The 57,671-nt window shown below is 61.8% G+C and carries 57 protein-coding genes (1 of these 57 running past the window's edge); 6 read left to right on the top strand and 51 right to left on the bottom strand.

The genetic code is table 11. The features are described from left to right. The first annotated feature begins 63 nt into the window (after positions 1-63). Both HNO79_RS07745 and HNO79_RS07750 read left to right on the top strand, forming a co-directional pair. On the top strand, positions 64-3,360 hold the full coding sequence (locus tag HNO79_RS07745) for an efflux RND transporter permease subunit (protein WP_048857229.1): 3,297 nt from the start codon (positions 64-66) through the stop codon (positions 3,358-3,360). Between the two features lie 5 nt (positions 3,361-3,365). Continuing rightward, complete coding sequence (locus HNO79_RS07750; RefSeq protein WP_214165181.1) at positions 3,366-4,934, top strand: efflux transporter outer membrane subunit; 1,569 nt, start codon at positions 3,366-3,368, stop codon at positions 4,932-4,934. Positions 4,935-4,989: 55 nt separating this feature from the next. Here HNO79_RS07750 and HNO79_RS07755 read toward each other — a convergent pair whose 3' ends face one another. From HNO79_RS07755 to HNO79_RS07985, 47 genes are all read right to left on the bottom strand, one after another. Continuing rightward, the gene (locus HNO79_RS07755) at positions 4,990-5,169 is read right to left on the bottom strand and encodes a DUF1328 domain-containing protein (protein ID WP_010513061.1); all 180 of its coding nucleotides are present in this window, start codon (positions 5,167-5,169) and stop codon (positions 4,990-4,992) included. A 61-nt stretch (positions 5,170-5,230) separates the two neighbouring features. Then, positions 5,231-5,488, bottom strand: coding sequence for a hypothetical protein (locus HNO79_RS07760; protein WP_010513062.1), 258 nt, complete (start codon positions 5,486-5,488; stop codon positions 5,231-5,233). A gap of 102 nt (positions 5,489-5,590) precedes the next feature. Beyond that, positions 5,591-6,418: an ABC transporter ATP-binding protein gene (locus HNO79_RS07765; protein WP_372380117.1), complete on the bottom strand. Its 828-nt coding sequence runs from the start codon at positions 6,416-6,418 to the stop codon at positions 5,591-5,593. Then, on the bottom strand, positions 6,415-7,179 hold the full coding sequence (locus tag HNO79_RS07770; RefSeq protein ID WP_214165180.1) for an ABC transporter permease: 765 nt from the start codon (positions 7,177-7,179) through the stop codon (positions 6,415-6,417). The genes HNO79_RS07765 and HNO79_RS07770 overlap by 4 nt, the downstream gene beginning before the upstream one ends. After that, positions 7,176-8,219: an ABC transporter substrate-binding protein gene (locus HNO79_RS07775; protein ID WP_214165179.1), complete on the bottom strand. Its 1,044-nt coding sequence runs from the start codon at positions 8,217-8,219 to the stop codon at positions 7,176-7,178. The genes HNO79_RS07770 and HNO79_RS07775 overlap by 4 nt, the downstream gene beginning before the upstream one ends. Before the next feature lie 170 nt (positions 8,220-8,389). After that, a complete protein-coding gene (rplQ, locus tag HNO79_RS07780; protein ID WP_010513067.1) occupies positions 8,390-8,815 on the bottom strand; it encodes a 50S ribosomal protein L17 in 426 nt (141 codons plus the stop codon). 33 nt (positions 8,816-8,848) lie between these two features. Continuing rightward, on the bottom strand, positions 8,849-9,868 hold the full coding sequence (locus tag HNO79_RS07785; RefSeq protein WP_007399646.1) for a DNA-directed RNA polymerase subunit alpha: 1,020 nt from the start codon (positions 9,866-9,868) through the stop codon (positions 8,849-8,851). A 121-nt stretch (positions 9,869-9,989) separates the two neighbouring features. Beyond that, positions 9,990-10,382 (bottom strand): 30S ribosomal protein S11, encoded by a 393-nt coding sequence (gene rpsK, locus HNO79_RS07790; protein ID WP_003621069.1) that lies wholly within the window; start codon positions 10,380-10,382, stop codon positions 9,990-9,992. Positions 10,383-10,459: 77 nt separating this feature from the next. Then, positions 10,460-10,837 (bottom strand): 30S ribosomal protein S13, encoded by a 378-nt coding sequence (rpsM, locus tag HNO79_RS07795; protein WP_010513069.1) that lies wholly within the window; start codon positions 10,835-10,837, stop codon positions 10,460-10,462. Positions 10,838-11,070: 233 nt separating this feature from the next. Further along, complete coding sequence (locus HNO79_RS07800; protein WP_214165178.1) at positions 11,071-11,730, bottom strand: adenylate kinase; 660 nt, start codon at positions 11,728-11,730, stop codon at positions 11,071-11,073. Continuing rightward, positions 11,727-13,076: a preprotein translocase subunit SecY gene (secY, locus tag HNO79_RS07805; RefSeq protein WP_039732875.1), complete on the bottom strand. Its 1,350-nt coding sequence runs from the start codon at positions 13,074-13,076 to the stop codon at positions 11,727-11,729. The genes HNO79_RS07800 and secY overlap by 4 nt, the downstream gene beginning before the upstream one ends. 158 nt (positions 13,077-13,234) lie before the next feature. Continuing rightward, positions 13,235-13,723, bottom strand: coding sequence for a 50S ribosomal protein L15 (rplO, locus tag HNO79_RS07810; RefSeq protein ID WP_214165177.1), 489 nt, complete (start codon positions 13,721-13,723; stop codon positions 13,235-13,237). A gap of 1 nt (position 13,724) precedes the next feature. After that, entirely contained in the window at positions 13,725-13,913 is a 189-nt protein-coding gene (gene rpmD / locus HNO79_RS07815; protein WP_010506714.1) for a 50S ribosomal protein L30, read from the bottom strand. After that, the gene (gene rpsE, locus HNO79_RS07820; protein WP_010513074.1) at positions 13,906-14,484 is read right to left on the bottom strand and encodes a 30S ribosomal protein S5; all 579 of its coding nucleotides are present in this window, start codon (positions 14,482-14,484) and stop codon (positions 13,906-13,908) included. Before rpsE ends, rpmD begins: the two co-directional genes overlap by 8 nt. Before the next feature lie 17 nt (positions 14,485-14,501). Further along, complete coding sequence (rplR, locus tag HNO79_RS07825; protein WP_025439063.1) at positions 14,502-14,864, bottom strand: 50S ribosomal protein L18; 363 nt, start codon at positions 14,862-14,864, stop codon at positions 14,502-14,504. Continuing rightward, complete coding sequence (gene rplF, locus HNO79_RS07830) at positions 14,864-15,397, bottom strand: 50S ribosomal protein L6 (RefSeq protein WP_010513076.1); 534 nt, start codon at positions 15,395-15,397, stop codon at positions 14,864-14,866. The genes rplR and rplF overlap by 1 nt, the downstream gene beginning before the upstream one ends. 10 nt (positions 15,398-15,407) lie before the next feature. Beyond that, a complete protein-coding gene (gene rpsH, locus HNO79_RS07835; RefSeq protein ID WP_010506719.1) occupies positions 15,408-15,806 on the bottom strand; it encodes a 30S ribosomal protein S8 in 399 nt (132 codons plus the stop codon). A 12-nt stretch (positions 15,807-15,818) separates the two neighbouring features. Next, complete coding sequence (gene rpsN / locus HNO79_RS07840; protein ID WP_048856916.1) at positions 15,819-16,124, bottom strand: 30S ribosomal protein S14; 306 nt, start codon at positions 16,122-16,124, stop codon at positions 15,819-15,821. A 106-nt stretch (positions 16,125-16,230) separates the two neighbouring features. Next, entirely contained in the window at positions 16,231-16,800 is a 570-nt protein-coding gene (gene rplE / locus HNO79_RS07845) for a 50S ribosomal protein L5 (RefSeq protein ID WP_010513078.1), read from the bottom strand. A gap of 10 nt (positions 16,801-16,810) precedes the next feature. Then, positions 16,811-17,131 carry a 50S ribosomal protein L24 gene (gene rplX / locus HNO79_RS07850; protein ID WP_010506725.1) on the bottom strand — a complete coding sequence of 107 codons (321 nt, stop codon included), beginning with the start codon at positions 17,129-17,131 and terminating at the stop codon, positions 16,811-16,813. Next, positions 17,131-17,499 carry a 50S ribosomal protein L14 gene (rplN, locus tag HNO79_RS07855; RefSeq protein ID WP_007399629.1) on the bottom strand — a complete coding sequence of 123 codons (369 nt, stop codon included), beginning with the start codon at positions 17,497-17,499 and terminating at the stop codon, positions 17,131-17,133. The genes rplX and rplN overlap by 1 nt, the downstream gene beginning before the upstream one ends. A 15-nt stretch (positions 17,500-17,514) precedes the next feature. Beyond that, complete coding sequence (gene rpsQ / locus HNO79_RS07860; RefSeq protein WP_214165176.1) at positions 17,515-17,796, bottom strand: 30S ribosomal protein S17; 282 nt, start codon at positions 17,794-17,796, stop codon at positions 17,515-17,517. A gap of 13 nt (positions 17,797-17,809) precedes the next feature. Next, the gene (gene rpmC, locus HNO79_RS07865) at positions 17,810-18,046 is read right to left on the bottom strand and encodes a 50S ribosomal protein L29 (RefSeq protein WP_010513081.1); all 237 of its coding nucleotides are present in this window, start codon (positions 18,044-18,046) and stop codon (positions 17,810-17,812) included. 1 nt (position 18,047) lies between these two features. Further along, a complete protein-coding gene (gene rplP, locus HNO79_RS07870; RefSeq protein ID WP_007399626.1) occupies positions 18,048-18,464 on the bottom strand; it encodes a 50S ribosomal protein L16 in 417 nt (138 codons plus the stop codon). Between the two features lie 53 nt (positions 18,465-18,517). Further along, a complete protein-coding gene (rpsC, locus tag HNO79_RS07875) occupies positions 18,518-19,195 on the bottom strand; it encodes a 30S ribosomal protein S3 (RefSeq protein WP_010506729.1) in 678 nt (225 codons plus the stop codon). A 3-nt stretch (positions 19,196-19,198) separates the two neighbouring features. Further along, positions 19,199-19,600 (bottom strand): 50S ribosomal protein L22, encoded by a 402-nt coding sequence (gene rplV / locus HNO79_RS07880; protein ID WP_007399624.1) that lies wholly within the window; start codon positions 19,598-19,600, stop codon positions 19,199-19,201. Between the two features lie 2 nt (positions 19,601-19,602). Further along, positions 19,603-19,881 (bottom strand): 30S ribosomal protein S19, encoded by a 279-nt coding sequence (gene rpsS, locus HNO79_RS07885; protein ID WP_007399623.1) that lies wholly within the window; start codon positions 19,879-19,881, stop codon positions 19,603-19,605. Between the two features lie 12 nt (positions 19,882-19,893). Then, a complete protein-coding gene (gene rplB / locus HNO79_RS07890; RefSeq protein WP_010513082.1) occupies positions 19,894-20,724 on the bottom strand; it encodes a 50S ribosomal protein L2 in 831 nt (276 codons plus the stop codon). A 16-nt stretch (positions 20,725-20,740) separates the two neighbouring features. Further along, the gene (locus tag HNO79_RS07895) at positions 20,741-21,037 is read right to left on the bottom strand and encodes a 50S ribosomal protein L23 (protein WP_010513083.1); all 297 of its coding nucleotides are present in this window, start codon (positions 21,035-21,037) and stop codon (positions 20,741-20,743) included. 35 nt (positions 21,038-21,072) lie between these two features. Then, complete coding sequence (rplD, locus tag HNO79_RS07900; RefSeq protein WP_048856918.1) at positions 21,073-21,687, bottom strand: 50S ribosomal protein L4; 615 nt, start codon at positions 21,685-21,687, stop codon at positions 21,073-21,075. A gap of 12 nt (positions 21,688-21,699) precedes the next feature. Beyond that, positions 21,700-22,383: a 50S ribosomal protein L3 gene (rplC, locus tag HNO79_RS07905; protein ID WP_029329235.1), complete on the bottom strand. Its 684-nt coding sequence runs from the start codon at positions 22,381-22,383 to the stop codon at positions 21,700-21,702. A 10-nt stretch (positions 22,384-22,393) separates the two neighbouring features. Further along, on the bottom strand, positions 22,394-22,702 hold the full coding sequence (gene rpsJ / locus HNO79_RS07910; protein ID WP_007282720.1) for a 30S ribosomal protein S10: 309 nt from the start codon (positions 22,700-22,702) through the stop codon (positions 22,394-22,396). 105 nt (positions 22,703-22,807) lie between these two features. After that, the gene (gene tuf, locus HNO79_RS07915) at positions 22,808-23,998 is read right to left on the bottom strand and encodes an elongation factor Tu (RefSeq protein WP_010513087.1); all 1,191 of its coding nucleotides are present in this window, start codon (positions 23,996-23,998) and stop codon (positions 22,808-22,810) included. A 93-nt stretch (positions 23,999-24,091) separates the two neighbouring features. Beyond that, entirely contained in the window at positions 24,092-24,568 is a 477-nt protein-coding gene (gene rpsG / locus HNO79_RS07920) for a 30S ribosomal protein S7 (RefSeq protein ID WP_007399617.1), read from the bottom strand. A gap of 15 nt (positions 24,569-24,583) precedes the next feature. Continuing rightward, positions 24,584-24,955 carry a 30S ribosomal protein S12 gene (rpsL, locus tag HNO79_RS07925; protein WP_023979007.1) on the bottom strand — a complete coding sequence of 124 codons (372 nt, stop codon included), beginning with the start codon at positions 24,953-24,955 and terminating at the stop codon, positions 24,584-24,586. A gap of 414 nt (positions 24,956-25,369) precedes the next feature. After that, entirely contained in the window at positions 25,370-29,566 is a 4,197-nt protein-coding gene (rpoC, locus tag HNO79_RS07930) for a DNA-directed RNA polymerase subunit beta' (RefSeq protein WP_048856920.1), read from the bottom strand. A 102-nt stretch (positions 29,567-29,668) separates the two neighbouring features. Next, positions 29,669-33,841, bottom strand: a complete 4,173-nt coding sequence (gene rpoB, locus HNO79_RS07935) for a DNA-directed RNA polymerase subunit beta (protein WP_214165175.1) — start codon at positions 33,839-33,841, stop codon at positions 29,669-29,671. A gap of 257 nt (positions 33,842-34,098) precedes the next feature. Then, a complete protein-coding gene (gene rplL, locus HNO79_RS07940) occupies positions 34,099-34,476 on the bottom strand; it encodes a 50S ribosomal protein L7/L12 (RefSeq protein ID WP_010513091.1) in 378 nt (125 codons plus the stop codon). A gap of 102 nt (positions 34,477-34,578) precedes the next feature. Beyond that, positions 34,579-35,097 (bottom strand): 50S ribosomal protein L10, encoded by a 519-nt coding sequence (rplJ, locus tag HNO79_RS07945; RefSeq protein ID WP_010513092.1) that lies wholly within the window; start codon positions 35,095-35,097, stop codon positions 34,579-34,581. 281 nt (positions 35,098-35,378) lie between these two features. Continuing rightward, complete coding sequence (rplA, locus tag HNO79_RS07950) at positions 35,379-36,074, bottom strand: 50S ribosomal protein L1 (protein WP_010513093.1); 696 nt, start codon at positions 36,072-36,074, stop codon at positions 35,379-35,381. Positions 36,075-36,079: 5 nt separating this feature from the next. After that, complete coding sequence (gene rplK / locus HNO79_RS07955; RefSeq protein WP_010513094.1) at positions 36,080-36,514, bottom strand: 50S ribosomal protein L11; 435 nt, start codon at positions 36,512-36,514, stop codon at positions 36,080-36,082. Positions 36,515-36,626: 112 nt separating this feature from the next. Beyond that, positions 36,627-38,249, bottom strand: a complete 1,623-nt coding sequence (locus tag HNO79_RS07960) for an efflux transporter outer membrane subunit (protein ID WP_052953089.1) — start codon at positions 38,247-38,249, stop codon at positions 36,627-36,629. Then, positions 38,246-39,532 (bottom strand): efflux RND transporter periplasmic adaptor subunit, encoded by a 1,287-nt coding sequence (locus tag HNO79_RS07965; RefSeq protein WP_010513096.1) that lies wholly within the window; start codon positions 39,530-39,532, stop codon positions 38,246-38,248. The genes HNO79_RS07960 and HNO79_RS07965 overlap by 4 nt, the downstream gene beginning before the upstream one ends. Then, entirely contained in the window at positions 39,529-42,717 is a 3,189-nt protein-coding gene (locus tag HNO79_RS07970; RefSeq protein ID WP_214165174.1) for an efflux RND transporter permease subunit, read from the bottom strand. Before HNO79_RS07970 ends, HNO79_RS07965 begins: the two co-directional genes overlap by 4 nt. 156 nt (positions 42,718-42,873) lie before the next feature. Beyond that, complete coding sequence (locus HNO79_RS07975; RefSeq protein WP_010513098.1) at positions 42,874-44,271, bottom strand: sensor histidine kinase; 1,398 nt, start codon at positions 44,269-44,271, stop codon at positions 42,874-42,876. Then, positions 44,261-44,998 (bottom strand): response regulator transcription factor, encoded by a 738-nt coding sequence (locus HNO79_RS07980; protein ID WP_010513099.1) that lies wholly within the window; start codon positions 44,996-44,998, stop codon positions 44,261-44,263. Before HNO79_RS07980 ends, HNO79_RS07975 begins: the two co-directional genes overlap by 11 nt. 50 nt (positions 44,999-45,048) lie before the next feature. Then, on the bottom strand, positions 45,049-46,389 hold the full coding sequence (locus tag HNO79_RS07985) for a DNA recombination protein RmuC (RefSeq protein WP_214165173.1): 1,341 nt from the start codon (positions 46,387-46,389) through the stop codon (positions 45,049-45,051). 241 nt (positions 46,390-46,630) lie between these two features. Here HNO79_RS07985 and HNO79_RS07990 point away from each other — a divergent pair, with 241 nt between their 5' ends. Both HNO79_RS07990 and HNO79_RS07995 read left to right on the top strand, forming a co-directional pair. Continuing rightward, the gene (locus tag HNO79_RS07990; protein WP_200409648.1) at positions 46,631-47,995 is read left to right on the top strand and encodes a dicarboxylate/amino acid:cation symporter; all 1,365 of its coding nucleotides are present in this window, start codon (positions 46,631-46,633) and stop codon (positions 47,993-47,995) included. A gap of 63 nt (positions 47,996-48,058) precedes the next feature. Then, positions 48,059-49,360, top strand: a complete 1,302-nt coding sequence (locus HNO79_RS07995; RefSeq protein ID WP_181418175.1) for an MFS transporter — start codon at positions 48,059-48,061, stop codon at positions 49,358-49,360. A 113-nt stretch (positions 49,361-49,473) separates the two neighbouring features. Here HNO79_RS07995 and HNO79_RS08000 read toward each other — a convergent pair whose 3' ends face one another. Further along, positions 49,474-52,803: an AsmA-like C-terminal region-containing protein gene (locus HNO79_RS08000; RefSeq protein ID WP_214165172.1), complete on the bottom strand. Its 3,330-nt coding sequence runs from the start codon at positions 52,801-52,803 to the stop codon at positions 49,474-49,476. A gap of 65 nt (positions 52,804-52,868) precedes the next feature. On the opposite strand from HNO79_RS08000, the gene HNO79_RS08005 reads away from it, so the two are divergent. Together HNO79_RS08005 and HNO79_RS08010 are read left to right on the top strand one after the other, a co-directional pair. Continuing rightward, positions 52,869-55,883: a bifunctional [glutamine synthetase] adenylyltransferase/[glutamine synthetase]-adenylyl-L-tyrosine phosphorylase gene (locus HNO79_RS08005; protein ID WP_214165171.1), complete on the top strand. Its 3,015-nt coding sequence runs from the start codon at positions 52,869-52,871 to the stop codon at positions 55,881-55,883. 124 nt (positions 55,884-56,007) lie between these two features. Then, a complete protein-coding gene (locus HNO79_RS08010; RefSeq protein ID WP_214165170.1) occupies positions 56,008-56,514 on the top strand; it encodes a peroxiredoxin in 507 nt (168 codons plus the stop codon). Between the two features lies 1 nt (position 56,515). Here HNO79_RS08010 and HNO79_RS08015 read toward each other — a convergent pair whose 3' ends face one another. From HNO79_RS08015 to HNO79_RS08025, 3 genes are all read right to left on the bottom strand, one after another. After that, positions 56,516-56,818, bottom strand: coding sequence for a hypothetical protein (locus tag HNO79_RS08015; protein ID WP_048856420.1), 303 nt, complete (start codon positions 56,816-56,818; stop codon positions 56,516-56,518). A gap of 137 nt (positions 56,819-56,955) precedes the next feature. Next, positions 56,956-57,564, bottom strand: coding sequence for a DUF4412 domain-containing protein (locus HNO79_RS08020; protein WP_048856421.1), 609 nt, complete (start codon positions 57,562-57,564; stop codon positions 56,956-56,958). Between the two features lie 41 nt (positions 57,565-57,605). Beyond that, a protein-coding gene (locus tag HNO79_RS08025) for a hypothetical protein (protein WP_010513109.1) crosses the window boundary here: on the bottom strand, positions 57,606-57,671 show its 3' end. Its footprint extends 627 nt past the window's final position; only the last 66 of its 693 coding nucleotides appear in the window; its start codon lies off the right edge, out of view; the stop codon is at positions 57,606-57,608.

Below are 57,671 nucleotides of genomic sequence, written 5' to 3' on the forward strand. Positions count from 1 at the left end.
ACGGCGGTTCCGCAGTGTGGATAATGGCGGCAATGACGGTCTGCCCGGACCGCAGGCTTCAACGTGACCCCCCTGTCCATCTTTGTCCGCAGGCCGGTCGCCACCATCCTGCTGACAGTGGCCCTGATCATCGGGGGGGTGATCGGGTACCTGACGCTGCCGGTGGCGGACATGCCCAATGTCGATTTCCCGGTCATTCAGGTGCAGGCGCAGCAGGCCGGTGGCTCGCCAGAGGAAATCGCCAGCTCCGTCGCGGCCCCGCTTGAGCGGCATCTGGGCGCGATCGCGGACCTGACGGAAATGACATCGCAGTCATCGGCCAATCAGGCGCGGATCACACTGCAGTTCTCGCTTGACCGCGACATCAATGGCGCAGCCCGTGATGTAGAGGCCGCGCTGCAGGCGGCGCATGCGGACCTGCCATCATCCCTGCGGCAGAACCCAAGCTATTCCAAGGCGAACCCAAACGGCGCGCCGGTCATGATCCTTGCGCTGACATCACGCACGCGCACTGCGCCGCAACTGTATGACCTTGCCTCCAACGTGCTGCAGCAGCACCTGTCGCAGATACAGGGCGTGGGCCAGGTTGAGATCGGGGGCAGTTCACTGCCGGCCGTCCGGGTGGAAATGAACCCGCTGGCGCTGTACAAATTCGGTATCGGGTTTGAGGATATCCGCGCGGCCCTTGCATCGGCCAACGCCCATACGCCCAAGGGCTTCATTGACCAGGGCGACCACCGTTTCGTGCTGGCGACCAATGACCAGGCGCATAACGCGCAGGCCTACCGCGACCTGATCGTGGCCTATCACGACAGCCGTCCCGTCCGGCTGGAAGACGTGGCCTATGTCCATGATGGCGTGGAGGACCTGCGCAACGCCGGGTACGTGGATGGCAAAGCCGGGGTGCTGGCCATCATCTTCGCGCAGGCGGGGGCCAACATCATCAACACCAATGACCAGATCCGCGCCAAGCTGCCGATGCTGCGCGAGGCCCTGCCGGCGGATGTGGACCTTGGCAAATTCATGGACCGGTCCACCACCATCCGCGCGGCGCTGGCCGATACACAGTTCACGCTGGTGCTGTCGGTCTGCCTTGTGGTGCTGGTGGTGCTGCTGTTCCTGCGTTCGCCCCGCATTACCATCATTCCCGCCATTGTGGTGCCGACATCCATCATCACCACCTTTGGCGTCATGCGGCTGCTGGGATATTCGATCGACAATCTTTCGCTGATGGCGCTGACCATTTCCACCGGCTTCGTGGTGGATGACGCCATCGTGGTGGTGGAAAACATCAGTCGTCACATGGAAGCGGGCATGGACCGCCTGCAGGCCACCCTGCTGGGCACGCGCGAGGTGGCGTTCACGGTCATGTCCATCACGGTATCGCTGATTGCGGTATTCCTGCCCATCCTGCTGCTCAGTGGTGTGGCGGGGCGGCTGTTCCATGAATTCGCCATGACGATGTCGATCACCATTGTCGTCTCCATGGGGCTGTCGCTGTCGCTGACCCCCATGATGACGGCCCACCTGCTGCGCCAGCATGAAGTGCCCCGGTCCACCGGTGTGTTCGGGCGCATCGGCATGTGGCTGGAAACCGGCATCAATGCAACCCAGCAGGGATATGCCCGTTCGCTGGAATGGGCGATCACGCACCGCCGGATCACCATCCTGTCCCTGCCCGTGACCATTGCCATCATGGTCGGCCTGTTCATCAAGATGCCCAAGAGCCTGTTTCCCGAATCAGACACCGGCATGTTGATGGGCCACCTGATGGGCGACCAGTCCATTTCGTTCCAGGCCATGCAGGGCAAGATCGCCACCACGCAGCAGGCCGTCCTTGCGGATCGGGATGTCGTCCATGTCATGGGCTTCATGGGGGGGCGCGGCAGTTCCAACCAGGCCAACATGTTCGTGACCCTGAAGGACAAGTCGTTACGCAACGATACGCCCGCGCAGACCATTGCCCGCATTACGCGCCGGCTGCGCAACATGACGGGGGCGACCTTCTATATGTCCGCGCCCGGGCAGTTGCGCATTGGCGGACGGCAGAGCAATGCGGCCTACCAGTATTCGCTTCACTCCGATTCCTCGAAAGATCTGTACAAATGGACGCCGCTGCTGGTCACCGCGCTGCAGAAACATCCCGAACTGTCCGACATTTCATCGGACGTGCTGCAGGGCGGCTCGGCGCTGGATGTGCAGATCGACCGTGATACCGCAAGCCGCCTGAACATCACGCCACAGCTTGTGTCCAATACGCTGTATGACGCCTATGGGCAGCGTTCGGCCTCGGTCATCTACAATTCCCTCAACCAGTACCGCGTGGTCATGGAAGTCGAGCCGCGTTTCTGGCAGGACCCCACGACACTCAAGCAGGTGTGGGTCAGTGTTGCCGGCGGCACGGCAGGGGGCGGTACGCAGTCCAACACCATCCGGGTCAAGACCGATACGGGCACCACGCAATCGCAGCTGAGCGAACAGTCCTTCCGCAACCAGATCGCCAATACGCTGGCGGGCGGGAACAGCACCTCCACCGGGTCCGCCGTTTCCACCAGTTCGGAATCCATGGTGCCGCTGACGCTGGTTTCCGTGCTGAAACCCACCAAGACAGCGCTGAGCATCAATCATGACGGCCAGTCGGTGTCCACCACGGTTTCGTTCAACCTGAGCAATGGTGTCCCGCTGAGCCAGGCGGTGCAGATCATCAATGAAGAGACCGTGCGCCTGCACATGCCCGCCAATATTCAGGGCAATTTTGCCGGCAACGCGGCGCAGTTCCAGAAATCGGTCAACAATGAACCGCTGCTGATCCTTGCGGCCCTTGCCGCGGTGTACATGACGCTGGGCATCCTGTACGAAAGCTACGTGCATCCCCTTACCATCCTGTCCACCCTGCCTTCGGCCGGGGTGGGGGCGCTGCTGGCGCTGCAGTTTTTTGGTGAGGCATTTTCCCTGATCGCCATGATCGGGGTGATCCTGCTGATCGGCATCGTCAAGAAAAACGCCATCATGCTGGTGGATTTCGCCATCACCGCCGAACGTGACGAAGGCCATACCGCGCTGGAGGCGATCCGTACCGCCTGCCTGCTGCGCTTCCGCCCGATCATGATGACCACCTTTGCCGCCGCCCTGGGCGCGCTGCCCCTGATATTCGGCCACGGCTACGGTTCCGAACTGCGCCGCCCGCTAGGCATTGCGATTGTGGGCGGGCTGATCGTCAGCCAGGCGCTTACCCTTTACACAACACCGGTTGTCTATCTCTATCTCGACCATCTGGGGGTAGCCTGCCGCACGCAATTCAACCGGCTGTATGGACGGCTGTCCCGACGCCATCGTCTTTCCCACCAGCAGGATTCCTGATCCGGATGACACCTTTCCCGCCATCCCCCGCCCGCGCCGCCATCCGTCCATCTTCCACCGCCCGCCGTTCCGCGCGCCTTGCACTGGCGGCCCTGCCGCTTCTGGCGTTGGCGGGATGCATGGTCGGGCCGAAATACCACCGTCCTGCCGCCATCGTTTCCCCCCGTTTCAAGGAACTGCGCCCCGAACCGGGATGGGAAATGGCCAACCCGAAGCTGGCGGAACTGCCCAAGCATGACTGGTGGACCATCTATAACGATCCCGTCCTGAACGGTCTGGAATCGCAGGTTGCGATTTCCAACCAGAACATCAAGGAATACGAAGCCAGTTACCGTAACGCCCGCGCCCTGATCGACAGCGTGCGCGCGCAGCTTTTCCCGACCATAAGCGGCAGCCTGGGCTTTGACCGTGACGGACATGGCGCGGGTTCGCTGTCCTCGTCAGGCAGCAACTATGCAAAGGCGGGTTCGACCTACAACACGTATGACATCGGTCCCAGCGCCAGCTGGGATCTGGACATATGGGGCAAGATCCGGCGGCAGGTGCAGGAACAGGTGACTGCGGCGCAGGCCAGTGCCGCCGACCTGGCCAATGCCACGCTGTCGTATCAGGCACAGCTGGCGACGGCCTATTTCAACATGCGCTACCAGGACAGCCTGACGGACCTGCTGCAGCGTTATGTCAATTTCAACGAACAGGCACTACGGATCACCCAGAACCAGTTTGACGCCGGCACAGCCGATCCCACCGCCGTCCTTCAGGCGCGCACGACGCTGGAACAGAACCGTGCATCACTGATACAGGCGGGGATCAACCGCGCACAGTACGAACATGCGATTGCCGTGCTGATTGGCAAGCCGCCCGCCGATGTCACCATCGCCCCGGCGCCGCTTTCGCGCACGGTGCCGCCCATTCCGGTCTCGGTGCCGGCCGACCTGTTGCAGCGCCGCCCCGACATTGCCGCGGCCGAGCGCACGATGGAGCAGTACAACGCCATGATTGGCGCGGACATGGCCGCGTTCTATCCGGACATCACCATCAACGCCAGCTATGAACAGAGCGGCGGCGACCCGGTAACCTCCCTCATGTCAGCAATGAACCGCGTCTGGTCACTGGGGGCATCCGCAACCGAAATCCTGTTTGAAGGCGGGTCGCGCACTGCCGCCGTGCATGAAGCCAATGCCCAGTACGACAATGCTGTCGCCACCTACCGCCAGACCGTATTGACGGCATTGCAGAACACGGAAGATCAGCTGTCCAACCTACGCATCCTGGCCCAGCAGTCCGTGCAGCAGCAGAAGGCGCTGGATTTTGCCAACCGCACGGTCGAAGTCTCGCTGAACCAGTACCGGGCTGGAACGGAAATCTATACGACCGTGATCACCAACGAGAACTCGGCCCTGAGCGATGCCGAAACCCTGCTGGGGATCCAGCAGCAGCGCATGGTGGACAGTGTCAGCCTGGTGCAGGCGCTGGGCGGCGGATGGGATGCGTCACGCCTGCCATCGAAAAACTCGTTGCAGAAGGACAACCCCCTGCTGCCGTCCTTCATTCAGAAGGACACCAACAAATAGGACAGAAAAAAGCCCCTGCACCAATGGTGACAGGGGCCTTTTTATGGGTAGCGGGTTACTGGTTGAAAAGCGATCTGGCCGAGAGGAGCACGATCAGAACCACAATCACAAATGCCAGAATGGCAACAAAGAACAGTATTTTTGCCATTCCTGCCGAAACGGCGGAAATGCCACTGAAGCCAAACAGCCCGGCGACCAGTGATACAATCAAAAAAAACAGCGCCAGTTTCAGCATGGCATTTTTCCCTGCAAATCAGTCATGCTGCCCCAACGCGGCAGCACCATATATGTTGCCTTCAGCCCCGGCGCCGCAGGAAGACGCTTGCCAGAAAACCCAGCACGGACGCCCCCACCAGCGCAAACAGCGGGCGATCCGCCGTCACGTCACGCACGGTATCCAGAATTTCGCCCATGCCCCGCTGGGCTACGCCGCTTGCGCCCTGCAGGCGCGCGGATAGCGGGGTGCCGGCATCCCCGACAAAGCCATCCAGACCATCCTGAAGCCGGCCAATACCTTCTTCCAGATGCGCTTCAAAATTGGGGGGATTTGTCATGTTCCGTATTCCCTTGCTTGCCATAGGGGAGACGCGAAAGCCCGTCCCCCACTGCCCTATGCCTTCATGCCTGCAGGCAACAGACCCGTTGGTGCAGACTTATCATATCTCCGATGCCTGCCAATAGGCCGCATCCGCGCCCGGATCATCCTCACCCGCAATCAGCCGGCGCATGCGCTCGGCCATGGCACGCATTGCCGGGGCGGTATGATCGCGTGGGCGTGGCCCAACGGTGAAATCACCCCGCAGCCCGGCCGGATGCCCCTCCAGAATGATGATCCGGTCCGCAAGGATCAGGGCTTCGTCCAGATCATGGGTCACGAACAGTACGGTCCCCTGCCGCCGGGCATGGATCCGCAGCAGTTCGTCCTGCAGGGCACTGCGCGTAATGGCGTCCAGCGCGCCGAATGGTTCGTCCATCAGCAGCAGGTCCGGTTCGACCGTCAGTGCCCGCGCCACCCCCACGCGCTGGCGCTGTCCACCCGAAAGCTGGCGTGGCCACCGCTCCGCCATGTCCGCAAGCCCGACGAGATCCAGCGCCGCCATGGCCCGTTCCCGCCGCTGCAGCCGTGTCAGGCCCAGCCCCTCCAGCCCCAGTTCCACATTCCGCCGCACACTGCGCCACGGCATGAGCTTGGCATCCTGAAACACCATGGCCGCCGGACGATGGGCCGCCGTCGGGGACGGATGGAGGCTGACCGTGCCCTCGCTGGGGCGTATCAGCCCCATGATGACGCGCAGCAACGTGGATTTGCCAACACCCGATGGCCCCAGCACCGCGACGAATTCACCCCGCCTGATGTCCAGATTCACATGTCGGAGGATGAAGCTGCGCCCATGGTCATGTGACAGGCCGATATTTTCCAGCCTGACCACCACATCACCCGGGACCGCGGCTGTCGTGATATTATCCATAACCACCGCGTTCATCCCTGCCACCCCAGCAGCCGCCTGCGCACCGCCATGAAGACCGTGTCAGTCAGGGCATAGAGCAGCGCCATGGTCAGCATGTAGACCACCACAAGGTCGGTCGCCAGCAGGCTGGACGCCTGCATCATCCGCGCGCCAATTCCCGGCACGCCAAACAGTTCGGCCGCGACAACCGACATCCATGCCTGCCCCAGCCCCGTGCGCAGCCCCGCCAGCACACCGGGGGCCGAGGCCGGAATGACAACCGTGCGCAGCCGCGCCCAGAACCCGCCATGACCAAAGGAGGCGGCGACTTCATACAGGTCCGGGTCGATGGCCTGCACGGCCCCGTACGCAGCATAGAAATTGATCCAGAAAACCGAAATGGCGATCACGAAGGTGGCCCCGGCGGTATCCAGCCCGAACCACAGGATGGCGAATGGCACCCATGCCAGACCCGGTATGGGCCGCAATACCCGCACGACACCGGACAGCAGTCCGTCCAGCAGGAACACTGTCCCGCATAACAGGCCGATGAGCGTGCCCAGCAACGAACCGATGACCAGCCCCATCAGGTAATGGGTCAGGCTGTCGCGAATGGCCTGAACCCATGCGCCGCTACGCACTTCCCCCAGCCATGCCGGGCCAAGACTGCTCGGCGCGGGCACCAGCCCGGATGGCACCCAGCCCAGCCGGATTACCGCTTCCCATCCCCCAAACAGCACGACAAGGCCCACCGCGCCCAGCAGCGGGCGCATCCAGACGGAACGGGTCAGCGTCATTGGGCAATCTGCCGGTAACTCTCGAGGTCAAACAGCGCGGCCACGGGTTCCGCCTTGTGCAGCAGGCCACTCTGCACCTCAAAATCCTGCAGCTTGCCGACCGCATCCACGATGCTGGCGGGATCGGATACGTAATTGGAGGCCGAAACCTTCAGTGCCTCAATGATGATGTCTCTGGGCAGCATGCCACCGCCCAGCGCCTGCTGCACATAGGGTTCCGCCTGTTCCGGATCCGTGGCCAGCAGGTGCGTCGCCTTGACGAAGCTGGTCAGGAACGCGGTCTTCCACGCCGCACGGTCTGGCGCATCCTCGTTGACGATTGCCAGCACGGAACCCGGCTGGCCCGGCATGAGGTCATGCCCCGACGCCAGCACCCGCATGCCGGGCATACGATGGCGGATAATGGTCAGCGCCGGTTCACGCAGGATGGCGCCATCCACCGCGCCTGCCAGAAACGCCTGCTGGGCGGCATCGATATCAATGCCGACAATATCCGCCACATCGGCAGGTTCCAGCCCGTTCCGGGCCTTGAGCCAGTAGCGCAGCAACGTATCGGGCACGGACCCGAGCGGCTGGGCCGCGATCTTGGGCTTATGGCCTGCCTTCGTGGCGAAATCCGCAAAATGCTGACGCAGTGCATCGGGTGTCAGGGCAACGGGCTGTTCCGGCAGGTCGGCGGCTAGCGCCCCGCGGGAGACTACTTCCAGTTCCTCCGTTGCCGCACTCGCGACAACCTTCACATCCGCACCATGCGCCCGGGCCTGCAGCAGGGGCAGCACGCCCGCCACATAGGCATCAATCTTGCCCGATACCAGTGCCTGAATGGCCTGTGGGCCGGACTGGAAGCGGACCAGTTGCATGTCGATCCCAGCATCCCGCGCCCAGTTCTTGCCCTGCATGACAAACAGCGGCGCCGAACCAATGACCGGAATATACCCCACGCGCACCGTTGCCGCGTGAACACTGCCGCACAGACCGATCATGGCGGTCACGGCATAAAGCCCACGGCGTATGGCACGCCCCAAAACTGATCCTGTCATGGCTGAAGCCCTGTCTACTGCGCAGGCCCGATCCTGCGTATCAATGTGATATCGAAATATACATAATCGCGATTGAATATCTATATAACGATGAAAAAATGTTGGATTCCATGGCGACATAAAAAAACCCGGCCAGAGGCCGGGCTTTTTCACGCAGGAACCGAAGTCCCTCAGGCTGCCAGGTGATCTTCCTGGTTGGCTTCGGGGCGCGGACCACTGTCCTTGCCCTTTGCCGACACATCGCGATCAACCAGTTCGATCACAGCCATATCGGCCGCATCACCGTGGCGCATGCCGGCACGCAGCACGCGGGTGTAACCACCCTGACGCGCCTTGTAACGGTCAGCCACCGTGTCGAACAGCTTGGACACGATCTTGTCGTCACGCAGCTGGGCGAAAGCCTGACGGCGGGCGTGCAGGTTGCCACGCTTGCCAAGGGTGATCAGCTTTTCCACAACCGGGCGCAGCTCTTTCGCCTTGGGCAGCGTGGTGGTGATCTGTTCGTGCTTGATCAGGGCGACAGCCATGTTGCGAAACATGGCCAGTCGATGGGACGAGGTAACGCCGAGCTTACGGCCGGCAACACCGTGACGCATGATGTAATTTCCTGTTTTATCCGGTTCGGAGGATCAGAACGGCTCGTCGAGCCTCTTCGCCAGATCTTCGATATTTTCCGGCGGCCAGGCCGGGACATTCATACCCAGTGAAAGCCCCATGGCGGTCAGGACTTCCTTGATCTCGTTGAGCGACTTGCGGCCGAAATTCGGGGTGCGCAGCATCTCCTGCTCGGTCTTCTGAACCAGATCACCGATATAGACGATGTTGTCGTTCTTCAGGCAGTTCGCGCTACGGACCGACAGTTCCAGTTCGTCAACCTTGCGCAGCAGGTTACGGTTGAACGGCAGGTCATCCTGCGGCTCTTCCGTACGCACGGTGCGCGGTTCATCGAAGTTGATGAACAGCTGAAGCTGATCCTGAAGGATACGCGCGGCAAGCGCCACGGCATCTTCCGGCGTTACGGCGCCATTTGTCTCGACCGTCAGCAGCAGGCGGTCGTAATCGGTGACCTGACCCACGCGGGTCTGCTCCACCTTGTAGGACACGCGCCGCACGGGCGAGTAGATGGCATCAACCGGGATCAGGCCAATCGGCGCGTCTTCCGGGCGGTTTGCCGCCGCGGGGACATAGCCCTTGCCCATGTTCACGGTGAATTCCATCCCGAACTTCACCCCTTCGTCCAGGGTGCAGATTACCAGATCGGGGTTCATGACTTCGATATCATGACCGGTCTGGATCTGTCCGGCACGCACTTCGCCCGGCCCCGTGGCCGTCAGCACCATGCGCTTGGGTCCCTCACCATGCATCCGCAGTGCGAGCTGCTTGATGTTGAGGACGATGTCGGTCACGTCTTCACGAACACCCGCCACCGACGAGAATTCATGCAGCACGCCGTCAATCTGGATTGCCGTAACCGCAGCCCCCTGCAGGGACGACAGCAGAACCCGACGGATCGCATTGCCCAGCGTCATGCCGAAACCGCGTTCCAGCGGTTCGGCCACGACGGTCGCAATACGTGAAGGTTCCGCCCCCGGTTCGACTTCCAGCTTTTCCGGCTTGATCAGGGATTGCCAGTTTTTCTGGAGGACCAAGGTAATGGCCTTTCAAGACTGTTCTGCCACCAGGTCCGGTAACAGATGGTACCCCGCATGGGGGCACCGGAATGACAATCTTCCCCCGCATGCGGGGGAATACGACTAAGCAGAATGCGGTTCAGACGCGACGACGCTTGCGCGGACGGCAGCCGTTGTGCGGAACCGGCGTCATGTCACGGATGGCCGTGATCGAGAAACCGACTGCCTGCAGGGCACGCAGTGCGCTTTCACGCCCCGACCCCGGACCGGAAACCTCGATTTCCAGCGTTTCCATGCCGTGTTCACGCGCCTTGCGGCCCGCGTCTTCGGCAGCAACCTGCGCCGCATACGGCGTGGACTTGCGCGATCCCTTGAAGCCCTGGGCACCTGCGGACGACCAGGCAATTGCATTGCCCTGCGCATCCGAAATGGTGATCATGGTGTTGTTGAAGGTGGACAGCACATGCGCCACACCGGAAATGATGTTTTTCCGCTCTTTCTTGCGAATACGCGGAGCCGCAGCTTTCGCCATAGTTTTCTCGATCCTGTCAGTTCAAACGGCGCATGGGGCGGGCGGCCACCATGCTTACATACCGGGCAATCCGCTGATTAGCGGGTTGCCTTCTTCTTGCCCGCAATAGCCACGGCCTTACCCTTACGGGTACGGGCGTTGGTATGAGTCCGCTGACCATGGACAGGCAGCCCACGCCGGTGACGCAGACCACGGTAGCAGCCAAGATCCATCAGACGCTTGATGTTCATCGCCACTTCGCGGCGCAGATCACCTTCCACGCGATACTTGCTGTCGATCAGTTCACGGATCTTGCCGATCTCGTCATCAGACAGCTCGTTCACGCGCCGCTCAGCCGGGATTGCCAGCTGGTCGCAGATCGCCTGGGCCTTGGTAGCCCCGATACCATAGATATAACGCAGGCCAATGGTGACCCGTTTGTTGGTTGGGATGTTCACGCCGGCAATACGTGCCACGCCACTTACTCCTCGTCCGCCCTGCTTCAGGGCACTAACTATCAGGCAGGGCTGCTTCACACCACCTGCCCGATTGGCAGGAGCGCCGTGAACATACCGGTTTCGAAACCGGCCAACCCCATCATCATTCATTCCGGCCATACGAGCCGTGCCATCATGGCCGACTCATACGACGCTCATACCTTGAGGGCGCGCAATATACTGCTGCCCCCATGCGAGTCAATTATTTTGCATCACTTCTTCGTGATACGATCGATAACAGCGAAGACTTCCTTGGTCACTGCATCGATGTCCGCCATCCCGTCAACACGGTACAGCCGCTTCTTTTCCTCGTAATACGGCAGGATCGGTGCGGTCTGTTCACGGTAGGCCTTCAGGCGCGCGGCCACGGTGTCCCGCCGGTCATCTTCCCGGCGAATGAACTCATGTCCGCCACAGACATCACATGTGCCTGCCACCTTCGGCTTCTTGAACAGATCGTTATATCCCGCGCCGCACTTGGCGCAGGTGTAACGTCCCGCAATACGGTCCGCCAGGGCGTTCTCATCAACATCCAGCAGCAGCACGGCGTCGATATGCTGGCCACTGCGCGTCAGCATCTGGTCCAGCGCCTCTGCCTGTGCCCGCGTGCGCGGGAAGCCATCCAGGATGAACCCCTTCGCACAGTCAGGCTGGCGGATGCGGTTTTCGATCATGGCAATGATCAGGTCATCCGGCACAAGCCTGCCTTCTGCCATGATGGTCTTGACCTTCTGCCCCAGCGGGCTTCCGGCCGCGACTTCCGCACGCAGCATGTCACCCGTCGAGATCTGGGCGATTCCATACCGTTCTTCCAGCCGCTTTGACTGGGTGCCCTTACCGGCACCCGGCGGACCAAGAAAGATAATATTCACCGCATTCTGCCCTTTCTGCCCCGTCCCCGGCGCATAAGTCCCTGATACTGGTGCGCAACCAGATGCGACTGCACCTGCGTCACCGTATCGATCGTCACCGTCACGATAATGATCAGACTCGTGCCGCCAAAATAGAAAGGCACGTTGTAATGGCTGATCAGGATCTGCGGCAACAGGCAGACCGCGACAAGATAGAGCGCGCCAATGGTCGTGATGCGCGTCAGGATCCGGTCAAAGAAGGCTGCGGTATTCGCACCAGGACGGATACCCGGCACAAAGCCACCCTGCTTGCGCAGGTTCTCCGCCGTTTCCTGAGGGTTGAAGGTAACCGCCGCATAGAAATAGGAGAAGAAGACAATCATCGCGGCATAGAACAGCATGTATAACGGCTGTCCCTGCCCCAGTTCCTGTCCCAGGAAGGAAAGCCAGCCCGGCATGGAACTATTGTTTACGAATCCGGCAATCGTAACGGGAATCAGCAACACGGATGACGCGAAAATGGGCGGAATCGACCCCGCCGTATTTACCTTCAGCGGCATGTGGGTCGAATCGCCCCCGAACATGCGCTGTCCGACCTGTCGCTTCGGGTACTGGATCACCACACGTCGCTGCGCCAGTTCCATGAACACGATGAAGGCGATCGTCACGGCTGCCAGCACCAGGAAGACCAGCACAAAGAACGGCGAAAGCGCGCCCGTGTAGCCAAGCTGGAACAGGCTCGCCAGTGCATTGGGCAGGTTCGCCACGATACCGGCAAAGATGATCAGCGAGATACCGTTCCCGACCCCCCGCGACGTGATCTGCTCACCCAGCCACATCAGGAACATGGTCCCGCCTACAAGGGTCAGCACACATGACACGATGAAGAAAAGACCGGGAGAGACGACCGCAGATCCGGCCTCGGTATGCATGTTCTCCAGCCCGATGGCGATTCCATAAGCCTGGAACAGCGCAATCACCACCGTCAGGTAACGGGTATATTCGTTCAGCTTGCGCCGTCCGCCTTCCCCTTCCTTCTTGAGGGCCTCTAGGGAAGGAATCGCTGCCGACATGAGCTGTACGATGATCGAGGCACTGATATAGGGCATGATGTTCAGTGCAAACACGGTCATACGCCCCAGCGCACCACCGGTAAACATATCGAACATGCCCAGAATCCCGCCCTGATGCCGGGCCAGAAGCTGCCCCATCACCGTCGCATCGACGCCAGGAACGGGGATATAGGTGCCAATCCGATATACGATCAACGCACCCAGCGTGAACCAGATACGCTTTTTCAGCTCCGTTGCATTGGCAAAGGAATTGAAATTCAGATTGGCAGCCAACTGTTCGGCCGCGGAGGCCATGCGCCCATCCTTTCACAAGAACAGCGCCACCGCTGGAAGCGGGACGCTGTCATGATAAAAAAAACCGCAAAAAGTAATAAAGCGATGCGCCCGCCGAGTGCAAGCAGCATCGCTTTTATTATGCTCCGGGTACAGAACGTGCCTGCTCCCGGGACCGGTCATTCCGCGGCAGGAGCCTGCTGCTTCTGCGCCTTGACCTGCACCTTTCCGCCTGCCTTTTCGACAGCGGCGACGGCACCAGCCGAAGCACCCGACACTTCAATGGTGACGGCATGCTTCAGTTCACCGTCCGCCAGAAGGCGGATACCGGCGAAACGACCGGAACCAACCAGACCAGCCTTGGTCAGGGTTTCTTCCGTCACGACAGCGTTGGCATCGACCTTGCCTGCCGCGATCGCCTTGTCCAGCACGCCCAGATTCACGATCGCATATTCCTTGCGGAAGATGTTCTTGAATCCACGCTTGGGCAGCCGGCGATAGATCGGCAGCTGGCCGCCTTCAAAACCGTTCAGGGACACACCGGAACGCGCCTTCTGACCCTTCACACCCTTGCCCGACGTCTTGCCCTTGCCAGAGCCGATGCCGCGACCAAGACGCTTCTTGGTATAGCGCGCGCCTTCGTTGTCACGAAGTTCGTTCAGGTTCATCTCAATCCTCCACCTTGATCAGGTGGGACACCTTGCGGATCATACCGCGAACCGAAGGAGTGTCCTCCAATTCACGCGTACGACCAATCTTGTTCAGGCCGAGGCCAATTAGCGTAGCCTGCTGACCCGGCTTCTGTCCGTTCCCGGAATGCACCTGGGTGACGCGCACTTTTGCCTTGGTATCAGACATCGGCCGTGGCCTCCGTCGTTACCGCAGCCTCACGGCGCCCCAGAATGTCCGAAACCTTCTTGCCACGGCGGTTGGCAACCGAACGCGGGCTGGCGCAACGCTCCAGCGCGGCAAACGTTGCCTTCACCATGTTATGCGGGTTCCGGGTCCCGAGGGACTTCGCCACCACGTCATTGATGCCCAGGCTTTCAAACACTGCGCGCATCGGACCACCGGCAATGATGCCCGTGCCCGCATCAGCGGAGCGCAGAACAACCTTACCCGCACCAAAGTGACCGGCCACATCGTGATGCAGCGTACGGCCTTCCTTCATCGGAACGCGGATCATGGTCCGCTTGGCGCGATCGGTCGCCTTGCGGATCGCCTCGGGAACTTCACGGGCCTTGCCCGCACCGAACCCAACACGACCCTTCTGGTCACCAACAACAACCAGGGCTGCGAATGCAAAGCGACGACCGCCCTTTACCACCTTCGCAACACGGTTGATCGTGACCAGCTTGTCGACCAGATCATCGCCTTCGCGGTCGCGATCGCGACCACCCCGGCCGCCTTCTCTCGGTTCACGTGCCATTATGCGTGACCCTTTCGTCAGAACGAGAGACCGCCCTCACGGGCAGCCTCCGCCAGGGCCTTGATACGCCCATGATAGAGATACGCGCCGCGGTCGAAAACGACCTTCGACACACCTGCAGCCACCGCACGCTCCGCCAGAAGCTTGCCGACTGCGCCCGCTGCCTTGACGTCCGTACCACCCTTGAGGGTCGTACGCAGGTCCTTGTCCAGGCTTGACGCTGCGGCGAGGGTCCGGCCAGCAGCATCGTCGATCACCTGCGCGTAGATGTTCTTGCCCGAACGGAACACCGACAGACGCGGACGGCCACCGCTCTTGCGGCGAAGCTGGAAACGCAGGCGCTGACGCCGCCGTTCCCGCAGATCCTTCTGCGTGCTCATTATTTCTTCTTACCTTCCTTGCGACGGATGGTTTCCGTTTCATAACGGACACCCTTGCCCTTGTAGGGCTCGGGCTTGCGGAAGCTGCGGATGTCCAGTGCGACCTGACCAACGCGCTGCTTGTCAATGCCTTCGACCGTGACCGCTGTAGGACGCGGGGTCGTGATCTTGATCCCTTCGGGAATCGCATAGACGATGTCATGCGAATAACCAAGGTTCATGACCAGGTTCTTACCCTGCACCGCGGCACGATAACCTGTCCCGGAGATTTCCAGCGTCTTGGAAAATCCTTCGGACACACCCTTGACCATACCCGCGATCAGAGAACGGGTTGTTCCCCACATCATGCGGGCCTGTGCCTGGGTGTCGACCGGCTTGACGGCAACCTTGCCATCCGCAACATCAACCGAAACGTGGCTGGACAGCGGCAGCTTGAGTTCACCCAGCTTGCCTTTTGCCGTCAGCACACCGTCAGCAATGGAAACCTGAACGCCCGACGGTAATTCGACGGGATATTTGCCCACTCGCGACATTTATCCCTCCTTAGAATACACGACAGAGGACTTCACCGCCAACATTGGCAGCGCGGGCCTCCGCATCGGACAGAACACCGCGCGGCGTCGACAGGATCGACACGCCCAGCCCGGCATACACACGCGGCAGTTCCTTGATCTTGGAATAGACGCGGCGCCCCGGCTTGGACACACGGTGGATTTCTTTAATGACCGGCTCACCATCGAGGTACTTCAGCTCGATGCGCAGCTGGGCCACACCTTTACGCAGTTCCTCGCGGGAGAAACCACGGATATATCCCTCGCGGCGCAGGGCCTCGAGAACACTGGCGCGCAGCTTGGAAGCCGGCGCCACGCATGCAGCATGCCGTGCACGCTGCGCATTGCGGATCCGGGTGAGCAGATCACCCAAAGGATCAGAAAGTGACATCGTTCCCTGCCCTTACCAGCTCGATTTGACCATGCCCGGGATCTGACCATTGGAGGCCAGGTCACGCAGGGCGATACGGCAGAGTTCGAACTTTCTGTAATTGGCGCGGGGACGTCCCGTCAGCTTACAGCGCAGACGCACGCGAACGCGCGAACCATTGCGAGGAAGTTCAGCAAGCTTGAGCGATGCATCAAATCGATCTTCAACCGGCAGAGACCGGTCCATGATGATGTTCTTCAATGCAGTCCGCTTAGCCCGGTCCCGGTTTGCCATGCGCTCGCGCTTGGCATTCCGGTTAACGGCGGAAATTTTGGCCATGCCTTGTTTTACCCTCCGGAACCTGTTGGGCCAGTCCCAACGGTTTTCCAAACAACGTGTGTATTAGGTCTTCTGGACTTCAGACGGAAGCCCTTTCGCTACATTTTTATGCAGCGAAGGGCAGATCAAACGCCTTGAGCAGAGCCTTTGCTTCCGCATCCGTCTTCGCGGTGGTCACGAAGATGATGTCCATGCCACGGATTTCGTCGACTTTGTCGTATTCGATTTCCGGGAAGACAATCTGTTCCTTCAGGCCCATCGCAAAGTTGCCACGCCCGTCGAAACCCTTGTTCGCCGGCAGCCCGCGGAAATCACGCACGCGCGGCAGGGCGATCGTCACGAAACGATCCAGGAACTCGAACATCTGCGCACGACGCAGCGTCACCTTGCACCCGATCGGCAGCCCTTCACGGATCTTGAAACCGGCGATGGCCTTCTTGGCCACGGTCTTGACCGGCTTCTGACCTGCGATCAGGGTCATTTCCTTGACGGCGGCATCCAGCTTCTTCTGGTCACCGGCAGCTTCGCCCACGCCCATGTTCAGGACAATCTTCTCAAGACGCGGAACCTGCATCTCGTTCTTGTACCCGAACTGCTCACGCAGCTTCGCGCGCAGCTCTTCCTGGTAGCGCTTCTGCATGCGCGGCACAGGGCGGGCTTCGTTCACTTCAGACATACCCGCCTCCTCAGCCTTCGATAACTTCGCCGGTCGCCTTGGCGACACGAACCTTGCGACCATCTTCCAGAACGCGGAAACCGACCTTCGTCGGGTCACCGCTCTTGGGATCGATCAGCTTCAGGTTGGACAGGTGAACCGGCATTTCCTTCTGGACAATGCCACCCTGCTCACCCATGCGGGAAGGACGGGTATGACGCTTTGCAATCGCCACGCCGCGCACGACAGCCTTGTTGGCTGCGGGCAGGACTGTAACAACCTCGCCACGGGTTCCCTTGGAACCACCGGTGGTGACCAGAACCTGGTCACCCTTCTTGATACGAGCAGCCATTACAGCACCTCCGGTGCCAGCGAGATGATCTTCATGAACTTGCGCGCACGCAGTTCGCGTACGACCGGGCCAAAGATACGGGTACCAATCGGCTCCTGCTGCTTGTTGATCAGCACGGCCGCATTGCGGTCGAAGCGGATGGCGCTGCCATCGGCGCGACGCACGGGGTAAGAGGTGCGAACGATCACCGCCTGGTGCACATCGCCCTTCTTGACCTTACCGCGGGGAATGGCCTCCTTGACGGACACGACAATCACGTCGCCGACCGAGGCAGTCTTCCGCTTGGAACCGCCCAGCACCTTGATGCACTGCACCTGACGGGCGCCGGAATTGTCGGCCACGTCAAGGTTGGTCTCGGGATGGATCATGGTCTATGCCCTTCTTTACGCCTGCGTACCAGACGTGGCACCGGTGGCAGCCGCAAGTGGCTGACCATTCCGGACAACGACAGTCCAGGTCTTGCGGCGGGAAATCGGCTTGCATTCTTCAATGCGTACCGTGTCGCCCACCTTGCATTCATTCAAGCCGTCATGCGCCGCATACTTTTTCGAGCGACGAATGAACTTCTTATACAACGGATGGATAACGCGACGATCGACAAGAACCGTTACGGTCTTGTCCATCTTGTCGCTGGTTACCCGTCCGGTCAGGACGCGCCTTGGCATCGCCCGTCTCCCTTCAGGACTTTACTGCCGGCGCGTGGCCAGCGGAACTCTTCTTCACAACCTCGGTTGCAACAGTCTTCACACGCGCGATTTCACGACGAACCTCGCGCATGCGGGACTGCCCCTCGGTCTGACCGGTCGCGTGCTGAAACCGAAGATTGAACTGCTCGCGCTTCAGATCGATGAGAAGCGTATCCAGTTCTTCAACAGTCTTGGCACGCAGATCGGCCGGCTTTGTTGCCTTTGCCATCTCACGCCTCTCCGATACGGGTCACGAACTTCGTCTTGATCGGCAGCTTTGCCGCGCCAAGAGCCAGCGCTTCACGCGCGACTTCCGGCGGCACGCCTTCGATCTCGAACAGGATTCGACCCGGCTTCACACGAGCCACCCAATATTCGGGCGACCCCTTGCCGGACCCCATACGCACTTCTGCGGGCTTTGTCGAGACCGGAAGATCAGGGAAAATCCGAATCCAGACACGACCGGCACGTTTCATGGCGCGGGTAATGGCACGACGGGCAGCCTCAATCTGGCGGGCAGTGATCCGTTCAGGCTGCAGCGCCTTCAGGCCAAAAGCCCCAAAATTCAGGGTTGTGCCACCCTTGGCCAACCCATGAATACGCCCCTTGTGGGCCTTGCGGTACTTTGTCCGCTTGGGAGAAAGCATTTTCTAAATCCTCACGCGCCGCCTGGCGCATCTAGGTCCATTGGACCCCGCAATTAGCGCTGCGGGGCCTGTTCGGCGGCGCGACGGTCCTGCGCCAGCGGATCATGGGCAAGAATCTCACCCTTGAAGATCCAGACCTTCACACCACAGGTGCCATAGGTCGTCTTGGCGGTCGCCACACCATAATCAATGTCCGCACGCAGCGTATGCAGCGGCACGCGGCCTTCACGATACCATTCAACGCGTGCGATTTCCGCGCCGCCCAGACGTCCCGAGCAGTTGATCCGGATCCCCTGCGCACCAAGACGCATGGCGGACTGCACGGCGCGCTTCATGGCGCGACGGAAGGCAACACGACGTTCCAGCTGCTGGGCAATGTTTTCGGCCACCAGGGTCGCATCGATTTCCGGCTTGCGGATCTCGACGATATTCAGCGCGACATCGGTCTTGGCCATACGGGCAAGATCCTTGCGCAGCACATCGATGTCCTGGCCCTTCTTGCCAATCACCACACCCGGGCGTGCCGCATAGATGGTCACGCGCGGCTTCTTGGCCGGGCGTTCGATCACCACGCGGGACACGCCGGCGCCCGACAGCTTGCGACGCAGGTAGGACCGCAGCTTCAGGTCATCATGCAGCAGACGCGCATAGTCGGCATCAGCATACCAGCGGCTGTCCCATGTCCGGTTAATACCGAGCCGCAGCCCGATCGGATTAACTTTATGTCCCATGGATCAGGCCGCCTTCTTTTCGGTTTCAGCTTCGGGCTTCTTTTCCGCCACGACGATGGTCAGGTGGCTGAAGAACTTCTCGATGCGGGCCGAACGGCCACGACCACGTGCGTGGAAACGACGCATCACGATCGACTTGCCCACCTCTGCACGGGCAACAACCAGCTGATCAACGTCCAGCTGATGGTTGTTCTCGGCGTTGGCGATCGCACTTTCCAGGGTCTTCTTGACCTGCTGGGCGATACGACGCTTGGAGAATGTGAGGGTGGCGATCGCCTGCGCGGCCGGCTTGTTGCGGATCAGACCCGCAACAAGGTTCAGCTTGCGCGGGCTGATGCGGATGTTCCGCGTCAGCGCCTGCGCCTCGGTTTCCGCGAGCGTGCGCGGATGCTTAGGCTTGCTCATGATCAGCCCCGCTTCGCTTTCTTGTCCGAAGAATGACCCGTGAAGGTACGGGTCGGTGAAAACTCACCGAACTTGTGCCCCACCATATTCTCGGAAACCTGCACCGGCAGGAATTTATGCCCGTTATAGACGCCGAACGTCAGTCCGACGAACTGCGGCAGGATGGTGGATCGACGCGACCAGATCTTGATCACTTCGTTACGGCCCGACGCGCGCGATGCATCGGCTTTGTTCAGCAGATACCCGTCCACGAACGGGCCCTTCCAGACGGAACGTGCCATCTTAAATGCCCCTTACTTGCCGGTCTTCCGGCGACGGATAATCAGACTGTCCGTACGCTTGTTGACCCTGGTCTTGTAACCCTTAGTCGGCTTGCCCCATGGCGTAACCGGATGACGACCGCCCGAGGTCCGCCCTTCACCACCACCATGCGGGTGATCAACCGGGTTCATGACGACACCACGGTTATGCGGACGACGGCCCAGCCAGCGGTTACGGCCGGCCTTGCCCAGATGCTGGTTCATGTTGTCCGGGTTGGACACGGCACCGATGGTGGCCATGCACTCCGCACGGACGACACGCAGTTCACCGGACTGCAGCTTGATCTGGGCATAGCCCACATCCTTGCCGACCAGCTGTGCGTAGGTGCCAGCAGAACGGGCGATCTTGCCACCACCACCGGCCTTGAGCTCGATGTTGTGGATGATCGTTCCCACCGGAACCGCCGACAGGGGCATTGCGTTGCCCGGCTTGATGTCAGCCCGGGCGCCAGCAACGACCTGGTCACCTGCCTTCAGGCGCTGCGGTGCGATGATGTAGGCCAGCTCGCCATCTTCATACTTGATGAGAGCGATGAAGGCCGTACGGTTGGGATCATATTCCAGACGTTCCACCGTGCCGACCACATCGAACTTGCGACGCTTGAAATCGACATAGCGGTAGGACTGCTTGTGTCCGCCACCGATAAAACGCGAGGTGGTGCGACCGTGGTTGTTACGGCCGCCGCTCTTGTTCTTCCCCTCGGTCAGGCCCTTGACGGGCTTGCCTTTCCACAGCTCCTTGCGGTCGATCAGAACCGTTCCGCGCAGGCTGGGGGTAACTGGATTAAAGTGCTTCAATGCCATTTCTTGTCACCCCACGTCAGACCAGCTTCGCGGTCAGGTCAATGGACTGACCTTCTGCAAGCTGGACAAACGCCTTCTTCACATCCGAGCGCTGACCGGGACGTCCCTTGAAGCGCTTGGCCTTACCCTTCTGGATGAGCGTGTTGACACCCAGAACCTTCACGCCAAACAGCGTTTCGACCGCCACCTTGATTTCCGGCTTCGTCGCGTCGATCGCGACCTTGAAACCGACCTGATTCTTTTCGGACAGGGCCGTGGCCTTTTCCGTGATCAGGGGCGAGCGGATGATGTCGTACATCGCTTCGCGCGACATGCGTTCCGCTTTCTTGCGGATTGCCAGGATGTTGGTCATGCCAGACGCTCCTTCAGTCCCTCCACGCCTGCGCGGGTAATGGCCAGCACATCGTGGTTGAGGATGTCATAGACATTCGCACCGATGGTCGGGAGAATGTCGATCTTCGGAAGGTTGCGCGCGGCACGGCCAAAGTTTTCTTCAACGGCGGCGTCCACGATCAGGGCGGAAGTCCAGCCCAGAACCTTCAGCTTCTTCGCAAGTTCAGCAGACTTGCCCGAGGCGGTCGCGGCATCAAGCACGACCAGCTTCCCTTCGGCAGCCTTCTGCGACAGCGCGGAAATCAGACCCAGACGGCGCACCTTCTTGGGCAGGTCATAGCCATGGTCGCGCACGACCGGGCCGTGGACCACACCACCGGTGCGGTACTGCGGCGAACGCAGCGAACCCTGACGGGCGCTGCCGGTGCCCTTCTGGCGATACGGCTTCTTGGTCGTGCCGGAGATTTCCCCCATGCCCTTGACCTTATGCGTACCGGCCCGTCGCTTTGCCAGCTGCCAGTGCACCACACGCGCCATAATATCCGTGCGCGGTGTTGCAGCGAAAATCTCGTCGGGAAGGCTGGTCTTGCCTGCGCTTCCGTTATCGAGGGTTTTGATATCGTAATCCATTGCCCTCTATCCTCAGCCCGCAGCCTCAACCAGGGCCGCCGGATACGGCGCCTCGGCATGACGGGCCTTCTTGATCGCATCACGAACGAGAACCGATTCATTCTTTCCACCCGGCACGGAGCCGCGGATCATGATCAGGTTCTTTTCGGCGTCAACAGCCGCAATCTCGAGGTTCAGCGTGGTCACACGCTCGGAACCGAGATGGCCGGCCATCTTCTTGTTCTTGAAAACCTTGCCCGGATCCTGACGGTTACCCGTCGAACCGTGCGAACGGTGACTGATCGAGACACCGTGGGTGGCTTCGAGACCGGCAAAGTTCCAGCGCTTCATCGCGCCGGCAAAACCCTTACCCTTGCTGGTGCCGGTAACGTCCACCTTCTGTCCCACCACAAAGTGGGTAGCGGACAGAGAAGCCCCGACTTCCAGGACGGCATCATCCGCAACGCGGAATTCAGCCAGCTTCTTCTTGGGCTCGACCTTGGCCTTGGCAAAATGGCCGCGGTTCGGCTTCGACACATTTTTGACCTTGGCCTTGCCCGACCCGAGCTGGACGGCAGTATAGCCATCACGCTCGGTCGTACGGACATCAACCACCTGCAGATCATCAACCTGCAGGACAGTCACCGGCACATGTGTGCCGTCTTCCTTGAACAGCCGGGTCATACCCAGCTTTTTTGCGATCAATCCGGTGCGCATCGTCTGGACCTTAGAGTTTAATCTCGACATCCACGCCAGCGGCGAGGTCGAGTTTCATGAGAGCGTCCACGGTCTGCGGGGTCGGCTCGACAATGTCGAGCAGCCGGCGATGGGTCCGAATTTCGAACTGCTCGCGGCTTTTCTTATCCACGTGGGGGGAGCGGTTCACGGTGAACCGTTCAATATGCGTCGGCAGCGGGATAGGACCCCGAACCCGCGCACCCGTACGCTTCGCCGTGTTGACGATCTCTTTCGTGCTGTTGTCAAGCACCCGATGATCGTACGCCTTCAGGCGAATGCGGATGTTCTGGTTGTCCATCTTTCTGTTTCAGTCCAACTTTACCTGATTCGGGGGAACCCGATCCGCAATGGAAACCCGGCCGGATCGCTCCGACCGGGATCCCACACTTCAGTTACTGTCCAATCACGCAGTGATGGAAGCAACAACACCTGCACCAACGGTGCGGCCACCTTCGCGGATAGCGAAGCGCAGGCCTTCATCCATGGCGATCGGAGCAATCAGCTCCACATCCATGGCGACGTTATCGCCAGGCATGACCATTTCCGTGCCTTCCGGCAGGTGAACAACGCCGGTGACGTCGGTCGTGCGGAAATAGAACTGCGGACGATAGTTGGTGAAGAACGGCGTGTGACGGCCACCCTCTTCCTTCGTCAGGATGTAGGCTTCTGCCTTGAACTTGGTGTGCGGGGTGATGGAACCCGGCTTTGCCAGCACCTGGCCACGCTCAACGTCTTCACGCTTCGTGCCACGCAGCAGCGCACCGATGTTGTCACCGGCTTCACCGCGGTCAAGCAGCTTGCGGAACATTTCAACGCCGGTCACGGTCGTCTTCTGCGTCGGACGCAGGCCAACGATCTCGATTTCGTCACCAACGTTCACGGCGCCACGCTCGACACGGCCCGTCACCACGGTGCCACGACCGGAGATGGAGAACACGTCTTCGATCGGCATCAGGAACGGACGGTCGATCGGACGCTCCGGCTGCGGAATGTAGTCGTCAACAGCGTTCATCAGGTCGAGAACGCGCTTTTCGCCAACTTCCGGATCACCGTCTTCCAGCGTCACCAGGGCCGAACCCTTGATGATGGGGATATCGTCGCCCGGGAACTGGTAAGCGGACAGCAGCTCACGCACTTCCATTTCGACGAGTTCCAGCAGTTCCGGATCGTCAACCTGGTCAACCTTGTTCAGGAACACGACCAGGGCCGGCACGCCAACCTGACGGGCAAGCAGGATGTGCTCACGCGTCTGCGGCATCGGGCCGTCAGCAGCGGACACAACCAGGATCGCGCCATCCATCTGCGCCGCACCGGTGATCATGTTCTTCACATAGTCGGCGTGGCCGGGGCAGTCGACGTGTGCGTAGTGACGCTTCGCGGTCTCGTACTCGACGTGGGCGGTCGAGATGGTGATGCCACGGGCGCGCTCTTCCGGCGCGGCGTCGATCATGTCGTACGCCTTGAATTCCGCACCACCGGCCTTCGCCAGCGTCTTGGTGATAGCAGCGGTCAGAGAGGTCTTGCCGTGATCGACGTGACCAATCGTACCGATGTTACAGTGCGGCTTATTCCGCTCAAATTTAGCCTTTGCCATCGTTTTCTCCGTTAACTCAGCCTCGTGCTGAGAGTCGGGTTGGAAAGTTCCGTTTCGGAAGCCGGGCCGGTAGATATACCGGACAGACCGCCTTTACCAGCGGTAATGACTGAATGCCTTGTTGGCTTCGGCCATGCGGTGCGTGTCTTCGCGCTTCTTGACCGCTGCGCCACGATTGTTGACGGCATCAAGAAGTTCGTTCGACAGACGATCCTGCATGGTGTTCTCGCCCCGCTTGCGCGACGCGTCGATCAGCCAGCGGATTGCCAGCGCCTGACGGCGCTCGGCCCGGACTTCGACCGGAACCTGATAGGTGGCGCCACCAACACGGCGGGAACGCACCTCGACAGCCGGCTTGACGTTGTCCAGCGCGCTGTGGAACATGACCACAGGGTCCGCAGCCGCGCCACCACGGCGACGCAGCACCTCAAGGGCGCCATAGACGATCCCTTCGGCGGTGGACTTCTTGCCGTCGTACATCAGGGCGTTCATGAAACGCGTAATGACGACATCACCAAATTTCGGATCGGGGAGAATCTCGCGCTTTACTGCGCGATGACGGCGACTCATGCCTCGTTATTCCTTTTACTTAGGACGCTTCGCGCCATAGAGCGAGCGACGCTGACGACGCTTGGCGATACCCTGGGTGTCCAGAACGCCGCGCAGGATGTGATAACGCACGCCAGGAAGATCCTTAACGCGACCACCACGGATCAGGACAACACTATGTTCCTGGAGGTTATGCCCCTCACCTGGAATATAGCTCACAACCTCATAACCGTTGGTCAGGCGTACTTTCGCCACCTTACGCAGAGCCGAGTTCGGCTTCTTTGGTGTGACTGTGTAAACACGAGTACAAACGCCACGCTTCTGCGGACAGCCCTGCAGAGCAGGAACCTTGTTGCGTTTGGCTGCGGGCTCGCGACCTTTCGCGATCAACTGGTTGATGGTCGGCATACGCCTTTCCCGATCCTTACAAAATTCGGCCGGCCAACCCCATATCTGGTTGCCGACTGTCGTTCACAACAAAACCCCAACGAATGACAACCATCCGTTCGGGCATCATATTTACATCCGGCCTGGGCAGCCCGATTCCCGGACTGCGGCACCGCATGTCTGCATGCTGCATTCGACGGCCAACGACGTCTTTCAGACAGGGCTAGCCGAGGGCGCGTTACCTACGGGCAAACTGACCAAAAGTCAAGCCTTGCGCAGGATTCGCTAGCAGTCCGACAGAGCGACTCTGTTCCATCGGACTCGGAGCACCGCTCCGTCAGGCCGCTGATACCGCCTGAATCGGATGGTGACAATAGTGCAGCACCGAATCATGCCAGATACCGACCTGCGGTACCTGGCATTTCACTCGTATTGTTATTCGGCGGCCTTGGTGGTGGCCACCGCAGCGCGGGCCTGGGCCAGACGCTGCTTGTCTTCACCCGCCGCAACGGCACGGAGTTTGTTCATCACACTGCCCGTCCCTGCCGGGATCAGGCGGCCGACAATCACGTTTTCCTTCAGGCCGTTCAGCGTATCCTTCTTACCCGCCGTGGCAGCCTCTGTCAGGACACGTGTGGTCTCCTGGAAGGATGCGGCGGAGATGAAGGACTGCGTCTGCAGCGACGCCTTCGTGATGCCCTGCAGCACAGGCATGGCAACAGCAGGACGTTCACCCATGTTCAGGCGCTTCGTGTTCTCTTCCTCGAACTCGATACGGTCCACCGTCTCACCGATCAGGTAGGTCGTATCACCCGGCTCAAGGATTTCCACCTTCTGCAGCATCTGGCGCACGATGACTTCAATGTGCTTGTCATTGATCTTCACGCCCTGCAGTCGGTAGACGTCCTGAATCTCGTTGACGAGATAGTCGGACAGCGCCTCGACACCCAGAACCTTCAGAATGTCATGCGGCACGCGCGGACCATCGACCAGCGGATCGCCAACCTGGACAAAGTCGCCTTCCTGAACGGAAACGTGCTTGCCCTTGGGGATCAGGTAATCCGTCTCCTCGCCCGTCTCGTCGTTCTTCACGATGACACGGCGCTTGGACTTGTAATCCTTGCCGAATTCCACACGCCCCTCGGTTTCCGAGATGATGGCATGGTCCTTCGGACGACGCGCCTCGAACAGTTCGGCCACGCGCGGCAGACCACCGGTAATATCACGCGTCTTGGACCCTTCACGCGGAATACGGGCCAGCACGTCACCTGCATTGACCTGTGCGCCGTTCTCGACCGACAGCAGTGAGTCAGGCGACAGGAAGTAGCGGGCGTCGTTACCGTTGGCCAGCTTCACGACATCGCCATTGGCATCCTTCAGCTGCAGGCGCGGACGAAGGTCGATCCCCTTGGAAGCCTGCTTGTAGTCCACGACCACCTTCGATGTCAGGCCGGTCACCTCATCCATCCGCTCCACCAGGGTGATGGAGTCGATCAGGTCGAGGTATTCAACCTTACCGGGCTGCTCGGTGATGATCGGCAGGGTATACGGATCCCACTCGGCCATTTTCTGGCCGCGCGTTACCGCCGCCCCGTCTTCCACCAGCAGGCGCGCACCATAGGGCACACGGTAACGGGCGCGTTCGGTGCCACGATCATCCGTCAGCAGGATTTCGCAGTTACGCGACATGACGATGGGCACGTTCTGACTGTTATGCACAACGTTCTTGTTGCGGATCGTCACCTTGCCGTCACGCGACGCCTCGACCATCGACTGCTCGGCGCCACGCTGCGCCGCACCACCGATATGGAAGGTACGCATGGTCAGCTGGGTGCCCGGCTCACCGATGGACTGCGCGGCGATGACACCCACGGCTTCACCGATATTGACCGGCGTGCCACGTGCAAGGTCACGGCCATAGCAGTGACCACATACGCCCACGCGGCTGTCACAGGTCAGCACGGAGCGGATCAGCAGGCTTTCGACACCCGCCTTCTCGATCTGCTCCGCCTGGGCTTCCTCAATCAGCGTGTTGCGCGGGAACAGCACCTTGCCGGTTGCCGGATCCAGCACGTCAGCCGCCAGCGTACGACCCAGCATACGCTCGGACAGGGAGGCAACGACTTCGCCGCCATCCATGACCGCACGGACCGTCAGGCCGCGTTCGGTGCCGCAATCTTCCTCGACAATGATGCTGTCCTGCGCCACGTCGACCAGACGGCGGGTCAGGTAACCCGAGTTCGCGGTCTTCAGCGCGGTATCGGCCAGGCCCTTACGCGCACCATGGCTGGACGTGAAGTAATCGAGAACCGACAGACCTTCCTTGAAGTTGGCGATGATCGGCTGTTCGATGATCTCACCCGACGGCTTGGCCATCAGGCCACGCATGCCGGCCAGCTGCTTCATCTGAGCTGGCGACCCACGGGCACCGGAGTGGCTCATCATCCACACCGAATTGGTCGGCTTGCCGATTTCCTGCTTGGAGATCTCCTTCATCATCGCGGCCTGCACTTCATCCGTGCACCGCGACCATGCATCGACCACCTTGTTATAGCGCTCGCCTGCGGTGATCAGACCGTCCTGATACTGCTGCTCGAACTCCTTCACCTCGGCGGCGGTGCGATCGACCAGTTCCTTCTTCTCGGTCGGGACGATCATGTCGTCCTTGCCGAAGGAAATGCCCGACTTCGCCGCATGGCGGAACCCGAGGCCCATCAGGCGGTCACAGAAGATCACGCATTCCTTCTGGCCGCAGTGACGGTAGACCGCATCAATGACGTCCGACACGATCTTCTTGGTCAGCTGGCGGTTGATCAGCGAGAACGGCAGCGCCGCATTGCGCGGCAGGATCTGGGCCACGAGCATGCGACCCGGCGTGGTCACGACGGTTTCGCGTGTAACCTTGCCCTCGGCATCGACATTCTCGATCCGCGCGCGAATCTTGTCATGCAGCTTCACGGCGCCCGTGCTGAGCGCATATTCCACTTCGCCAACGCTGGAGAAGGACGGCGCGCCCGCAACCGTCACCTGCCCCTTGTCATCATAGCTGTTCTGGTCAGGCGTCGCACGGAATTCCGGCGTCTCGAGGCTGAGGTAGTACAGCCCCAGCACGATATCCTGTGACGGCACGATGATGGGCTTGCCGTTGGCGGGGCTGAGGATGTTGTTGGTGGACATCATCAGCACGCGCGCTTCCAGCTGGGCTTCGAGGCTCAGCGGGACGTGCACGGCCATCTGGTCACCGTCAAAGTCCGCGTTGAAGGCGGTGCAGACCAGCGGGTGCAGCTGGATCGCCTTGCCTTCGATCAGCACCGGTTCGAACGCCTGGATACCCAGACGGTGCAGCGTCGGCGCGCGGTTGAGCATGACGGGATGTTCACGGATCACTTCTTCAAGGATATCCCAGACCTCGGGACGTTCCTTTTCCACCATCCGCTTCGCGGCCTTGATGGTGGTGGCGTGACCGTATTTTTCCAGCTTGGAGTAAATGAACGGCTTGAACAGCTCCAGCGCCATCTTCTTGGGCAGACCACACTGGTGCAGCTTCAGCTCCGGCCCGACCACGATGACCGAACGGCCGGAATAGTCGACGCGCTTGCCCAGTAGGTTCTGACGGAAGCGACCCTGCTTGCCCTTCAGCATGTCGGACAGCGACTTCAGCGGACGCTTGTTCGCACCGGTAATGGCGCGGCCACGGCGGCCGTTGTCAAACAGTGCATCGACCGATTCCTGCAGCATGCGCTTTTCGTTACGGACAATGATGTCCGGCGCACGCAGTTCGATCAGCCGCTTGAGACGGTTGTTACGGTTGATGACGCGACGGTACAGGTCATTCAGGTCCGATGTCGCGAACCGGCCACCATCCAGCGGCACCAGCGGGCGCAGTTCAGGCGGAATGACCGGCACCAGGTCCAGGATCATCCATTCCGGGCGCGATTCACTGTCGGCAAAGGCCTCGACCAGCTTCAGGCGCTTGACCAGCTTCTTGCGCTTGGCCTCGGACGTGGTGTCCTTCAGTTCCTGGCGCAGTTCTTCCTTTTCGACCTTGCAGTCGATGCGTTCCAGGATCTTCTTGATCGCTTCCGCGCCGATCCCGACCTCGATCCCCTCGTCGCCATGCTCATCCATGACATCAAGGTACTGGTCTTCCGTCAGCAGGCTGTACTGCTTGAGCGGCGACGTGCCGGGTTCCAGAACCACGTAGCTTTCGAAATACAGGATCTTTTCCAGATCCTTCAGCGTCATGTCGACCATCAGGCCGATACGGCTGGGCAGCGACTTGAGGAACCAGATATGGGCAACGGGGCTGGCGAGTTCGATATGGCCCATGCGCTCGCGCCGGACTTTCGCCAGCGTCACTTCAACGCCGCACTTTTCGCAGATGATACCGCGGAATTTCATCCGCTTGTACTTGCCGCACAGACATTCGTAATCCTTGATCGGACCGAATATCCGCGCGCAGAACAGGCCATCACGTTCCGGCTTGAATGTCCGGTAGTTGATGGTCTCGGGCTTCTTGATCTCGCCGTACGACCAGGAACGGATCTGCTCGGCCGAAGCCAGCTGGATCTTGATCTGATCGAAGGTCATGGCCTGGCCGCCCTGACCAAGGATCTTCATGAGTTCATTCATGCGCCGCAAACCCCCTGAGGGAATGAAGCGGAAGCAGCCGCGTTACCTGCTCCCACTCCTGAAAGAAAAATGTATGGACCGACGTGCAACATTAAGGTCCGGTCAGGAACCGCTCTGTTCCAGGTCAACATTCAGGCCAAGGGACTTCAGTTCCTTGATCAGGACGTTGAAGCTTTCCGGAATACCGGCTTCGAAATCATCCTGCTCGCGCACGATGGCTTCATACACCTTGGTACGACCGGATACGTCATCCGATTTGACCGTCAGCATTTCCTGCAGTGTGTAGGCGGCGCCGTAAGCTTCCAGCGCCCACACTTCCATTTCACCAAAGCGCTGCCCACCGAACTGCGCCTTACCACCCAGCGGCTGCTGGGTCACCAGCGAGTACGGGCCGATGGAACGGGCATGGATCTTGTCATCGACAAGGTGATGCAGCTTGAGCATGTAGATGTAACCAACCGTGGTCTTACGCTCAAACGGTTCCCCCGTGCGTCCGTCGATCAGCTGCGACTGCCCGGATTTATCCACGCCGGCCTTCTGCAGCATGGTCTCGATATCCGGGATGGACGCACCATCGAACACCGGCGTTGCGATCGGCACGCCCTTGCGCAGGTTGCCACACAGCTCCAGCAGCTGGGCATCGGTCATGTCACCGATCTGCTCGTCATAAACCGCGTCGCCGTAGATCGACTTCAGTTCATCCAGCAGTTCCTGCCGCTTTTCACCGTGGCGCTGGTATTCATCGGCCAGCTGCGCCACCTGACGCCCGATATTGGCGCAGGCCCAGCCCAGATGCGTCTCAAGGATCTGCCCCACGTTCATGCGCGACGGCACACCCAGCGGGTTCAGCACCAGATCGACCGACGTACCATCCTCAAGGAACGGCATGTCCTCGACCGGCACAACGCGGGAGACGACACCCTTGTTGCCGTGACGGCCAGCCATCTTGTCACCCGGCTGCAGCTTGCGCTTCACCGCGACAAAGACCTTGACCATCTTCATCACGCCCGGCGGCAGTTCGTCACCGCGCTGCAGCTTTTCCACCTTGTTGTCGAAACGGGCCTGGATCTTGGCAACGGCGGCATCGAATTCACGACGCAGCGTTTCCAGTTCCGCCATGACCTCGTCAGACATCACGGTGATGTTGCGCCATGCGCCACGCGGATGTTCGGACAGGACCTCATCCGTAATGACCGTGCCGGAACGGATGCCCTTGAAGCCCGTGCCAGCCGTCTGGCCAATCAGATGTTCACGCAGCCGGTTGTAGAACGAACGTTCCTGAATGGCGCGTTCATCGTCACGGTCCTTGGCGAGGCGTTCGATCTCGGCGCGCTCGATGGCCATGGCGCGCTCGTCCTTATCCACGCCACGGCGGGAGAACACGCGCACATCAACAATGGTACCTGTCGTGCCAGGCGGCAGCTTGAGCGAGGTGTCACGGACGTCAGACGCCTTTTCACCGAAGATGGCGCGCAGCAGCTTTTCTTCCGGCGTCATCGGGCTTTCGCCCTTCGGCGTGACCTTGCCGATCAGGATGTCACCGGGGTTCACCTCGGCGCCCACATACACGATCCCGGCTTCGTCGAGGTTGCGCAGTGCTTCCTCACCGACATTCGGGATATCGCGGGTGATTTCTTCCTGACCCAGCTTGGTATCACGGGCCATGACCTCGAATTCCTCGATATGGATCGAGGTAAAGACGTCATCACGCGCGATCCGTTCGGAAATCAGAATCGAATCTTCAAAGTTGTAACCATTCCAGGGCATGAACGCGACCAGCACGTTGCGGCCCAGCGCCAGTTCACCAAGTTCCGTGGACGGACCATCAGCGATAATCTCACCCGCGCGGACCTGATCACCCACGCGCACCAGCGGACGCTGGTTGATGCAGGTGGACTGGTTGGAACGCATGTATTTGCGCAGGCGGTAGATATCCACGCCCTGCGTCGCACCGGCCTCGTCCGTCGCACGGACAACGATACGGGCACCATCGATCTGGTCCACGATACCATGGCGACGCGCAACGATTGCGGCACCCGAGTCATGCGCCACGGCGGCTTCCATGCCCGTGCCGACCAGAGGCGCATCGGAACGCACCAGCGGCACGGCCTGACGCTGCATGTTCGAGCCCATCAGCGCACGGTTGGCGTCATCGTTCTCAAGGAACGGGATGAGGGCCGCAGCGACCGAGACAAGCTGCTTGGGCGACACGTCGCATGCCGTCACATCGGTGGGCGGAACCTGGCGGAAGTCACCACCACGACGCACCGAAACCAGATCGTCCGTCAGGTGACCCTGTGCATCCTGGCTGGCATCAGCCTGGGCGACGACCAGCTTTTCTTCCTCCATGGCGGAAAGATACTTCCAGCCATCCTGAAGGACGCCGTCTTCCACCATGCGGTACGGGGTTTCGATAAAGCCGTACTTGTTCACCTTGGCGTAAGTGGCCAGCGAGTTGATCAGACCGATGTTCGGGCCTTCGGGCGTCTCGATCGGGCAGATACGGCCATAATGCGTCGGGTGAACGTCACGGACCTCGAAGCCTGCACGCTCACGTGTCAGCCCCCCCGGACCGAGTGCGGAAAGACGACGCTTGTGCGTAACTTCCGACAGCGGGTTGGTCTGGTCCATGAACTGGCTGAGCTGGGAGGAACCGAAGAACTCACGCACCGCAGCGGCCGCCGGCTTGGCGTTGATCAGGTCATGCGGCATGACCGTATCGATGTCGACCGAACCCATGCGTTCGCGGATGGCGCGCTCCATGCGCAGCAGGCCGACGCGGTACTGGTTTTCCATCAGCTCGCCAACCGAACGCACGCGACGGTTGCCAAGGTTGTCGATGTCGTCGATCGCGCCGCGACCGTCCTTCAGCTCGCACATGATCTTGACGGTACGCAGGATGTCTTCCTTGCGCAGGACACGCACCGTGTCGGGCACGTCCACGCCAAGGCGCATGTTCATCTTCACGCGCCCCACGGCGGACAGGTCATAACGGTCGGGATCGAAGAACAGGCCGGAGAACATGGCTTCCGCCGTCTCGGGCGTCGGCGGTTCACCGGGGCGCATGACACGGTAGATGTCGGTCAGCGCCTCATCGCGCGAGGCGTTCTTGTCCACCGCAAGCGTGTTGCGGATCCACGGGCCGTTGGCCGCGTCCACCGCCAGGGTGGACAGGGTGGTCAGGCCGGCTTCCTCAAGTTCTTCCAGCTTCTGCTCGGTCAGTTCGTCACCGGCTTCGGCATAGATCTCGCCCGTGTTCTCGTTGACGATGTCGGATGCGATGAAACGCCCGATCAGGCCAGCGGGGCCAACCAGCACTTCCGTGGTGGTTTCCGCAATCTTGCGGACCATGCGGGCGGTCAGCTTCGCGTCGACCGGGGCCACTTCCTCACCCGTCTGGGCGTCAATCAGCGGCTCGAGCAGCTTCATGCCACGGAAGGCGTCCGCATCAAAACGGCGGGCCCAGCCCTTTTCCGTCTTGGCGAATTCGACCTTGCCATAGAAGTAGCTCAGGATCTCGTCCGGGGACATGCCCTGGATTTCCATGGACTCCACGTCCCCGCCCTCGGCGGCCTTGGCGGCGCGGGCGGCTTCGGACTCCGCACCTTCCAGGGCGTACAGCAGCGTGGTGACCGGCAGCTTGCGCTTGCGGTCGATGCGGACGTAGATCAGGTCCTTGCTGTCGAATTCGAAATCGAGCCACGAGCCGCGATAGGGAATGACACGCGCCGCGAACAGGAACTTGCCCGAAGAATGGGTCTTGCCCTTGTCGTGATCGAAGAACACGCCCGGGCTGCGGTGCATCTGGCTGACGATGACACGCTCGGTTCCGTTGATGATGAAGGTGCCGTTATCGGTCATGAGCGGCATGTCGCCCATATAGACCGGCTGTTCCTTGATATCGCGGATCGAGCGCGACCCGGTATCTTCATCCACGTCCCACACGATCAGGCGCAGGATCACCTTCAGCGGCGCGGCAAAGGTCAGGCCACGCTGAATGCATTCCTCGACGTCATATTTCGGCTCCTCCAGCTCATAGCTGACGAATTCCAGACGCCCGCGCCCTGCAAAGTCATTGATCGGAAAGACGGAACGGAACACTTCCTGCAGGCCCGTCGGCGTCCGGCTGTCGGGCGCCACATTCATCTGAAGGAACGTTTCGTAGCTTGCCCGCTGCACGTCAATCAGATTGGGCATCGGAGCGACCTCGGGTATGTGCCCGAAGCTCTTGCGGATGCGTTTGCGTCCCGTGAACGATTTTGTAATCGCGTTCATCGCCTATCCAGCCCCCATCCACACAGGTCCGCACGACCGTGACACGAATGTCACGCGGACTGCGCGGCCCGTAAAAATCCTTGGCGGGCCGCATCCGGGCGTAATGCCCTGACCGACCCCATCTACCACCAAAGGCACCCGAAGCCTTGCGGCCAGGGTGCCTGTAACGGCCAAGGGGGCGGAAACCAGACGGTTTCCACCCTCACCTGAACAATTAGCCAGAGTGCGTCATAACGGACGCATCCCGATTGGCCAACTTATTTGATTTCGACAGAAGCGCCGTTGTCTTCAAGGGTCTTCTTGATCTTTTCGGCTTCATCCTTGCTGGCGCCTTCCTTGATGGTCTTGGGCGCACCCTCGACCAGATCCTTGGCTTCCTTCAGGCCCAGACCCGTGATCGCGCGGATTTCCTTGATCACGTTGATCTTCTTGTCGCCCGCCTTGGTCAGGACAACGTCGAATTCCGTCTTTTCTTCTGCCGGCGCGCCACCAGCAGCGGCACCCGGTGCAGCAGCCACGGCAACCGGAGCAGCAGCGGAAACGCCCCACTTCTCTTCCAGCAGCTTGGACAGCTCGGCAGCTTCCAGAACGGTCAGAGCGGACAGGTCTTCAACAATCTTGTTCAGATCGGCCATAATTTTGGTCTTCCTAATTTATACACTGGTTGGCACAGCACAATCCCGTTTTTTCAGGAAAATGCCATTTTGTTGATAACCCGGCGGGCCGGGTCATAGGTCTCAGGCTGCTTCGCCCGTCTTGGCATAGGCACCAAAAACCCGTGCAAGCTGTCCGGCCGGCGCCTGGAGCACGCCTGCGATACGCGTTGCCGGCGTGGAGATAAGCCCCACCAGCTGCGCGCGCAGAACGTCCAGGGACGGCAGCTCGGCCAGAGCCTTGATGCTTTCGACGTTGAGCGTCTGGGCACCAAGCGATCCACCGAGCAGAACAAGCTTGTCATTGGTTTTGGCGAACTCGACCAGCACCTTCGCCACTGCCACGGGTTCATCCGCCCACGACAACGCGGTCGGCCCCTTCAGCAGCGGCTTGATGCCTTCGAACTGGGTCCCTGCCAGGGCGAGAGAGGCCAGCCGGTTCTTCGCGACCTTGTGTGTAGCTCCTGCCGCACGCACGCGACGCCGAAGTTCCGTCACATCAGCCACGCTCAGCCCGTCATTACGGGTGACGATGACCATGGACGTCTTCGCGAACACGGCTGCGAGGGAGGCAACAAACTCCCGCTTCTCCGTACGGTCCAAATCCCGTCTCCATCATCATCTGCCGGCATGAACCGGCAGATAGGGTTTACCCTTGGGGCGCGCGGCAAGCCTGCGGCACCCCGGTTCGCCTGTCCTTTCAAACGGAACAACCAGTGCGGGCTTTCGCCCCGATCCGGCAATCCCCGTCTCCCGGTTGCAGCCCGTGCAGGCAATCAAGGCTTACGCCACATCCGGTCATGGACAGGTTCGGAAAATGGCGACAGGGTCGCCATCTCCTGTTCCCTCGCCCTTTTTACGGGGCAAGGTCATCCTTCAGTCGATCAGCCCGCGGTGAAAGCGGACGCGTCAACCGTAACACCCGGCCCCATGGTGGAGGACAGGGCGATCTTCTTGACATACGTGCCCTTCGCACCCGCGGGGCGGGCCTTCTGGACGGCGTCCACGAACGCACGGATGTTTTCGGCCAGCTTGGCTTCGTCAAACGATGCCTTGCCAACGCCTGCATGCACGATACCGGCCTTTTCCGCGCGGTATTCGACCTGACCGGACTTGGCTGCGGAAACCGCGCCCTTCACGTCCATGGTCACGGTGCCCAGCTTGGGGTTCGGCATCAGGCCACGCGGGCCAAGGATCTTACCCAGACGACCAACCAGCGCCATCATGTCCGGCGTCGCGATGCAGCGGTCGAACTCGATTTCGCCCGCCTTCACCTTTTCAGCCAGATCCTCGGCACCAACCACGTCGGCACCGGCGGCCGTCGCTTCCTCGGCCTTCGGGCCACGGGCGAACACACCAACACGCAGGGTCTTGCCCGTGCCGTTGGGCAGGGACAGCAGGCCACGGACCATCTGGTCGGCATGACGCGGGTCGATGCCAAGATTCATGGAGATTTCGACGGTCTCGTCAAACTTCGCCTTGGCGTTCTGCTTGACCAGGTTGATGGCCTCATCAAGACCATACTGCTTCATGCTATCGACAGCGGCGCGGGCTGCGGTCAGACGCTTGTTCTTTGCCATTGTAATCAGCCCTCCACCACGTCGAGACCCATGGAGCGGGCGGAACCCGCCAGCATGCGCACGGCGCCGTCGATATCGTTGGCGTTCATGTCTTTCTGCTTCGTCTCGGCAATCTCGCGCAGCTGCGCAATCGTGACCTTACCGACGGACGCGGCCTTGCCTACGGTCGAGCTGCCCTTGGAAATCTTGGCGGCCTTCATCAGGAAGTAGGTGTTCGGCGGGGTCTTGGTAATGAAGCTGAACGTACGGTCGGCATACGCGGTAATGACGACGGGAATCGGCATACCGGGTTCGAGACCCTGCGTCTTTGCGTTGAACTCCTTGCAGAACTGCATGATGTTCAGGCCGCGCTGACCCAGTGCCGGACCAACCGGTGGGGACGGATTCGCTTTGCCGGCGGGGATTTGCAGCTTGATGTAGCCAACGATTTTTTTGGCCATATCCGGGGCTCCTGACTGTTTCACCCGGACCGCGGTTCTGGTGGCCCGCCCCTGCCCCGCATGGGCAGGAAGCGCGACCTCCCGCGTTCCGATAAGAGGCGCGCACCTACCGCTATTTGGAGGGTGCTGTCAAGTCCCCGTCATGAAATGACCTGCCCGACAGGTCCAGGGAATCGGGGCCATTATCAACATTCACGCCACTGAAGGACCGTGGCATGCGCATATGCGTGTACTGCAGGGGACCAAACGGCTTGATCTGCTTGTTATTGGGCAGTTCGGCCGTGGTCCAGCCCCCGCCCAGTGAACGGATCAGTTCCACCTGCGCCTGCATGTAGCGCGTTTCCACCTGCACCTCCGCAATACGGGCCTGCAGCGCCGCCACCTGTGCCACCACCACGTCGAGGTAGTTGGTCAGCCCACCGGTATAAAGCTGCATGGTCATGTTCTGCGTACGCATGGAGGCCTGCACGGCCTCGGCCTGCTGGACGGATTCGATATTCAGGTCATGGGTCAGGCTCAGGCCGTCTTCCACATCCTTGAATGCATCCAGCACGATGGCGCGGTACTGGTCTTCCGCCTGCCGGTACTGAGACCAGTTGCGCTGCACTTCCGCGCGCCGCAAACCACCCTGGAACAGGGGCATGACCGCCTGCGCGGCATAGTTGTACATGCCGTTGGCGAATTTATCGAGCGTGAAGCCGTTATCCATGAAACCGGCTGTCGCGCTGAAGGTTACACGCGGATAGAACGCGGCGCGTGACACGCCAATGGCGCGGTTCGCCGCCGCCATATGCCGTTCGGCACTGGCAATGTCGGGACGCCGTTCCAGCAGGGTGGCGGGAATGCCGACAGGCGTCGCGACCTTGGGAAACGTAATCTGCGCACGGGGCTGGATATGGAAACTGGTTGGCGTCACGTTTACCAGAATCGCAATGGCGTGTTCCATCACGGCGCGTCGGGCCTGCAGGTCCGTATCCGACGCCTGGGTGGAGGACAGCTGCGTCTGCGCGCGCGATACGTCGATCCCGGCCGCAATCGCGCCAGCCTGCCGCATCTTGGTGATCTTGACTGCGGTTTCGTAATACCGGATCGAGTCGAGATAGACCGCGTGCTGCGCATCCATCCCGCGCAGCTGCATGTAGTCATTGGCCAGTTCGGACTGGATGCTCAGCCTTGCCACCGCGAAATCTGCCGCCGCCGCCTGCGCCAGACGCTGCTGGACGCGCCTGCGGTTACGGATGGCGGACCAGAAATCCGGCTCCCACCGTGCGGCAGCGCTGTACTGCTCGGATGACATGTAGATCGGACCCTGCGACCCCGCGCCACGCCACAGCCGGTGGCTGGATGCCTGGTTCTGGGATGCCCCTGCCCCACCGGTGATCTGCGGATACAGGTTCGACTGTGCTTCCGCCGCGATGTCACGCGCCTGGGTGAAGGCTTCCGCATCGGCCTGCAGGTTGGGGTTCAGGTGGCTGGCGCGTTCCTCCAGTTCATCAAGGGTGGAGTCATGGAAGACCTTCCACCAGTCACCACGGGCTACGGCATCCTGCGGGGTGCCGAACTGCATCACCCCGTCACCCTTCCAGTTGTCGGGCAGCATGTAATGCTGGGCATGATATTTTGGGGCCAGGTCAACGCAGCCCGCCAGCGTACCGGCAATGGCGGCGCATCCCGCCAGCGAAAGCATGCGACGCGACAGGCGGGCGCAGGGCAGGTCGCGTGGCGCTCCATTCATTGACGCACCCCCGTATCGCCTGCGTTGCTGTCCCCTGCCGGCATGGCCCGCACGTCGTCACCCTTGTCCACCGCTGGCGAGGCCGTGGCGCCAGCGTCGTTATATCCCGGCGTCGCGCCGACCAGATAGACCTTCTGGCCCTCCAGCAGTCCAGCCGAGGGGTTGTTCACAATCCGGTCCTTTGGACCGATACCCGCCAGAACCTGCACTTTCGTCCCCAGATTGGTGCCAACCGTTACATTGCGCAGGCGTATGCGGTCATCGGCGTCCACGACCGCCACCTGCATGCCCTGAGCGCGAAACACCAGGGCACCTTCGGGAACTATCAGGATATCGGGGTCACCGGGTGCGACAAAGTGTACATTGGCATAGGAATCCGGCCACAGTTCACGCTTGTCGTTGTCCACCACCAGTTCCGTCGTCACGGTACGCGTGCCGGCGCTGAACGCCTTTGCCGTGGCAAGGAACTTGGCCTTGAACACCCGCCCCGGATACTGCGGCACAGATACATCGCCTTCCAGCTTGGGGCTGATGATGTCGGCATAATCCTGCGGCACGGACACGAACACGCGCATGCGGTGCACGTCCGCCACGCTGAACAGTTCGGTCGCGTTCCCGCGTGAGGAGACATCCCCGCCACCGGCGTTCACGTAATCGCCCACATCGGCCAGGCGGGATGTCACGACCCCGTCAAACGGGGCCACGATCTGCTTGAACGCGATCAGCGCGGCATAGCGGGAGACTTCATGCCGCGCGGCCTCGACCTCCGCCTGGTTGACTTCGGCATTGGCGGCCTGCACGTCCACTTCCTGCTGCGACACGGCCTGCGTGCCCTGCAGCGCGCGCCAGCGTCGGGCCGTGATCTGCGCCAGCCTGTACCGCGCCATGGCCACGTCAAAATTGGCCTTGGACGCGGCGTACTGCGCATCCAGCCCCGGCGTGTCGATGGTGGCGAGGATCTCGCCCGCCTTCACCTTCGCGCCGATATCCTTGTACCACATCTGCACATAGCCCGAGACCTGCGCGAAGATCGGCGCCTGATACCATGCCGAGATATTGCCCGGCAGGTCCAGCGTACGCGTCTTGGGCCCCTTCTGCGGCAGGATCACCTGCACGCGGGGAATGGCGGCATCCTGTGCCGCGTCCTTCAGGTGCGAGACATGGATCCGGCGTTCAAGGATGCCACCCGCAACAATGGCGGCCACCACAACCCCACCCAGGGTGACATACAGCCGTGCACGCCCGGACATGCGCGGCGGGGGGTTTTCGCCTGTGGCGGTCATGCGTGCTCTCCTTCGCCAACGGCGGACTTCTTGGACTTTTTGGAATGAATCAGGGCGAATACGCAGGGTACGAACAGCAGCGTGGCGCAGGTCGCAACCAGCAGGCCGCCCATGACGGCACGGCCCAGCGGGGCATTCTGCGAATTGCTCAGTGACATGGGCAGCATGCCGATGATCATGGCCGACGCCGTCATCAGCACGGGGCGGATACGTTCATACCCCGCCTCGATCGCGGCCCGCAGCGCATCCCCATGCACATCCATCCGTTCCCGCGCGAACGAGACGACAAGGATGGAATTGGCCGTGGCCGTGCCCATGCACATGATCGCCCCCGTCAACGCAGGCACTGACAGCGCGGTATGCGTCAGGAACAGGCTCCATGAAATACCGGCCAGCGCACCGGGCAGCGCGGTAATGATGATGAACGGATCCATCCACGACTGGAAGTTGACCACGATGATCAGGTACACCAGCAGGATCGACATCGCCAGCCCGCCGATCAGCTGGATATAGGCGCCGTTCATGGTCTCCGCCTGCCCACGGATCGTCAGGCTGGAGCCAGCGGGCAGGTCCTTGCGCACGCTGTCCACCACCCGCGCGACTTCACGCGAGACCGCGCCAAGGTCCAGCCCCTCGGTCGAGGCGTAGATATTGAACACCGGCATGATGTTGTAGTGCGAGACCTCGCCCGGCGTGCCTGTCTGCACGATATCGCTCAGCCCGCCCAGAATCTGGGGCGCCCTGTCCTGCGGGTTGCCGTCCCCCTTGTCGATGGGAATGGTCTCGAGGTCGTTCATGGTCTGCAGGAACTGCAGCGGCGTCTGGATATCCACCAGGTGCGACACCCCCGTCTTGGGGTCCAGCCAGTAGGTCGGCGCCACCTGCCCGCTACCCGACAGGACGGCCAGCGCATTGTTCGCCACATCCGCTTCTGTCAGGCCGGTGCCCAGCGCATAGGTCCGGCGCGCATTGACGCGCAGCGTGGGCGTATTCAGCGGTTCCTGCACTGCCACGTCGGCAATGCCGGTAACATGGCGCAGCTTTTCGGCCAGCTTTTCGGCAAAATCGAAATTGGCGTACAGGTTACGCCCCGTCACCTGCACATCCAGCGGCGCAGGCAGGCCGAAGTTCAGGATCTTGGCCGTAAGGTCAGCCGGCATGAAAGTGAGTTCGGTACCCGGGAATTTCTCCGCCAGTCCCTTGCGCAGGATGGTGCGGAATTTGGCAACGGGCGCTTCCTCGTTCTTCAGCGTCACGGTCAGGTCACAGTCCTGCGCGCCTACGGTCGGCGTGGGAATGAAGGCCTGGTTGAGCGGGCTGAACGGCAGGCCGCAGTTGTTGACGATCCCCTCGACCTGTCCCGGCAGCAGGCGTTCGATCTCGTCATTCACCAGCATGGAAATCTTGCCGGCTTCCGCGATCTTGGTGCCCATCGGCGCGCGCATGTGCAGCGCCAGCGCGTTGGAATTGATTTCGGGGAAGAAGTCCTGCCCCGCGAACACCAGCAGCACGAGTGAGGAAAACGCCGCGATGCCGAATATCGGCACGAACCGGCCGCGTATGCTGATCAGATGTTCCAGAATGGCGCGATAGCGGTTGCGGAAGGTCACGAATTTCCGCTCGAACCCCTGCTGGAAGCGTCCGAAGATATTGCGTGGTTCCTGGTGGCCGCCCGCCGCCCTGGCCGCCGCATGCGCCTCGACCTGTGCCGCCAGCATGTATTTGGCCATGGTCGGCACCAGCGTGCGCGACAGGATGAAGGACGCGATCATGGCGAAGATGATGGCTTCGGCCATGGGCATGAACAGCCAGCCCGCGACACCCGTCAGCTGGAACAGCGGCATCCACACGATACAGATACATAATGTGGACACAAAGGTGGGGATAACAATCTGGTTGGCGGCATCAATGATGGCCGTTTCCAGATCCTTTTCCATTTCCAGATGGGCGTCGATGTTCTCGATCATGACAGTCGCGTCATCCACCAGGATACCGACCGCAAGCGCAAGCCCGCCCAGCGTCATGACATTGATGGTCTGCCCCGCCATGCCCAGCCCGATGACCGAACACAGCATGGCCAGCGGGATGGAGGTGGCGATGATGACCGTCGATCGCCACGACCCGAGGAACAGAAGCACCACAAGGCTGGTCAGCAGGGCGGCAGTGCCCATTTCCTGCACCACGTCACGCACCGCCTCCTTCACGAAGGTCGAGGCGTCGCCCAGCACGGTAATGTCCACCCCAGGCGGCAGCGTGCGCACGATGGACGGCAGCAGCGCCTTGATCCCGCTGACCACCGACAGGGTGGAGGCATCGCCACTTTTCATGATGACGATCAGCACCGCCTGATGCCCCTTGACCAGCACCATGTTGGTCTGGGGCGGGCCACCGGCATGCACCCATGCCACGTCACGCAGGTAGACGACGGCGTTGCCTTCCTGCTTGATGGGCATGTTGTTGAAACTGTCTATTTCCTCTGGCGAGGCATTGGTCTGGACCATCCAGTCAAACGCGCCGATCTGCTGGTCACCGGCAGGCAGCACGATGTTCTGCTTGCCCAGCGCGTTGCCGATATCGGTTGCGGACAGACCATGGGCCAACAGCTTGCTCTGGTCCAGATCGACCATGATATTGCCCGGCTGGCCGCCATACGGGTTGGGAATGGCCGCACCCGCCACCGAAACCAGCGCCGGCCGGATCAGGTTGGAGGACATGTCATAGATCTGCGACGCCGTCATGGAATCGGACGACACCTGCAACGTCAGCACCGGCACGGATGATGCGTTGTAGGTCAGCACCAGTGGCGGCGTCATGCCCGCGGGCATCTGCTTGATGACGGTCTGGGAGACGGAGGTGATCTGCGTCTGCGCCACGGCGGTATCGGTGCCGGGCTGGAAGAACACCTTCACGATGCCGCGTCCGTAATAGGACTGGCTTTCGATATGTTCGATATTGTTGACCGTCGCGGTCAGCGCGCGTTCGTAATAATAGACGACGCGGCCCGACATGTCTTCGGGCATGAGACCGGTATAGGTCCAGCAGATCGCAACGACGGGAATGTTGATGCTGGGGAAAACGTCGGTTGGCGTGCGCAGCAGGCCACGGACACCGAACACGACAATAAGGATGGACAGGACAACGAAAGTATAGGGCCGCTTGAGCGCGGTAACGACGATACCGTTCATGCGTGACCTGTTTCCATCCGCCCTGTCGGCTGACCGCCGGTTACGGATTCCGTGTCGCGCACGGACCCGGACAGGTGGTGTTCGTACATATCTCGTCTCCCCGTCTGTCCTTCTGGTGTTAATGGGGGCAGGACGGGTGGCAAATGAAATTTCAATTTAGTTTCCGGTCTGGATCACGTTCGACGGTGGGAAAATGATGCTCATTGTCACGCCGGGCAGGCTGTCATGCATGCGCGACGGCATGATGTCGAGCCGCGCGTGATGCAGCGCCAGAATGGCCGACACCAGACTGAGGCCAAGCCCGCTGCCGGGAATGTGGCGACTTTTGTCCGAACGGTAGAAACGCCCCATGACGGCCTTGCGTTCCTCCGCCGGAATGCCGATGCCGGTATCGACAACCTGCAGCAGCGCACAGTCTCCGCTCATGCGGGTACGGATTTCCACCCACCCGCGTTCGGGTGTGAACTTTATGGCATTGTCCACCAGGTTGGCCAGCACCTCGATCAGCAGGTCCCGGTCCCCCTGCACCTGTATCGGCCCGTCACCGGCCACATGCGACAGACGGATGCCCTTGGTTTCGGCAATGGGTTCATACAGGTCCACTATGTCGGTCACCAGCGTGTCAAGGTCCACCGTACCGAAGCCCGCGCGCCTGCGGCCGTTCTCGATCTCGCCAATACGCAACAGCGCGGTGATGATGGAAAAGGACTGGTCCAGATCATCTATGGTCCGGGAAATGACATTGCGCAGCGCGGCCGCCGAATGATCGGCGTTCAGTGCACGGTCAAGGCGGGCACGTACGCGCGCCAGGGGCGTGCGCAGGTCATGGGCGATGTCGTTGCCCACGTCGCGTATTTCATCCAGCAGCTGCTCCAGCCGGTCCAGCATGCGGTTGACGCTGCCCGCAAGGCGCTGGAGGTCATCATCCTGCTTTCCCGCCGGCAGACGTTCATGCAGGTCACCTTCCATGATCCGGTCGATGGCCTCATGCATATCCTTTACGCGTGACAGGGCGCGGTGGCTGAGGATGATGCCCGTAACCAGCGCAAACAGGACGGTCGGCACGATCGAAACCAGCATGGAATGCCGCATCATCAGCCGCAGCTCGGTGCGCATGTGCCGGCTTCGCCCCAGCACCAGGTACCGTCCCCCCGGCACGCTGACCGCCACCATGCGCAGCACCGTGGCGGAACCGCCGCCCATCGCCTCCGGCCCGATGACATGCACATGCCCGTCCGCCACCAGTCCGGTGGGCCAGCTGTGCAGGTCGCCCACGATGTAATGCTGCTGCGTATCAAACAGCGTCGTGACGTTCATGATGATGCGCAGGTCATCGGTGGCGCGGTCACGCACCTGCTGTTCCAGTTCGGCGGGGGTTTCGCGCTGCAGGATACCGGCCTCGCGCAGCAGCAGCATGTCCGAACGCCGGGCCTCGAACACGCTGGCCTGGCTGTAGCCGAAAAAGAACTGCAACGCCGCCGAACCGATCATTGCCGCCACCACCGCCAGCGTCAGGCGGAAGGTGGCGGTACGGAACAGTTCGTTACGAATCACGCAGCATGAACCCCGCGCCGCGGATGCTCTGGATCAGGGGCGGCCTGCCGCTTTCATCGATCTTGCGGCGCAGCTTGCCGATATGCACGTCAACCAGGTTGGTCTGGGGAATGAAGCGGTAATTCCACACATCCTCCAGCAGCATGTTGCGCGTCAGCACCTGTCCCGGTCGGCGCATGAGGTATTCCAGCAGCCGGAATTCACGTGGCAGCAGGTCAATAAGCACGCCATCGCGCGTGACGGTGCGCTCGATCAGGTCCATTTCCAGCGGACCGACACGCAGCATGGTACGGCGCGACGTATCGGGCCTGCGCAGCAGCGCCTCCACCCGCGCGGCCAGTTCCTCCATCGCGAAGGGCTTGGTCAGGTAATCATCGCCCCCCGCCTTCAGCCCGCTGACCCTGTCATCCACCGCGGACAGGGCGGACAGCACCAGCACCGGCACATGGACCTTGCGCTCACGCAGGGTCTCGATCAGCGTCAGGCCATCCAGTTCGGGCAGCATGCGGTCCACGATCATGACATCGAAATGCGCGTTCAGCCCCATGGACAGGCCGGCGGCGCCTGACTCCTCATGCTGGACATTAAACTGGCGGCTTTCGAGTTCCTCCGCCACTTCCTGCGCGATCTTGCTGTCATCCTCCACCAGCAGGACACGCGGCGCGGCCCCGCCCGTGGGGGGAACGGGCACGGTTTCGGGACGGTGGGTTTCGGACGGAACGCTCATGATTCCTCTTTATGCAGCGCGGGCCGGAACACGGCCAATTAAAATCGTTTTCAGCTACGCCCCATACCTCCGGCCCCTTCCCGCGACCATGCGGGCGCCATGTCCGTCTGCGCGCCGCCGCCATCATCCGTGGCGGGCGGTGGGGGAAAGCCGTCATCCCTGGCAGGTGCGGCGTGGGTATCCACATCCAGTTCACGCAGCCTGCGGGTGACAAGGCCCGTACGCCTGCGGGCTTCATCAATGGAGGATGACATGGCGGATGCATTGCGGGCCAGTTTTTCCAGCACCCCATCCATGCGCAGCATTTCCTGGCGCGTGGCCCCCAGCAGGCGCGCGATGTCATCAGTGCGCCGTTCCAGCGCAAGCGTGACGTAACCAAGGTGAATGGTCCGCAGCATGGCGGGCATCAACCCCGGCCCCATCACGATAACGCGATAGGTCCGGCCGATTTCGTCCAGCAGGCCGGGAATCCGCGCAACCTCGGCATACAGCCCGTCGGTGGGCAGGTACAGGACGGCGAATTCAACCGTGACAGGCGGCACGATATATTTGGTCGCGATCTTGCGGGCCTCGATACGCAGGGTGGTTTCCAGCGCGCGACGCGCGGCGCGTTCGGCATCGGGGTTGCAATCCTCAACCGCCTGCAGAAGGCGCTCGTAGGCTTCGGTCGGGAATTTGGAATCAATGGCCAGCACTGGCGGCACGGTGGCGCGTACCGGCATGCGCACGGCGAATTCCACGACCTCGCGGCTGTCATCACGCAGGCGGCGGTTGGTTTCGTACGCCCCTTCGGGCAGCACGTCATCCAGAATGCTGCGCAACTGGGATTCACCCCACCCGCCCCGTGTCTTGACGTTGGAAAACAGGCGCTTGAGATCGCCCACCTGCGCGGTCATGGCCGAAACCTCGCCCATGGCCTTCTGCATGGCAGCAATCTGTTCCAGCACACGCTGGAAGGATGTCTGCATCTGCTTTTCAACAGCCTGATGCAGGCGTTCATTCACGGCCGCGCGCAGTTCATCACTCTGCCGCCTGCCCTCCTCCGCCATTTCGCGCAGGGATTCGGACTGCGTCACCCGCATGTCCGCAAGGTCGCGGCCCATCATGCGGGCGATGCGGTTGAAGGTTTCGGTCATTTCCTGGTGCCGCTGGTCCAGCCGCGTTGACAGCGCGCGTTCAATATCCGCCATGCGGGCGCGCTGGGCCTCGTTTTCAGCCACACGGGCCGCGGTCTCACGCTCCATCATCACGCACAGCCGCGCCAGCTGGTCCGCTTCCCCCTGTCCTGCCATAAGCGAAAGACGGCGCAGCACGATCAGGGACACCAGGCACGATACGGCGGCAAACACCACCCCGAGCCACAAAAGCGCAGATCCGGACATATCGGACATGGTGGATGATTTCCCATCAGACAGAACAAAACATGTCCGTGCCCTGTAACGCCGGGGATGTAAAGCCATCATGTTTTTTTGGAATATCTGGCAACCGTGATATGCAGCAACCGTAACATTCCGCCTTTCACCTGATTTTCAGGTTCGCATGGCGCCAAAACCCACTAGCGTGCCCCGGCATGCCTTCACCCCGCCCGTTCGCGGTGCCGGAAACCGAACCGTTCTTGAGGACCCATCCACCATGCCCGAGGAAACGCCGACCTGCCCGCAAGCCCGACCGGCGCGGCGCGGATCCCTGTTTCGCAGCCTGTATGCACAGGTTGTCATCGCGGTCGTGGCGGGCATCGTGCTGGGCTATGCCTGCCCGCACGCGGCCGTGACGCTGAAGCCGCTGGGTGACGGGTTCATCCGGCTGGTCAAGATGGTGATCCCGCCGGTCATCTTCCTGACGGTGGTAACGGGTGTCGCCAGCCTGTCTGACCTGGGGCAGGCGGGGCGGCTGGCAGGCAAGGCGATGGTGTATTTCCTCACCTTTTCCTCGCTGGCGCTGGTGGTGGGCATGGTCATGGCCAACATCGTACAGCCGGGCGCGCATATCCACGCTGACCCCGCGACGCTGGATACCCATGCGGTGGCCGCCTATACCGCGCGTGCGCAGGCCCATTCGTTCAGTGACTTCCTGCTCAACATCATTCCCGACACGGTAGTCAGCGCCTTTGTGTCCGGTGACATCCTGCAGGTGCTGCTGATCGCCATCCTGTTCAGCATCAGCCTGTCGCACATGGGGGCGAAGGGACAGGCCATCCTGACGCTGCTCAAGCAGCTGACGCAACTGGTGTTCGGGGTGGTGCGGCTGGTCATGTATGCAGCCCCCATCGGCGCGCTGGGGGCCATGGCGTTCACCATCGGGCGGTTTGGCATCGGGTCCGTGCTGCACCTCGCCTTCCTGGTGGCGACGTTCTATGCCACGTCCGCGCTGTTCGTGGTGGTGGTGCTGGGGGCGGTCGCGCGGTGGAACGGCTTCCGCATCCTGCCGTTGCTGGCCTATCTGCGTGAGGAACTGCTGATCGTGCTGGGCACCAGTTCGTCTGAATCGGCGTTGCCCAGCCTCATGACCCGGATGGAAAACGCCGGCTGCGCGCCCTCTGTCGTGGGACTGGTGGTGCCGATGGGCTATTCCTTCAACCTTGACGGCACCAACATCTACATGTCGCTGTCGGCGCTGTTCATCGCGCAGGCGACGGACGTGCATCTGGGGCTGGGGCAGCAGATCAGCCTGCTCCTGGTCGCCATGATCAGTTCCAAGGGTGCAGCGGGGGTCACGGGGGCGGGCTTCGTCACCCTTGCCGCGACGCTGGCGGTGGTGCCTGACGTACCGGTGGCAGGCATGGGGCTGATCCTGGGCATTGACCGTTTCATGTCGGAATGCCGGTCGCTGACCAATATCATCGGCAACGCGGTAGCCACCATCGTGCTGGCCCGGTGGGAAGGCGCGCTGGATACCGACCGTCTGGATGCTGCCCTGTCGGGCCGCATCAGCGATGAAGATGCTGACACCCCCATCATCGCCGGCACGACCGCCCTGCCCGACCGCCCGTCCCGCTAGGTCACGCGCGGCATACGCCTTTCCTTTCCCTGACGCTCCTTTCGCATCCATAGGTTGCCCATCATGCCTGTTTTCACGATCCAGACCGGCGCGCTGACCACCGCGCAGAGAATACGAAGCATTATTGCGGGTTCATCCGGAAATCTGATCGAATATTACGATTGGTACGTCTATGCGGCATTTTCCATGTATTTTGCCCATGACTTCTTTCCCAAGGGCAACCAGACGACGGAACTCCTGCGCAGTGCGGCGGTGTTCGCCATCGGTTTCCTCATGCGGCCGGTGGGCGGGTGGCTCATGGGGCTTATGGCGGACCGGCACGGGCGACGCGCGGCGCTGAGCGTTTCCATCGTTGCCATGTGCGCCGGCTCGCTGGCTATTGCCGCCTGCCCGACATATGACCGCATTGGCCTTGCGGCGCCCTGCGTCCTGCTGCTGGCACGCCTGCTGCAGGGGCTGAGCCTGGGGGGCGAATACGGGGCCAGCGCCACGTACCTGTCAGAAATCGCACCACCCGCGCAACGCGGGTTTTATGCCAGTTTCCAGTATGTCACGCTGGTCATGGGCCAGCTTCTGGCACTTGTGGTGCTGCTGATCCTGCAGTTCGTCCTGCTTACACCCGCGCAGCTTGGGGCATGGGGCTGGCGCGTTCCATTCTGTATCGGCGCGCTGCTGGCGCTGTCCATCCTGTGGTTCCGGCGCGGCATGGCCGAAAGCGAACAGTTCAATGCAGCCAGCCATGACCCCGCCGCCCATGGCGGCCTGCGCGTACTGCTGCGCCACCCGCGCGAGGTACTGGGCGTGTGCGGCCTGACGCTGGGGGGCACGGTCGCGTTCTATACGTTCACCATCTACATGCAGAAATATCTGGTCAACACGTCCGGGCTGAGCAGGGAGCAGTCCACGCTGGTGTCCACCGCGTCGCTGGTCGTGTTCGCCATGGTCCAGCCCGCCTTTGGCGCACTGTCGGACCGGGTGGGCCGCAGGCGGCTGCTGCTGTCCTTTGGTGTTATCGGCTGTCTTGCGACCGTCCCGCTCATGCAGGCGCTGTCCTGCGTGCAGTCGCCACTGGCGGCGTTTGGCCTGGTGACGGCGGCCCTGATCGGGATTTCGGGCTATACGTCCATCAACGCGGTGGTCAAGGCGGAACTGTTTCCCACCCGTATCCGTGCGCTGGGGGTGGCGCTACCCTATGCGCTGACCGTCTCGATCTTTGGTGGCACGGCGGAATACGTGGCCCTGTGGTTCAAGCAGATCGGGCATGAAGGGCTGTTTTACTGGTACGTAACCGGATGCATCGCCTGTTCGCTGCTGACCGTGCTGTTCGTGCTGCCCGGTCATGACCGCATCACGCAGGAACGCTAAAAAACAAAAATTTAGACTGCCGCCTTTTTCCAAAAAGGCGGTGTTCTTTCAAAGCTTTTTGAAAAAATTCTTCACCCAGAACTTCCCGCTGTTTTACAGGCGGGTCCGCACCCTCAGTGAACATGCATGAGGTTGCGCAGGAAACCGGGGAGTAGCATGGCGTACGGGTTCACGTGCACCGCCGGGTTATCCATCGGCCCCGTGACCTGATACGTGGCGGACACGACGCCACCATTCTTTTCAGGGCTGAACAGCCAGCCCAGCAGCCCGGGCAGGTGCCCCGGCGCCGCGTTCACGGCAAAGGCGGGGATGATGGTGCCATCGAGGTTGAGTGTCTTCTTCTCGAGGTTCACGTCACCTGACACCGTGGCCCCGAGGGAGGCATTGCTGACCAGCCCGTCGGCAATATGGATATTGCCTTCATCCAGCGTGACGGGCGCATCCAGTTGTTCAACCTGAAAGCTGGGCGCATGCGGCGCACGCAGCCAGCCGTAGATCGAGGCATTGTTGGCCATGCGCACGACCGCCGGCACGTTGCGCAGCACGAACGGCCCCATATGCACCTTGCCCGAGAAGGGAGCGGTCGCGACACTGTCATCAAAGCTGCCGGTAATGTCGGTCACGCCGCCCTGCATTTCATCGGTCACCTTCATGTCCTGCAGCAGTGTGCCAAGGCTGGCCACATGCACGTCCAGCACACGCGTATTACCCTGCGGGGTCAGGTGTGCCTCGGCGGCGACCGGTCCTTCCACCGTCATGACGCCGCGCGTCAGGCGCACGCCATTGGTTTCCAGATGGCTATGCACATTCGTCAGCGTATCTTTCGGGCTGTAATACAGGGTGCGGGCATCCACATTCAGGTCCCATCTGCGCCCCGGCGGCCCCTTGACGCGGCCACTGGCCATTTCGGGAACATGATAGCCACTGCTGCCCTGCTGGCTGGCCACCTTGGCGGATGCGGTATCATCCCTGGCGGTCTGGAATGAAACCAGCGGCGACAGGTCCAGCACCTTTGCCGCCACATTCACCCCGATCGGGTCACTGTCACGCACCGGCAGCGTCACCGATGCATTGCCCATGGACCGGCCAACATGGAACCCGCGCAGGATCAGGCGGCGCGCGACGCCTGATGCGGTTTCGGCATGGCCATCGATCAGCAGGTCAGGCCCGACGGCACGGATGTTTTCGATGCTGGAAATCTGGCCATGGTCCAGGTCCAGTTCGACGGAGGCATTCGCCTCCTGCCCCACCTTCTTGGACCAGATGGGGATGGCCAGCGCCGCACGGTCAAGGTCAAGGTCGATATCCACCTGCGCCCTGCCGCCCACGTAACGGTCGTAATCCACATCCAGCTGGGCGCTGCCGGAAAAATGCTCGCCCATCTCGAAACCGGCACGCCGCACCCCTTCCGGCGTGACATGTCCCTGCAGGCTGGCGCTTTCCACCGCATGGACCATCGGCCCGCTGCGGAAATCCATGGTATAGATCACGCTTGAGGGAATGCCCGCCAGCACCCCGGTCCCCTGCAGCAGCAGGCCGTTGATCGTGGCGTCGATCCCCAGGTTGCCATTATCCAGCGGCCGCCCCACCACCACATTGCCCAGATGGACCCGCCCCAGATCGGTATGGCTGCGCAGGTCGATCTGGTCCAGCCGCACATGCGCATCCAGCGGCAGCGCGATATGCAGCGACACATTGGCCCGCCCTTCGGGGTGGGTGAAGGACATGGGATGGCGCGACAGCACATTCAGCCGCGGTTCGGCCAGCAGCGCCAGCACATCGCGCGCATTCCCCAGCAGGGTGACGTTGATGTCCCCCAGCTGCACCTTTTCATTCAGGCCCGTAATCCGCATCGAACCCGGTCCGACCTCGATCCGGCCTGTCCCGGTGGCGTCCACATGGCGGTTCGCAAGGTCCACCAGCTGATAGGCATGGCCGAAGCGGATCATGATTTCATCCGGGCCATCGAATGTCAGATGGGCATCCATGTCATGCATGGGCGGGATGGGACGCAGCCAGTGCAGTTCCATATGGTCGGCGTCAATCGTCCCCCCCAGCGAGACGAGGTCCAGCCCGTCCCAGCCCCTGTGGCTGGACAGTCCCATATTCACCTGCAGTTCCTGCACGTGTCCTTCAGGAATGTTCTGCGTCACCCACCGACGCGCACCCTTCATGGCGCGGGGGGGCCAGAAATCGCCCAGCGTCGCAAAATCCAGAGACCGCGCACGCGCCGCGACATTCAGCGCCACTGCCTTCGGATGCAGCAAGGATGCCGATTTCAGGTCCGCCGTAGCATCCAGCGTGGGACCGCTGCCATCATCGGTCGCATGGCCCGGCGCGCGCAGGTGCAGTTCCAGCCGCTTCAGCATGACATGCAGCGGACCATCAAACGGTGCATTGCCTGGCCCCGGCCCCAGCGCGCCCACCAGGTCGGCCTCCCCTTCACCCACAAGGAACTGCCCGGCCTTGCGTGTCGTGACCTTCCCGTTGCCCGCGTTCAGGTGCAGCGTGAAATCACGCGGCATGAGGAAAGGCATATCCCGCCCGCCATTACGGAAGGCGACCTGCAGTTGCCCCCCCACCGGCAGGCCCAGCGGTTCGACCTCCTTCTGTCCCGGCGCAAAGGCTGCGGGGCTGATCGGGTCAAGCTGCAGGGTCCAGTTCACCTGCCCCGGCCCGACGCGATCGCCCGTGCCATGCACCACCAGCCGTTCGCCATTGCCCTCCAGCCCGAGGCGGACATCACCCGTAATGCCCTTCTGCCCGGACTCGGTCACGACCTTCAGCCGCGCATCGGCTTCACCCAGCCGCCATGTGCGCCCGGTCATGCGATCGGCAAAATTGACATGGGTATCGGATATGACCGCCTGCCGCAGCGCCGTCAGGTCCACGGGGGCCGGTTCTTCGGGTTTGGTCGAGGGGTATGGCGTGTCAGGCCCAAGGTCGAGACCGAATTTGCCCTGGCTGTTACGCGCAAGTTTCAGCCGCCCATGTGAGGCGGAAAGTTCAAGTATCCGCACGCTGCCATGAAACAGCGCCGGACTGTCCAGTGTCAGCCGCCCCCGGCGCAGGGTATCGGCAACCTGCCCGTCACGGCGCTGGATCCGCACATCCTCCACCCATATGACCAGAGGCGCGCGCAGGCCTTCATGCACGGCGTTCCACCCCATGCGCACATGCCCGGCGGACAGGGAGCCGATGATGTCCTGATGCCGCAGCCCATGGGCAACCGGCAGCGGCATGAGCAGGCTGACCACCGGCGTTACATCCAGCGGCCCGGCGGACAGCCGCACCGTCAGCCCCAGCAGCAGCACGGCAGGCAGTGTAATGCACAGCAGCACCAGCCAGATCACCACGCGCCCGGCCGCCATCACCGCGCGGCGCACGCGGCCGGGACTGGACACAGGGTCCGGGGCGGGAGAGGGTTGACCTGCTTCCGTCATGCCGCCCACGCTATGCCATCACGCAAGGCCGCGTGACTTTTCAGCTTCTTACCGGACCGTTCGCCATGGACCAGCCTGCCTTCCCCCCCCTCGTGCCGCATCCATCGTGGCATGGCTGCACATGGCCCCACGCGGCCGATACGCGCGCGGCCCGTATCCTGCGTGAAAACCTGACGGATGCCTGCGCGCGCGCAGGGCTGCCCGACATTGCGGCGATACCCGGACTGGGGCCGCTGCTGGATGCCATCGGGGGAAACAGCCCCTACCTGTCCGATCTGGCGCTGCGCGACACGATGGCCTTTGCCGACCTGCTGAGCGATGGGGCGGATGCGTGCGTGCGGCGCATCCTGTCGGATCTGGAGGCCCTGCCGCCCGAAACCGCCCGCGCGGAGGTCATGGCTGCATTGCGCGTTGCCAAACGGCAGGCGGCGCTGGCCATTGCGCTGGCCGATATCGGCGGCGCATGGACGCTGGAGCAGGTCACCCTCGCGCTGAGCCAGCTGGCCGAGAATGCACTGGGCGCCGCGGTCAGACATCTGCTGCTGCATGCACATGACACCGGGCGACTGCGCCTGCGTAACCCCGAAACCCCGTGCCGGGGCAGCGGCTTCGTGGTTCTGGCAATGGGGAAGCTGGGCGCGCGGGAACTGAACTACTCCTCGGACATAGACCTGATCATCCTGTATGACCCGGACCGTCACCCCGGCAATGGGGAACTGCGGCATACCTTTGTGCGCATGACTAGCGATCTTGTCACGCTTATGGAAGCGCGTGATGCAAATGGTTACGTTTTCCGCATGGACCTGCGGCTGCGCCCGGACCCGTCCGCCACCCCTGCCGCCGTGTCCTTTCCCGCCGCCATCCAGTATTACGAAAGCATGGGCCGGACATGGGAACGCGCGGCCATGACAAAGGCGCGGCCCGTCGCGGGAGACATCACGGCGGGGCGCCGTTTTCTCAAAAGCATTCATCCGTTCGTATGGCGCCGCCATCTGGATTTCGCGGTAATTGACGATCTGCACGACATGAAAGCACGGATCGACCGCCATCGTAACGCGGGACATGCCAACCTGGGCAGCCTGCCGCCCGAATTCATCCGCGATCCGGACGCGGCCACGGGCTGGCTGCTGGGACAGAACGTCAAGCTGGGACAGGGCGGCATACGGGAAGTGGAATTCGTGGCCCAGGCGCTGCAGCTGGTATGGGGCGGCAGGCGGCCCGAACTGCGTGACCCCACCACGCTGGGCGCATTGCGCAGGCTGCGCCGCGCGGGTCTGCTGGAACGTGAGCAGTCCGCAATACTGGCCCGCAATTACCGCATGCTGCGACAGGCCGAACACCGGCTGCAGATGCGCATGGACCACCAGACCCATACCCTGCCGGACACACGTGACGGATTCGCGCGCTTTGCGACGTTCATGCTGGCATCGGGTGCAGGGGATCTGGCCTGTGGCATGCTGTCGGTCATGCAGCGTTCGCGCCGCACCTTCGATCTGCAGTTTGCCGAAAATGACGCGCAGGACATCACCATCGCCCCTGAAGATGCCGATGCCGCCGACCGGCTGCTCGAGCACGGTTTTCCCGCAGCCGACATAAGCGACGCCCTGGTCATCCTGAACCGGTGGGAGGGCAACCGCCTGCGCGCGCTGCGCTCGGACCGGGCGCGCAAGCTGCTGCGTCGGCTGCTGCCCGCCATCATGACGGAAATAGGCAAGCGCCGGCAGCCGCTGACCGTGCTGCGACGGTTTGACGCGCTGCTGGAACGCCAGTGGGCGGGGGTGCAGTTCCTGTCGCTTCTGGAACGCAATCCCGCGCTGATCCACCGCATCGTCACGGTGCTGGACTGCGCGCCATTCCTGGCGGACCATCTGGCGCAGACGCCCTCCGCGCTGGACGGGTTGCTGGACATGGATGGCGGCCCCGGCGCGCTGGGCACTGCCACGGCGCTGGTGCGGCGGCATATTGCAGGTGCGCAGTCGGCCGAACAGGTGCTGCCGGTGCTGCGCGGCCTTGTCTGTGGCGAGGAATTCCGCCTGTCGGTCGCACGCCTTGAACACCGCATGAGCGAGGAACGCGCCGCCCGTGCGCGCACGGCCATGGCGGAAACGGTGATACGGGGCCTGTTGCGCGTGGTCAGCGCCGAACACAGGCGCCGCCATGGCACGGTGCCCGGCGGGTCCATGTCGGTGGTCGCACTGGGCAAGGCCGGATCGTGTGAAATGATGCCGGGATCGGACCTTGACCTCATGCTGGTGTTCGATCACCCCGCCGATGCGGGGGAAAGCGTCATCCCCGCCACAACACCTGCCGATGGCCTGCCCCCTCGCCCGCTGGCGGCCGGCACGTATTATGTCCGGCTGGCGCATGCCTTTGTCGCAGCACTGACCGCACCGGGGCGCGAGGGACCACTGTACGAGGTGGACATGCGGCTGCGTCCGTCGGGGTCCAAGGGGCCGGTTGCCGTCTCGCTGTCCGCCTTCCGCCGCTATCACGCGGAATCCGCATGGACCTGGGAACGCATGGCCCTGACGCGCGCACGCGTCGTCGCGGGACCGCCGCGGCTGAATGGCGAACTGCGCGCGGCCATTGCCACGGCACTGGGCCACGGCGCCCGCACTGCGCAGGAACGCGACCAGATCATCCATGACGTGCGCCACATGCGCGAACGCCTTGCCCGTGAACGCCCCGCCACCAGCCCGTGGGACATCAAGCGCCGTCGCGGCGGACTTATGGATGTGGAATTCGTGGCCCAGGGGCTGCAACTGCTGACAACTGATCCCGCCAACCGCCGCCAATCCACCCGCCTGGCCCTGCTGCGGCTGGCGCAGGGGGGGGAAATCGCCCTGGCCGATGCACGCCTGCTGCGGCGCGCCGACCTGTTCTGGCGGGCGCTGCAGGGGCTGATCCGCATCATTTGCGGCAGTGAGATACCCGATACCATTCCCGCCGCCAGCCTTGAAATCCTGACGGGTGAATTCCGGGTGGCGGACGCGGACAGGCTGCTTGCGCGCATGGACCGCATGGCCGCTGACGTACGCAAAGTATTCGACCGGCTGTTTCCGCCCACCACGGACACATAAGCGCGCGGCGCGCATGGCGACGGTTCCCGAACGGGACAGGGCGGTGCATGATCGCCCCCATTCCACGACTGCATGCGTCCCCCCGATGGGGGCGGCGCATGCAGCCAGATCAGCGAGGCAGGTCATGAACGACACGACACCCCCCTTTCCCGAACCCGGCAGCGCCGTTCCCGATTTCAGCATGCCCGCAAGCCACGGCCGCGCGGTCAGCCTGCATGCACTGCAGGGACATCCGTTCGTCCTGTATTTCTATCCCAAGGCCAATACCTCGGGCTGCACGAAGGAAGCATGTGAATTCCAGGCCGCATTGGCGGACCTGCATAAAGACGGCGTAACCGTCATCGGGGTTTCACGCGATGACATGCCCGCGATCGAAAAATTCGCAGCCGACCATGGCCTGACCTTCCCGCTTGCGTCCGACAGTGACGGCACGGTGACCGAGGCCTATGGCGTATGGGTGGAAAAATCCATGTACGGCCGCAAATACATGGGCATTGAACGCGCGACCTTCCTGGTCGATGCCACCGGGCACCTGGTCCAGGCATGGCGCAAGGTCAAGGTCACGAACCACGTCGCCGCCGTGCGCAAGGCCATTGCTACCTTGACGCTACAGGCGGCTACCGGCGGCTAGATCAGTAATACGGCCGGCCCGGCCCGCCATAGGGGCCATAGACCACCACGGGCGGCGGCGGAGGCGGCGGTGCATAATAGGCCATGGGCGGCGCCGGGCGGTAATACATCGGCGGCGGCGGAGGGGGCGGCGGCCCGTAGGCATCAACCATGGCGCCCGCCACGGCACCGCCGACAAGGCCACCAACTAGCCCGCCGACAAACGCATCGCCACCACCACGCCCGTGGGCCTGTGCCTGCGGGGCGGCGACCGCAAGCCCTGCAAGAATCAGAAGCCCTGCTGCGATACGTCCTGTCTTCTTCATCAACCTGTTCCCGTTACTGGTCCTGATCTGGCGGGATGAAGCCTCCCGCCGGGGTCATGTAAACAGCACCGTGATGGCGATTTACGGGCAGGTTCTGCCCTTTTCGTGCCATAAAGCGTACCGCAGCGGTCCCCGGTTCAGGGATGGGCCGCGTGCAGTTCCTTCAGCCCCGACGGGACGGCAAACACGCTTTCATCCTGTGGCGTGCGCGTAACCGATGATGCTTCGACCATCACCTTGCCATCACGGATGACCTCCATCATCACGCCGTCATCGGTGTAGCAGATCTCGCTTGAACGCTGGTCGGTGTCCTGCGTCTGCCACAGGGCACAGGGTATTCCCGCAACCTTTGACACACCCGTGCGCAGCCATGTGCCCTGCGCGCGCTGGCCCATCTGCACATTGGCGGCACCCGGCGCCGGGATGACCGTCTTTATCTTCTGGCCCGGATTCACCACCGTCAGGGTCCCGGCATGATAGTCGGTAATCATGTAGGTGCTGGCATTGGCCGGGTCCACGCGCTGCATCATGCGGCTGGCGGACCAGCGCATGCGCTGGCTCATGACCTCGCTCGTGTCATGGGGGGGATAGATGGTGTAGGTCACATCCACATCGACCTGCGGGGTGACATAGGGGCTCTGGGGATCGGGATCGGCGGCGGAGGCATGGCCTGCGCCTGCCATTCCCGCCACCAGCAGACAGGCCGCCACTACCGTCCGGCGGCCGCCATGCGCATATCGTGTCACTTCCTGTAATCCTTGAAAAATTCGTACTGGGTCAAACGGCATCAGCCGCCCTTCCTGTCCGCATCCTTGCGGGCAGGCGGCGTGCCGGGCGGTGGCGGCGGATCGAT

The sequence above is a fragment of the Komagataeibacter oboediens genome, assembly GCF_018491655.1.
Lineage (GTDB): Bacteria > Pseudomonadota > Alphaproteobacteria > Acetobacterales > Acetobacteraceae > Komagataeibacter > Komagataeibacter oboediens.

Bases quoted from the DNA above. Each gene is read 5' to 3' on its own strand.
- HNO79_RS07750 (WP_214165181.1), top strand. From the start codon at position 3,366: ATGACACCTTTCCCGCCATCCCCCGCCCGCGCCGCCATCCGTCCATCT.
- HNO79_RS07755 (WP_010513061.1), bottom strand. From the start codon at position 5,169: ATGCTGAAACTGGCGCTGTTTTTTTTGATTGTATCACTGGTCGCCGGG.
- HNO79_RS07760 (WP_010513062.1), bottom strand. From the start codon at position 5,488: ATGACAAATCCCCCCAATTTTGAAGCGCATCTGGAAGAAGGTATTGGC.
- HNO79_RS07765 (WP_372380117.1), bottom strand. From the start codon at position 6,418: ATGAACGCGGTGGTTATGGATAATATCACGACAGCCGCGGTCCCGGGT.
- HNO79_RS07770 (WP_214165180.1), bottom strand. From the start codon at position 7,179: ATGACGCTGACCCGTTCCGTCTGGATGCGCCCGCTGCTGGGCGCGGTG.
- HNO79_RS07775 (WP_214165179.1), bottom strand. From the start codon at position 8,219: ATGACAGGATCAGTTTTGGGGCGTGCCATACGCCGTGGGCTTTATGCC.
- rplQ (WP_010513067.1), bottom strand. From the start codon at position 8,815: ATGCGTCACGGTGTTGCCGGCCGTAAGCTCGGCGTTACCTCGTCCCAT.
- rpsK (WP_003621069.1), bottom strand. From the start codon at position 10,382: ATGGCGAAAGCTGCGGCTCCGCGTATTCGCAAGAAAGAGCGGAAAAAC.
- secY (WP_039732875.1), bottom strand. From the start codon at position 13,076: ATGGCCTCCGCGGCCGAACAGTTGGCTGCCAATCTGAATTTCAATTCC.
- rplO (WP_214165177.1), bottom strand. From the start codon at position 13,723: ATGAACCTGAACGAACTTCGTGACAACGAAGGCGCGCGCTATACCAAG.
- rpmD (WP_010506714.1), bottom strand. From the start codon at position 13,913: ATGTCTGATACCAAGGCAAAAGTGCGCGTCACCCAGGTGCATTCCGGG.
- rpsE (WP_010513074.1), bottom strand. From the start codon at position 14,484: ATGGCACGTGAACCGAGAGAAGGCGGCCGGGGTGGTCGCGATCGCGAC.
- rplR (WP_025439063.1), bottom strand. From the start codon at position 14,864: ATGAGCACGCAGAAGGATCTGCGGGAACGGCGGCGTCAGCGCCTGCGT.
- rplF (WP_010513076.1), bottom strand. From the start codon at position 15,397: ATGTCGCGAGTGGGCAAATATCCCGTCGAATTACCGTCGGGCGTTCAG.
- rpsH (WP_010506719.1), bottom strand. From the start codon at position 15,806: ATGTCACTTTCTGATCCTTTGGGTGATCTGCTCACCCGGATCCGCAAT.
- rpsN (WP_048856916.1), bottom strand. From the start codon at position 16,124: ATGGCCAAAATTTCCGCCGTTAACCGGAATGCCAAGCGCGAGCGCATG.
- rplE (WP_010513078.1), bottom strand. From the start codon at position 16,800: ATGTCTGAAGTGAACGAAGCCCGCCCTGTGCCGCGCATGCAGAAGCGC.
- rplX (WP_010506725.1), bottom strand. From the start codon at position 17,131: ATGGCTGCTCGTATCAAGAAGGGTGACCAGGTTCTGGTCACCACCGGT.
- rplN (WP_007399629.1), bottom strand. From the start codon at position 17,499: ATGATCCATCCCGAGACCAACCTTGACGTGGCCGACAATTCCGGCGCC.
- rpsQ (WP_214165176.1), bottom strand. From the start codon at position 17,796: ATGCCAAGGCGCGTCCTGACCGGACGGGTAACCAGCGACAAGATGGAC.
- rpmC (WP_010513081.1), bottom strand. From the start codon at position 18,046: ATGGCAAAGGCAACAAAGCCGGCCGATCTGCGTGCCAAGACTGTTGAA.
- rplP (WP_007399626.1), bottom strand. From the start codon at position 18,464: ATGCTTTCTCCCAAGCGGACAAAGTACCGCAAGGCCCACAAGGGGCGT.
- rpsC (WP_010506729.1), bottom strand. From the start codon at position 19,195: ATGGGACATAAAGTTAATCCGATCGGGCTGCGGCTCGGTATTAACCGG.
- rplV (WP_007399624.1), bottom strand. From the start codon at position 19,600: ATGAGCAAGCCTAAGCATCCGCGCACGCTCGCGGAAACCGAGGCGCAG.
- rpsS (WP_007399623.1), bottom strand. From the start codon at position 19,881: ATGGCACGTTCCGTCTGGAAGGGCCCGTTCGTGGACGGGTATCTGCTG.
- rplB (WP_010513082.1), bottom strand. From the start codon at position 20,724: ATGGCATTGAAGCACTTTAATCCAGTTACCCCCAGCCTGCGCGGAACG.
- HNO79_RS07895 (WP_010513083.1), bottom strand. From the start codon at position 21,037: ATGTCGCGCGAAGCGATGTACGACATCATCCGCTCGCCCCTGATCACG.
- rplD (WP_048856918.1), bottom strand. From the start codon at position 21,687: ATGGATTACGATATCAAAACCCTCGATAACGGAAGCGCAGGCAAGACC.
- rplC (WP_029329235.1), bottom strand. From the start codon at position 22,383: ATGCGCACCGGATTGATCGCAAAAAAGCTGGGTATGACCCGGCTGTTC.
- rpsJ (WP_007282720.1), bottom strand. From the start codon at position 22,702: ATGGACAACCAGAACATCCGCATTCGCCTGAAGGCGTACGATCATCGG.
- tuf (WP_010513087.1), bottom strand. From the start codon at position 23,998: ATGGCAAAGGCTAAATTTGAGCGGAATAAGCCGCACTGTAACATCGGT.
- rpsG (WP_007399617.1), bottom strand. From the start codon at position 24,568: ATGAGTCGCCGTCATCGCGCAGTAAAGCGCGAGATTCTCCCCGATCCG.
- rpsL (WP_023979007.1), bottom strand. From the start codon at position 24,955: ATGCCGACCATCAACCAGTTGATCGCGAAAGGTCGCGAGCCCGCAGCC.
- rpoC (WP_048856920.1), bottom strand. From the start codon at position 29,566: ATGAATGAACTCATGAAGATCCTTGGTCAGGGCGGCCAGGCCATGACC.
- rpoB (WP_214165175.1), bottom strand. From the start codon at position 33,841: ATGAACGCGATTACAAAATCGTTCACGGGACGCAAACGCATCCGCAAG.
- rplL (WP_010513091.1), bottom strand. From the start codon at position 34,476: ATGGCCGATCTGAACAAGATTGTTGAAGACCTGTCCGCTCTGACCGTT.
- rplA (WP_010513093.1), bottom strand. From the start codon at position 36,074: ATGGCAAAGAACAAGCGTCTGACCGCAGCCCGCGCCGCTGTCGATAGC.
- rplK (WP_010513094.1), bottom strand. From the start codon at position 36,514: ATGGCCAAAAAAATCGTTGGCTACATCAAGCTGCAAATCCCCGCCGGC.
- HNO79_RS07960 (WP_052953089.1), bottom strand. From the start codon at position 38,249: ATGAATGGAGCGCCACGCGACCTGCCCTGCGCCCGCCTGTCGCGTCGC.
- HNO79_RS07965 (WP_010513096.1), bottom strand. From the start codon at position 39,532: ATGACCGCCACAGGCGAAAACCCCCCGCCGCGCATGTCCGGGCGTGCA.
- HNO79_RS07970 (WP_214165174.1), bottom strand. From the start codon at position 42,717: ATGAACGGTATCGTCGTTACCGCGCTCAAGCGGCCCTATACTTTCGTT.
- HNO79_RS07980 (WP_010513099.1), bottom strand. From the start codon at position 44,998: ATGAGCGTTCCGTCCGAAACCCACCGTCCCGAAACCGTGCCCGTTCCC.
- HNO79_RS07985 (WP_214165173.1), bottom strand. From the start codon at position 46,389: ATGTCCGATATGTCCGGATCTGCGCTTTTGTGGCTCGGGGTGGTGTTT.
- HNO79_RS07990 (WP_200409648.1), top strand. From the start codon at position 46,631: ATGCCCGAGGAAACGCCGACCTGCCCGCAAGCCCGACCGGCGCGGCGC.
- HNO79_RS07995 (WP_181418175.1), top strand. From the start codon at position 48,059: ATGCCTGTTTTCACGATCCAGACCGGCGCGCTGACCACCGCGCAGAGA.
- HNO79_RS08000 (WP_214165172.1), bottom strand. From the start codon at position 52,803: ATGACGGAAGCAGGTCAACCCTCTCCCGCCCCGGACCCTGTGTCCAGT.
- HNO79_RS08005 (WP_214165171.1), top strand. From the start codon at position 52,869: ATGGACCAGCCTGCCTTCCCCCCCCTCGTGCCGCATCCATCGTGGCAT.
- HNO79_RS08010 (WP_214165170.1), top strand. From the start codon at position 56,008: ATGAACGACACGACACCCCCCTTTCCCGAACCCGGCAGCGCCGTTCCC.
- HNO79_RS08015 (WP_048856420.1), bottom strand. From the start codon at position 56,818: ATGAAGAAGACAGGACGTATCGCAGCAGGGCTTCTGATTCTTGCAGGG.